The organism is Pseudomonas sp. FDAARGOS_761 (genome assembly GCF_013343155.1).
GTDB lineage: Bacteria > Pseudomonadota > Gammaproteobacteria > Pseudomonadales > Pseudomonadaceae > Pseudomonas > Pseudomonas aeruginosa.
Genome location: NZ_CP054572.1, coordinates 6313646 through 6369185, shown reverse-complemented (window position 1 = coordinate 6369185; position 55540 = coordinate 6313646). Strand labels below are relative to the sequence as shown.

Sequence of the window (55540 nt, the reverse complement as noted above, 5' to 3'; positions counted from 1 at the left end):
AAATCGACCATCTGCCGCTCGCTGGACGGGTCGATCGCGATCTTCGCGCGCTTCTTCTCCGGCCCCTTCATCCTTCGCTCCTCCGTCCGCGCCGCCACTCGCGTCCGATGATCATCGGCACCAGGGTGCGCGGCACCAACAGCACCAGCAGCAGGTGCACGACGACGAACCCGACGACCCCGGCCATGGCCAGGAAATGCACCCAGCGCGCACCCTGGAAGCCACCGAACAACACGGTCAGCCCGTGCAGTTGCACCGGTTTCCAGATCGCCAGCCCGGACAGCACCAGCAGCGCGCCGAGCCCCAGGACCAGCCAGTACAGCAGGCGCTGCACCGCGTTGTAGCGGCCCGGCTCATGGACCAGGCGCAGGCCGAGGGCGAGGCGCAGGTCGCGCCAGACGCCGGCCGCGCTCAAAGGCAGGAAGTCGCGACGAAAATGCCCGCTGGACAGTCCGTAGGCGAGGTAGCACAGGCCGTTGCCGAGCAGCAGCCACATGGCGGCGAGATGCCAGGCGATGGAACCGCCGAGCCAGCCGCCGAGGGTAGCCCAGGCGGGAAAACGGAAATCCAGCAGCGGCGAAGCGTTGTAGATGCCCCAGCCGCTGCCGATCAGGCAGGCCATGGCATAGGCATTGAGCCAGTGGCAGAGTCTCACCGGCCAGGCGTGCAACGCACGGTTCATGGCTTTTCTCCCAGGAAACCCGGCCGGGACGGACGCGCCGTCCCGGCGAAACCTCACATCGGCGGGGTCACGCCGTCCTTGCCGACCGAGATGGCCAGGGCGGTGAGGCTGCCGTCGGCGCCCTTCTGCGGGAACAGCACGACCTTGGCGCCAGGCTTGAGCAGGCTGCGCTCGCCCGGCTCCAGGCTGACGATGGGCACGTCGTCCGGCACCACCACAGTCTTCTCACCATCGCCGTATTTCACCGTCATGCGCCGGCCCTGGCTGACCACCAGGTTGCCGACCGTACCGTTGGTCATGGTCGAGGCGCTGCCATCGGCGTTCTCCCAGGGCCGGTGGCCTTCGCCGCTGCCGCGCAGGCTGGGGGCGAAGACATGCACCTCGAGGGCCTTCAGGGTGCCGTCGGGCTGCGGCACGGCGGCGGTGCCGATGAAACTGTCGGGCTGGATGTCCTCCGGCTTCGCCAGCGACACGGCGCGGATCGCGGTCTTGTCGGTGAGCCTGACCGTCAGTTGCTGGCCGTTGCGGGCCTTCAGTTGCAGGTGGTCGTCGGCGGCCTGCTGGATGGTGCCGCGCAGCGGTTGCAGCATGCCCGCAGGCGGTTGCGCGGCGAAGCTGGCGGCACTGGCCAGGAGCAGGCCGAAGAGCAGCGCGGGGGAAGCCTTGAGTCGAAGCATCGGTCGATCCTCGGTGGGGTTGAGCCTCGATGGTCGCCCCGCCGGCGGTACCCGGAGATGACTTTCGCATGACAAAAATGTCACCGAGTCCGCGCCGCGCGCTGGCTAGAATGGCGGCGAACGAGGGGGAACGAGACATGCGCATCCTGGTGATCGAAGACGATACGAAGACCGGCGAGTACCTGAAGAAGGGCCTCGGCGAGTCGGGCTATGCGGTCGACTGGTCGCAGCACGGCGCCGACGGTCTCTACCTGGCGCTGGAGAACCGCTACGACCTGGTGGTCCTCGACGTGATGCTGCCCGGCCTGGACGGTTGGCAGATCATGGAAGTGCTGCGCAAGAAGCACGATGTGCCGGTGCTCTTCCTCACCGCCCGCGACCAGTTGCAGGACCGTATCCGCGGCCTCGAACTGGGTGCCGACGACTACCTGGTGAAACCCTTCTCCTTCACCGAGTTGCTGCTGCGTATCCGTACCCTGCTGCGCCGCGGCGTGGTCCGCGAGGCAGAGCAGGTGCAACTGGCCGATCTGCACCTGGACGTGCTGCGGCGCAAGGTCAGCCGCCAGGGGCAGGTGATCGCCCTGACCAACAAGGAGTTCGCCCTCCTGCACCTGCTGATGCGCCGCGAGGGCGAGGTGCTGTCGCGCACCCTGATCGCCTCGGAGGTCTGGGACATGAACTTCGACAGCGACACCAACGTCGTCGACGTGGCGATCAAGCGCCTGCGCGCCAAGGTCGACAATCCCTTCCCGAACAAGCTGATCCATACCGTGCGCGGCATCGGCTACGTCTGCGAGGAGCGCCCGTGCCCGCCCGCCGCTCCCTGACCCTCTACGCGGCGCTGCTGTTCGCCGCGGTGGCGGCGCTGGTGGTCAGCGCGGTCGGCTTCTACCTGTACCGCTCGGTGGAAGAGGCGATGCTGCGGCGCAGCGACGTGATGGTCGCCGGCCGGGTCGAGCACTTCCGCAACCTGTTGCGCGACAACCTCACCCTGGCCGAGCTGAAGGCGCGCCCGCGTCTGTTCGAGAACATGCTTGGCAACGAGCAGGACATCCTGCTCCTCGGCCAGCCCGGCGAGGCGCCGATCGTCGCGGTCAACCCGCGCCACGAACGCCTGCCGTCGCTACGGGTGGTCGCCGCCGGCCAGGCGTTGAATCCGTCCGTCGTGCACGCCGCGCTGACCCACGACGGCGTCCCGATGCGCGTGCTCGCCGCCGAGGTCCTGGTCGGCGGCCGCGAGCCGTTGCAGATCACCGCCGCGCACCTGCTGCTGGGCGAGACGCGGATGCTCGCCCAGTACCGCGACCGGGTCATCGCCGCCGTGCTGCTGGCGTTCCTCGGCACCGCCCTGCTCGGCTGGCTGGTCCTGCGCCACGGCCTGCGCCCGCTGCGCACGCTGGCGGCGAAGGCGGCGGAGATCCATCCGACCAGCCTGGATACCCGCCTCGACGTCGCCGCCGCGCCTGCCGAGTTGCAGCAGGTGGCACAGTCGTTCAACGCCATGCTCGAACGCCTCGACGACGGCTACCAGCGCCTGCAGCAGTTCTCCGCCGACCTCGCCCATGAGATCCGCACGCCCATCGGTTCGCTGATGGGCCACGGCCAGGTGGCCCTGCGCCAGCCACGCAGCAACGAGGAGTACCAGGCGCTGATCGCCTCCAACCAGGAAGAGTTGGAGCGCATCGCACGGATGGTCGAGAGCATCCTGTTCCTCGCTCGCGCCGACGACGTGCGGGCAGCGGTGGAGCGCAGCCGCCTGGACCTGGGCGAAGAACTGCGGCGCCAGGCGGAGTATTTCGAAGGGCTGGCCGAGGAACGTGGGCTGAGCCTCGACGTCCAGATCAGCGGCCAGCTACGCGCCGATCCGCAACTGTTCCGCCGGGCGCTGAGCAACCTGCTGGCCAACGCCATCCGCTACGCCAACGCCGAGAGCCTGATCGAAGTGCGCGGCCTGCGCCGCTCGGGGGAATTCCTGCTGAGCGTGGAGAACGCCTGCGACAGGCTGCCGGCCGAACCGCTGTCGCGCCTGTTCGACCGCTTCTACCGTGGCGACGCCGCGCGCAGCGACGCCCAGTCCAGCGGTCTCGGCCTGGCCATCGTCCAGGCGATCATGCGCCTGCACGGCGGCCGCGCCGAAGCGAGCGCCCCGGCTCCGGGACGCATCCGCTTCGAGCTGGCGTTCCCGGCTCAGGACTGAGCGGGCTTCTCGCCGGCGTCCGGCTCGCCGTCGGAGCGGCCGATATTCGCCGGCGCCTCCACCACCAGCTCCTCCGGCACTTCCTCGACGCGCGGGTCGAGGGTGGCGGCCATCGGGCTGACCGTGTCCGGCATCGCCACGTGTTGCAGCGGCGCCTCGTCGACCCGGTGTTCGCCGGTGACGCGCTTGGGCTGCACCCAGAACACCAGCAGCACCGCGTAGCCGGACACCAGCATGTAGAACAGCCCCGGACCGAAGTGGCGCATCAGCGCGCCGGCCACCAGCGGGCCGATACAGGCGCCGACCCCGTAGGTGGTCAGCAGCATCGCCGACAACGCGACCCGGCGCGGCTGCTCGACGTGGTCGTTGGCCAGCGCCACCGCCAGCGGATAGAGGGTGAACAGCAGCATGCCGGTAACGAACCCGTTGGCCAGCAGCAGCCAGTACGGCAGCGTCACCAGTCCCCACATCGGGATCGAGGCCAGGCACAGCAGCACCGCATTGCCGCGGATCAGCCAACTGCGGTCGAGGCGGTCGGACAACCAGCCCAGCGGCCACTGCGCGCAGAAACCGGCGACGATGCACATGCCGACGAAGAAACTCGATTGCGAGGCATCCAGGCCGTTGCGGTTGGCGTAGACCGGCGCCAGGCCGTAGAAGGCGCCGACCATCAGGCCGGCGATGAAAATGGTGCCCAGCGCCTGCGGCACGCGCTGCCAGAAGAAACGCACTTCCAGCGGCGCGGCGACCAGCTTGGCCGGGTGCACGCGGCGGGTCATGGCCAGCGGGATCAGACACGAGGCGAAGCAGATGGCGACCAGCAGCAGCGGCTTGTAGTCGAGGGTCGGGCTCAGCGCCAGCAGACCCTGGCCGAGCACCAGGCCAAGGTCGACGGCGACCATGTAGCCGGCGAACACCTTGCCGCGCTGGTGGCTCTCGGCCTGCTCGTTGAGCCAGCTCTCGATCACCATGTACTGGTTCATCATCACCGCACCGGTGATGAAGCGCAGCAGCAGCCAGACTTCCAGCTGATCGACCAGGGCATGCAGCAGCACGGTCACGGTGGCAATCCCGGCGCAAGCCACGTAGGAGCGGATATGGCCGAAGCTGGCGATCAGCTTGTGTCCGAATTTTCCACCGCAGACCAGGCCGAAATAGTAGGACGCCATCAGCCCGCCGACCCACAGGTCGCCTGCGCCTTCCTGGGTCAGGCGCAGGCCGATGTAGGTGGTGAACAGGCCGGAGCCGGCCAGCATGAGCAGGGTGGCGGTGTAGAGCGCGGGAAAGGTGACGAGCGGGCTGAACATGACGGTTCCTGGACGGACGGGCCCCACGGCCGGCATCCGCCGAGCATTGATAGGTTCGGGAAGGATCGACGCTGCTGGCCGATCGCGGGCGCAGGCCGTCCTGCGTTCGGCGAGACTCCGACGCCGCGCGGCGGCCGGAAGCCACGTCGCGGTGCACAGGGCGGCATTATCCCCGCTCCGGAGCGGCCCCGCCACGGGCGCCGCGAGCGTTCCGTCGGCTCAGCCGCGCCGCGCCGGGAGCGGCTCGCGCGGCGGCAGCCGATATACCCAGATGCGCCGCAAGACAGTGAGGAATTGCCGTCCCAGGCGTCCGCTGTTGTAGGTCTGCCCGTAGCGCCGGGCGATTTCGCGGACCTCGCGGGACAGCGCGGCGTAGCGACGCGCCGGCAGGTCCGGGTAGAGGTGGTGCTCGATCTGGTGGCTGAGGTTGCCGGTCAGGATGTGGAACAGCGGCCCGCCCTCCAGGTTGCTGGAGCCGCGCAACTGGCGCAGGTACCAGTGGCCACGGGTCTCCCCCTCCAGCACCGAGGGCGGGAAGACCACCGCCTTCTCGGTGAAGTGGCCGCAGAAGATCACCGTGAAGGTCCACAGGTTGCGCAGCACGTTGGCCAGCAGGTTGCCGACGAACACCGCGCCGAAGCCGCCGGCGAACAGGCCGAGAAGCGGGAACAGCAGGTAGTCCTTGGCCCACTGGCGACCCAGCTTGGCACGCAGGCGGCGTAGCAGCGGCATGAGTTCGGCCTTGTCCAGGCGCCCCTTGGCGTACTTGTCCAGGCGCAGATGCTGGATCGCCACCGCGTACTGGAACAGCAGCGCCTGCAGCGTCACCCACAGCGGTTGCCAGCGGTAGAACGGCTTCCAGCGCTGCTCCGGGAACAGGCGCACGACCCCGTAGCCGACGTCGTCGTCCTTGCCCAGCACGTTGGTGTAGGTGTGGTGGATATGGTTGTGGGTGTGCCGCCAGAAGTCGGACGGCCCGGCGATGTCCCACTCGTAGGCGCGGCCGGCGAATTCCGGATCGTTCATCCAGTCGTACTGGCCGTGCATGACGTTGTGGCCCAGTTCCATGTTCTCGAGGATCTTGCCCAGGCCGAGAAGCAGGCTGCCGAGCAGCCAGGTCGGCGGCAGCCAGCCGAACATCAGCAGCGCCCTGCCGCTCCAGCAGCAGACGCGCACCGCCGCGCGGACCCGGCGGATGTAGCGCGCGTCGTCCGCGCCGAGATCGGCCAGGGTACGCTGGCGCAGGGCGTCGAGTTCGGCGCCGAAGGCCGCCAGTTGTTCCGGGGTCAGTTCGCGGTCGTCGCGCATCGCAGGGCTCGCAGGTCGGTTTACAGGTCCAGCGCCAGGTCGCCGTGGGCGGCGCTGACGCAGAGGCGGATAGGCTGGCCGGGCTCGCTGCACAGCGCGCCGCTGCGCAGGTCGCGCACGCAGCCGCTGAGCAGGACGCAGGTGCAACTGGCACAGATGCCCTGGCGGCAACCGTGGGCCGGGCGCAGGCCGTGGGCCTCGGCCTGTTCCAGCAGGCTGGCGGCGCTGTCGCCGGAGACTTCCCGTTGCGACCGGGCGAAGCGCAGGCGCACTTCGCGCGGCGCCTCCCCGCTGCGCCAGCGCGGGACGCTGAAGGATTCCGTCTGCAAGCCGGCGAAGCGTGCCCCCAGTTGCTCGCCCACCGCCTCGACGAAAGCCGCCGGCCCGCAGGCCAGGGCCTGGCTGCGCGCCAGGTCGGCTGCCCAGCCGTCCAGGTGGCGCGGCTGGAAATGCCCCTCCAGGCAGCCATCGGCCCGCGCCTCGCGGGTCAGGCTCCAGCGCAACTCCAGGTTCGGGTGGCGCGCCGCCAGCGCCTCCAGCTCGCCGAGCCAGGCGCGCTGGCCGGGATGACGGGCGTAGTGCAGCCACAGCACGGGACCGCGATAGCCGTTCTCCAGCGCCTCGCGGAGCAGGCCGAGCAAGGGCGTCAGGCCGCTGCCGGCGGCCAGCAGGCAGACCGCCTCGGCCTGCATCGGCCAGCGCAGATCGCCTTGCGCGGGCTGCAACTCGACACGCTGGCCGACCGCCAGGTGTTCGCACAACCAGGGCGAGAGCAGCCCGTCCGGGTGACGCTTGACGGCGATTTCCAGGCGCTCGCCGACCACCCGGGTCAGGCTGTAGCTGCGCCCGACCCGCACCCCGTCGCGCTCCGCCAGCAGCTGGATGTGCTGGCCCGGCCGCGCCGGCGGCCAGCCGGGGGCGGTACGCAGGGCCAGGGCGAGCATATCGTCGGCCACCCAGTAGCGTGCCTCGACCCGCGCATAGTGGCGGTTCAGCGACGCCAGCGGATGGGCGTGGCGCAGCAGGCCGTCGACATCGGCCTCGCGCAGCCAGCCACGGGCGGCGAGACGGCGCAGGGGTGCGAGCAAGGGGGTCAGGAGAGCGAGGGGAAGCAAGGCCATCGAGAATATTTCAGTGAACGATCGTTCACAAAACTTTGCCCGTTCCGCGCAATCGAGTCAACAAGCGTTCACTGATGTATCCTTCGACCGCTGCCGTCCCCGGTTCGACCGGGTCGCGGGGCTTTTGCTACAGTCGCCGGTCCGCCAAAGGAAGCCGTATGTCCTCACCCCGCGCCGAACAGAAACAGCAGACCCGCCACGCGCTGATGAGCGCCGCGCGCCACCTGATGGAAAGCGGGCGCGGCTTCGGCAGCCTCAGCCTGCGCGAAGTGACGCGCGCCGCCGGCATCGTCCCGGCCGGCTTCTATCGGCACTTCAGCGACATGGACCAGCTCGGCCTGGCGCTGGTCGCCGAGGTCGACGAGACCTTCCGCGCCACCCTGCGCGCGGTGCGCCGCAACGAGTTCGAACTGGGCGGGCTGATCGACGCCTCGGTGCGCATCTTCCTCGACGCGGTCGGCGCCAACCGCTCGCAGTTCCTCTTCCTCGCCCGCGAGCAATACGGCGGCTCGTTGCCGATCCGCCAGGCCATCGCCAGCCTGCGCCAGCGCATCACCGACGACCTGGCCGCCGACCTGGCGCTGCTGAACAAGATGCCGCATCTCGACGGCGCGGCCCTCGACGTGTTCGCCGACCTGGTGGTGAAGACCGTCTTCGCCACCCTTCCGGAGCTGATCGACCCACCCGCCGCCGACCTGCCGCCGCACCTGATGCCGGCCGCGAAGATCACCCACCAGCTGCGTTTCATCATGATCGGCGGCAAGCACTGGCACGGCCTGCCCGACTGACCCCACACCTCCCCAGCGGACCTCCGGCTCGGCGTTCGCCCGCGGACTAGACGCGCGCGCACCTTTCCGGTGCGGCAAAAAAGTCGTTGCGCACCAACCTGGCGCGCTGCAATATTTTGTTACATCCCTATGGCCCCGTTTTCCCGGTACAGGCGTCCCGCATCGACCTGGCAAGGCCCTTGCTGGTGCTTGTTGTGATTCCTTTCCTGTCGCATTGCGGAAACTGCCCATGCTGGTCATTCACCAACGCCTGCCCGCCCGCTCGCCCCGCTGGGACGAAGAACTCCACCTCACCTACGAGGCGCGCAGCAAGAGCCGCCTGCGCTGCTTCGCGGCGAGCGGCGAGGAGGTCGGCCTGTTCCTCGAGCGCGGCCAGCCGCCGCTGGCCGACGGCGACTGCCTGGAGGCCCGCGACGGTCGCCTGGTGCGGGTCGTCGCCCGCTCCGAACGTCTGCTCCACGTCACCTGCGCCAGCCCGCTGGAACTGACCCGCGCCGCCTACCACCTGGGCAACCGTCACGTCGCCCTGCAGGTCGGCGACGGCTGGCTGCGCCTGCTCGACGACTACGTGCTGAAAGCCATGCTCGAACAGCTCGGCGCCACGGTGGAGGCCATCGAGGCGCCGTTCCAGCCGGAGCACGGTGCCTACGGCGGAGGCCACCACCACTCGCACCATGGCGAGGCGGAGTTCAACTACGCGCCGCGCCTGCACCAGTTCGGCGTGCGCCGGTGAACAGCATCTGGGCGCGCCTGCGCCTGGCCAGCTCGCAGTTGCCGATCGGCGGATACAGCTATTCCCAGGGCCTGGAGGCGGCCCTCGACAATGGCTGGGTGCGCGACGCCGAGAGCGCGCGGACCTGGCTGGTCGACCAGTTGCAACTGAACCTGGCGCGCTTCGAGGCGCCGCTGCTGGCCGGCCTGCTGCGCGCCGCGTTGATCGGCGACTGGGCCGCCTGCGATGCGGCCAGCGAGCGCCATAGGGCCAGCCGCGAGACCCGCGAGCTGGCCCAGGAGAGCCGGCAGATGGGCTTTTCCCTGCACCAATTGCTGGAAGCCCTGCCCGAACTCGACGCTCCCGGCCGCGCCTGGCTGGCGCGCCAGGACCCGCCCAATCTCGCCGCCGCCTGGGCGATGGCCGCGCGCGCCTGGCGCCTGGACGCCGAGGAGGCGCTCAGTGCCTGGTTCTGGAGCTGGCTGGAGAACCAGTTGGCGGTGCTGATGAAAACCCTGCCGCTCGGCCAACTGGCCGCGCAGAAACTTGCTTCCAGCCTGCTGCCGGAACTCGACCGCGCCTGCGCCGAGGCGCTGCGACGGCCCGCCGTCGAGGGCAGCGCCGCGTTCGGCCTGGCGCTGGCCAGCATGACCCACGAAACCCAGTACAGCCGTCTGTTCCGTTCCTAGGAGAAACCCCATGACATCCCAACCCCTGCGTGTCGGCATCGGCGGTCCGGTGGGCTCCGGCAAGACCGCCCTGACCCTGGCCCTGTGCCGCGAACTGCGCGAGCGCTACAACCTCGCGGTGGTCACCAACGACATCTATACCCAGGAAGACGCAGAGTTCCTGGTGCGCAACGAGGCCCTCGCCCCCGAGCGGATCATCGGCGTGGAAACCGGCGGCTGCCCGCACACGGCGATCCGCGAGGACGCCTCGATCAACCTGGAGGCGGTGGACCAGCTCAACCGGCGCTTCCCCGGCCTCGAACTGATCCTGGTGGAATCCGGCGGCGACAACCTGTCGGCCACCTTCAGCCCCGAGCTGTCCGACCTGACCCTCTATGTGATCGACGTTTCCGCCGGCGACAAGATCCCGCGCAAGGGCGGCCCCGGCATCTGCAAGTCGGACCTGCTGGTGATCAACAAGATCGACCTGGCGCCGCTGGTCGGCGCCTCCCTCGACGTGATGGACCGGGACGCCCGGCGCATGCGCGGCGACAAGCCGTTCGTGTTCAGCAACCAGAAGACCGGCCAGGGGCTGGACGAAATCATCGCCTTCATCGAGCGCCAGGGCCTGCTGACCGCCGCCTGACGCCACTTCGCAACGACAAGGAACCGCCAATGAAACTGCCCAAGCTGCTCGCCGCCCTCGTCCTGCTCGCCGCGCCGGCGCTGGCCTTCGCCCACCCCGGCCACGGCGAACACGGCCTGGTCGCCGGCCTCGCCCATCCGCTCACCGGTCTCGACCACCTGCTGGCGATGTTCGCCGTCGGCCTCTGGGCCGCCCAGCAACAGGGAGCCGCGCGCCTCGCCCTGCCCTGCACCTTCGTCGGCACCATGCTGGTCGGCGGGCTGCTCGGCTTCGAGGGCCTGCAACTGCCGTTCATGGAGACCGGCATCGCCGCCTCGGTGCTCGCCCTCGGCCTCTGCGTGGCCCTCGCCGTGCGCCCGCCGCTGGCGCTGGCGATGGCCGCCACCGCGCTGTTCGCCCTGGCCCACGGGGTCGCCCACGGCCTGGAGCTGCCGGACCTCTCCAGCCCCTGGCTGTACGCGCTCGGTTTCGTCGCCGCCACCGCCGCGCTGCACGCCGCCGGCTACGCGCTGGTGCGCTTCCTGCCGCAGGCGGCCGCGCCCCTGGTACGTCTCGCCGGGCTGGCCTCGGCGGGCGCCGGGGTCTGGTTGCTGGCCGGCTGAGCCGCCGCGCCTCCCTCAGCGCCTGATCAGCACCCGCCGACCTTGGTGCACGAGGCGCAGGCCATGGGTCTGCGCCAGCATCGCCAGGGCCAGCGGCAGGTCGTCGATGGGAAAGGTGCCGGAGACCCGAAGCGGGTCCAGCGACGGCTCGCACTCGATGCTCTCGCCGCCGTAGCGCATCAGTTCTCCCGCCCACTGCCGCAGCGGCATGTCGTCGGCCACCAGCAGGCCCTGGCGCCAGGCCAGCGCGGCCTCGCTGGCGGACTCGACGGGGCCGATCCGCTGGCGATCGAAGCGCACCCGCTGGCCAGCCTCGATCACCCGGCCATCCGCCGCGCTCGCGGCGCCCTCCGGACGCACCTGGACCGCGCCTTCGTACACCGCCAGCACTGTCTCTGCGCCCTCGCGTCGGACGCTGAAGGCGGTACCCAGCGCGCGCATCAGGCCCTGTTCGGTGCGCACCAGGAACGGCCGCGGCGGCTCGCGCCGATCCGCCGCGGTGCGGAGGTAGATCTCTCCGCGATACAGGCGCAGCAGGCGCTGGCCGGCGTCGTAGCGCACGTCCAGCGCGCTGTCGGTGTTCATCTCGACCTGGCTGCCGTCCTCCAGCACCAGATCGCGCCGCTCGCCGACGGCAGTGAGGTAGTCGGCGCCGAAGCCGTCGCGCCAGACCTGGGCGCGCCATCCCCACCAGACCAGCGGTGCGCCGCCGAGCAGCAGGGCCAGGCCGCGCAGGACCGCGCGCCGGCCGCTGCCGGACGGACGCTCGAGCGCACGCCGGGCCAACGCCGGCGGCAGCGAACCGATATTCGCCAGCAGACGCTCGGCACGCCGCCAGGCGCGCTGGTGCTCGGGGCTGCGCGAGCGCCAGGACTCCAGCTCGGCCTGCTGCGCCGGAGCCAGCGGCCCCTCCTGCATCAGCAGCAGCCAGGAGGCGGTCTCCCTGAGCACCTGCGGGGCGATCGCCTCGGCGGCCGGCGGCCCGGAAAGCTCCGTATCGCCCGCCTGCGGCGCCCGGCTGGAAGCGCGGTCATTCATCGGGCATCAGGCTCAGGCAGGTCACGTAGGCCTGGTGGATGAACTTCTTCACCGTCGGCAGCGCGACGCCCAGCGCCTGGGCGATGTCCTTCTGCTTCATGCCGTCCAGCGTCGCCATCAGGAATGCCTGTTTCACCCGCGGTCGCAGGGTGTCGAGCAGCGCGTCGATCTCGTGCAGGGTCTCGACGATCACACTCTGTTGTTCCGGCGACGGCTGCAACGGCTCGGGCAACGTGGCCAGGGCCTCCAGCCAGGCGAGTTCCAGCGATTGGCGACGGCGCCAGCTGACCAGCACGCAGTTGGCGATGCGGGTGAGGTAGGCGCGCGGCTGACGGATCGCGTCACGCTGGCCGCCATCGCGGCTGGCGAGGATGCGCAGGAAGGTGTCGTGGGCCAGGTCGTCGGCCACGCCACGTCCCCAGGAGCGAAGGCGGTAGGCCAGCCAGTTGCGCAACCAGGCATGGTTTTCACGGTAGAGCGTGGCGACGCAGTCGCGGTCCGCTTGCAGGCAGGGGCTTGGCGCATTCATCGGAGGCGCATTCATCGGAATAGTCGGCTGGCTTCAATCGCAAATGAAAACTATTATCACTAATTTTCCGCTGACCACAATGCCGACGCCCTTCCTCGACCGGCCCCGCCGAACCCGAAATATCCCTTTTCCGATCTCGTGCGACAGAGGGAATGAGAGCCCGCAATGACGGGCGCCAACCCTGCGAGCGAAGAAGTCATGTCCCTACAACGCCCTATCCCCAGCCTGGCGCGTCCCTTGTCGCGCCTCTCCCCGCTCACCCTTGCCCTGCGCTGCGCCCTGCTCGGCCTGTCGGCGGTCGGCGCCGGCCTGCTCGGCGGCGGCCTGGCCCACGCGCAGAGCGTCGGCCAGCACAGCGCGGCTACCCGCCTGGACGACGCCACGCCGCGCAGCTACGACATCCCGGCGGGTTCGCTGGGCGCCTCCCTGGGCGCCTTCGCCAGCCAGTCGGGCCTGCTGCTGTCCTTCGACCCCGCGCTGACCCGCGGCCGCACCGCGCCGGCGCTCAAGGGCCGCTACAGCGTACTGGAAGGCTTGCAGCGAGTGCTGTCGAACACCGGCCTGCAGGTCGCGGCGGGAACCTCCGGCGCCTACCTGCTGGTCGAGCCGCGCATGTCCGGAGAAGCCCCGGCCGACCTGTCGCCGGTGGTGGTCTCGGCCGCCGAGCTGGCCGATCCGCAGAAGGAAACCTATACCGCGCCGCGCTCGTCGGTGTACCTCTCCAGCGAAGACATCGACCGCTTCGGCCGGGTTTCCGTGGGTGACCTGCTCCAGGGCATCCCGGGCGTACAGGTCGGCGACAGCCGCAACGGTGGCGCGCTGGACGTCAACATCCGCGGCATCCAGGGGCAGAGCCGGGTGGCGGTGCGGGTCGACGGCGCGGAGCAGGCGCTGGACGTCTACCGCGGCTACGCCGGCACCCAGCAGCGCAGCTACATCGATCCCGACCTGGTCAGCAGCGTGACCGTCGACAAGGGGCCCTCGACCCGCTCGGGCGCGATCGGCGGCAGCGTGGAAATGCGCACCATCGGCGTCAAGGACATCCTGGTCGACGGCAAGGACCTCGGCGTGCGCTTCACCGGCGACGTCTGGAACAACGGCGTCGCCCCGCAGCACCGCAGCGCCAGTTCGAAGACCGAGAATCTCAGCAGCGTGCCGCACGATGACCGCGGCAGCCTGTTCGGCTCCCAGGCCAAGTCCGGCAGCGCCGCCTTCGCCTACCGCAACGAGCATCTGGACCTGGTCGCCGCCTATGCGCAGCGCAATCAGGGCAACTACTTTTCCGGCAAGAAAGGCCAGGACCGCTATCGCGTCTACAACCGCTACGGTCGCGAGGAAAGCAGCGTAGCCAAGGTCTACAACGCAGGGGAGGAAGTGCTCAACTCGTCGTCGGAGACCGAGTCCTACCTGCTCAAGGCGACCTGGCGCATCGCCGACGAGCACACCCTGGACCTCGGCTATCGTCGCTACGACGGGCGCACCGGGGAGATCATGCCGTCGGACATCTTCCGTTTCGGCACCGCCGGCATCTACCAGTACCCATTGAGCGAAGTGAAGATCGACACCTACACCGCACGCTACCGTTACCTGCCCGAGAACAATCCGCTGGTGGACCTCAGCACCGGCCTGTGGATGACCGAGGCGAAGAGCGACATGCTGACCTCGGTGCTGGCACCGCGCTCCCAGGCCTATCGCTCCGACCGCAACTGGACGCGCCAGGACAACCGGCGCATCGGCGGCGACCTGAACAACGTGGCGCGCTTCGAAACCGACTTCGGCGATTTCAAGCTCGACCTCGGCGGCTCGTTCCAGGTCGAAGACATCCAGCCGCAGAAAAGCGTGGTCACCACCCTCCACGACATCAACGCCAACCGCACCCTGAGGGACGCCACCCGCCAGGAATACGGCCTCAACGGCAAGCTCGAGTTCAAGCCGGTCGAGCGCCTGACGCTATGGGGCGGCGGCCGCTACAGCCACTTCAACAGCAAGGACAACGGCATCTCCGCCTCGCCGCGGCGCGAGGATCGCGACATGCGCTTCATCACGGTGAGCAGGCCCGGCTACTACGGCTCGATGATGTGGTTCCCCGACCAGAACGGCCAGTACACCGACGCCACCGATCCGCGCCTCAACAACGGCATCGTCACCAACAACACCAACAATCCGTTCGAAGGCATTCCCTTCGACGAGTTCGGCCCGGCCAACGTGACGGTCCATCCCTCGCGGGTCACCAACGTGGTCACCGGCTACAACTACAGCAAGAAGGGCAGCAGCCGCGGCGGCGGTTTCTCGCCGGCATTCGGGATCAATTTCGAGCTGGCCCCGGATACCTTCGTCTACGCCTCCTACACCGAAGGCCTGCGCCTGCCATCGCTGTTCGAGACCAGCCAGGGCACCCTCCAGGTCGAGCCGGGCAAGGACCTCAAGCCCGAGCGTTCGCGCAGCTGGGAGATCGGTGCCAGCGCGCTGCGCGACAGCCTGTTGGCCGACGGCGACTCGGCGGCGATCAAGCTGGCCTACTTCAACAACACCATCAAGAACTACATCACCCGCTATTACGATCCGGGCCAGATGGGCCTGATGACCTTCAGCAACACCGACAGCTACCGCACCAGCGGTCTCGAACTGCAATCGCACTACGACGCAGGGCGGGTGTTCGCCGACCTGTCGGCGACCTACTACCTGAAGACCGAGACCTGCGACGCCGCCTTCGCCGCCAGGCTGCGCGCCGGCGCCAACCGCTACCAGCGCACCGAGAACACGCCGAACTGCACACCGGGCAGCTTCATGGGCTCCTATACCAACACGCAGAACCCGCCGCGGCTGGCGACCAACCTGACCGCCGGCCTGCGCTTCTTCGACCAGGCCCTGACCCTGGGCGGGCGCATGACCTATACCTCCGGCCCCACCGCCACGGCGGACAAGCCCTGGCAGGTCGGCGCCACCACACCGCAGATCGAGTACCGCTCGGTGCAGCTGTTCGACCTGTTCCTCAAGTACAAGCTGTTCGAGCACACCGAACTGAATGCCTCGCTGCAGAACCTCACCGACCGCTATTACCTCGACCCGCTGGCACAGAGTTTCATGCCCGCGCCCGGGCGTACCCTGCGGGTGGGGATGCAGGCGAAGTTCTGAGCCGCCCTCTCCCCCTCCAGGCGTTGTCGGCGGAGCGCCGCTCCGGTAGGGCGGATAACCGCCCAGCGGTTATCCGCCGAAGCACCGGGCCTCCCGCTCCCGGTCCCTCCGGAACTGTCCGGAGGAGCGGCGAGACAGCGTCCGTCACCACGACAACGGGTAACTCACCACCAGCCGCGTCTGGTCGAAGTCGCTGTTGAAGCTGCGTCGGTTGCTGGCGTGGTTGAGGCGCACGTTGAGCCGCGCCAGCGGACCGCTCTGCACGGTGTAGCCGAGCTCGACATCGCGCTCCCATTCCTTACCGCCGCTACCGGCCTTGGTGGTGGCGTTCGAGCCATGGCCGTAGCGGACCATGCCGATCAGGCCGGGCCAGCCGAGGCCGACGAAATCGTAGTCGTAGCGAACCTGCCAGGAGCGTTCGTCGGCGTTGGTGAAGTTGCCGTTGAACATGTCGTTGCCCATGCTCCGCCCACTGCTGCCGTAGACCGACTGCCAGCCGCTGTCGCCGCCGACCTTCTGCAGGCCAAGGTAGAAGGTGTGCAGGCCGATGCCGGCAGAAAATAGGCCGTAGACGGTATGGCTGTCGATCTCGCCGGCGCGCGCGGCGCCGTCGTCGCGGTCGACGAACAGGCCGAGGTTGGCGCCCAGGGTCCAGTCGCCGACACGCTGCTTGTGCAGCAGGTTGGCGTAGCTCTGCCGGTAGACGTCCTCCAGTTGCCCGTGCCACAGGCCCAGTTGGGTGCGCTCGCGGTTGAAGCGGTATTCGGCGCCGGCGTAGTTGAAACCGTCCGATTTCTGCGTCGGCGCGCTCCAGGCCGACAGGTCCTGCATGTCCGCCGAATTGCGCAGGCTCACCGCGTCGAAGCGTCCGGCCTGCAGGGCCAGGCCCGGCAGCTCGCGGGAAACCACGGCGAAGCCGCGGAACGTCTGCGGCAGCAGGCGTCCGTCGTCGTAGCGCAACAGCGGAATGTCCGGGAGCATCTCGCCGATCTTCAATTCGCTGGCCGAAACGCGCAGCTTGGCGGCCACGCCGACACGCCCATAGTCGTCCGCCGCGCGACCGTCGTCGTGCAACGGAAGAAGCTCGGAATTGCTGGTGCCACGTCCGCTGTTCAGCTTCACGCCGAACAGGCCGATGGCGTCGAGGCCGACGCCGACCGTGCCCGGGGTATAGCCGGAACTGAACTTGAGGATGAAGCCCTGCGCCCACTCGTCCACCAGGCTCTTGCCGGCATCGTGGTCGCGGAAATCGCGGTTGAAGTAATAGTTGCGCAGGACCAGGTCGGTCTTCGCATCCTCCAGGAAGCCGCCCTCGGCAGCTTGCGCGGCAAGACAGGCGAGCATCGGCAGGACCGCCCCTGCGTTGCGCGGGACTGCGGTTTTACGACGGATTTTCATTGTTATTGTGCTCCGTTTTTCAGGGACGACCGGGCCCCGGCAGCCTCTGCGGGCCACCTGGCGACGACGGTCGGGTCAGCGGCGGGGCGCGGGCCCCGCCGCCAGGGTCAGAACGGGTACTGGCGCGGCGCGTGCTGCACGCTGATCCAGTGGTCGGTGGTGAATTCCTCGATGGCCCAGTCGCCGTTGAAGCGGCCAAGTCCGGAGTTCTTCTCGCCGCCGAAGGGCGCGTTGGCCTCGTCGTTCACCGGAATGTCGTTGACGTGGGTCATCCCCGCGCGAAGCTGGCGGGCAAAGCGCACCGCGCGTTCCAGGTCGCGGCTGAACACCGCGCTGGACAGCCCGTATTCGCTGGCGTTGGCCAACTCCAGCGCATGCGCCTCGTCGCGCGCGCGGAGCAGGCCGACCAGCGGGCCGAAGATTTCATCGCGGGCGATCTCCATCGTCGCGCTGACCTCGCCGAATACGTGCGGAGCCAGCAACTGCCCATCGACGCCGCCCTCGTACAGCGGCTTGGCGCCTTCCTGGCGGGCCAGGCGGATCTTTTCCAGCAGGCCTTCGAGCTGGCGCGCGTTGACGATCGGCCCGACCGCGGTATCGGCGCGCTGCGGATCGCCGACGCGGAGACCCTTGACCCGCTCGACGAAGCGCGCGGCGAAGGCGTCGTAGAGGCTGTCCTCGACGATGATGCGGTTGATCGCCATGCAGATCTGCCCCTGGTGGAGGAACTTGCCGAACACCGCGGCATTCACCGCCTGCTCCAGGTCGGCGTCGCCGAGCACCACGAACGGACTGTTGCCGCCCAGCTCCAGCGCCACGTGCTTGAGGTGCGCGCCGCCGCTGGCGATGCGGCCGATGTTGCGGCCCACCGGGGTCGATCCGGTGAAGGTCACCAGGCCCGGCACCGGGTGCTCGACGAAGGTGTCGCCGATCTCGCTGCCGGGGCCGACCACCACGCTGAACAGCCCGGCCGGCAGCCCGGCCTCTTCGAAGATCCGCGCCAGCAGCAGTCCGCCGCAGACCGGCGTGTCGCTGGCCGGCTTGACCACCACCGCGTTGCCCAGCGCCAGGGCCGGGGCGATGGAACGCTGAGTCAGGTGCAGCGGGAAGTTCCACGGGCTGATCACCCCGACCACGCCGATGGCGCTGCGGTAGACCCGGCTTTCCTTGCCCGGCACGTCGGACTCGACGATGCGCCCGTGCACCCGTGCCGGGAACGACGCCGACTCCAGGGTGATCGCGCGCGCCGCGCCCCATTCGATCTCGGCCTTCAGGCGGGTGCTGCCGGACTCGCGGATGATCCAGTCGACGATCTCCTCGTGGCGGCGGTCGAACACCTCCACCGCCTTGTACAGCACCGCCGCGCGTGCCGAGGGGCCAAGCGCGGCCCATGCCGGCTGGACCTCGGCGGCCTTGGCGTAGGCGGCATCGAGGTCGTCGCGGTCGGCCTGCTCGATCTCCAGCAGCAGGCTGCCGTCGAACGGATTGCTCACCTTCAGCCGGCGGCCGGCCCGGCCGTGGCGCCACTCGCCGGCCAGTGGCTGGAGACCGAGGTCGGTATAACGGGAATCGCTCATCGCTCTTCTCCTCTTTCGAAAATCACAGGGGTTTCTTCGCCGTCGCGTCGACGGACACTTCCGCCGGCACGCGCGGCCGCAGGTGGATGCAGGCGATCGCCAGCGCGCCGATCACGCCAGGCGCGGCGAAGGCCAGGAAGTTCTGCTGGAACGGCAGCTCCAGGGCCAGCAGGCTGCCGCCGAGCATCGGCCCGGCGATGGCGCCGAGGCGGCCGACACCGGCGGCCCAGCCGACCCCGGTGGAGCGCACCCAGGCCGGATAGAACTGCGCGGCGTAGGCATGGATCACCGCCAGGGTGCCGATGGTGGTGGCGCCGGCCACCACCAGCAGGCCGTTGAGCAGCCAGGGGCCTGGCCCCAGGCCGAGGGCCGCCAGGGAGGCCGCGGCCAGGGCGAAGAACAGCACCAGGGTGCGGCCGGCGCCGAGGCGGTCGGCCAGCCAGCCGCCGAACAACGCGCCGAGGGTCGCCCCGACATTCAGAGTGACGAGGAACGCCAGGCTCGAACCGAGGGCGTAGCCGCCGCCGGCCATCAGCTTCGGCAACCAGGTGTTGAGCCCGTAGCTCATCAGCATGCACATGGCGAAGGCCACCCACAGCAACAGGGTGCCCACTGCCTGGCGCCCCTCGAACAACTGGGCGACCCGTCCGCTCGGCGCTTCGGCCGCGACAGCGTTCGCCCGCTCGGCGACGGGCCGGTAGTCGGGATCGACCTTGCGCAGCAGCGCGTCCAGTTCGGCGCGGCGGCCCTTGAGTTCGAGGAACGCCGCCGACTCCGGCAACCAGCGCAACATCAGCGGCACCGCCAGCACCGGCAGCACCGCCACGTAGAACACCGATTGCCAGCCCCAGGCGGGGATCATGGCGATCGCCAGTAGCGCCGAGAGCACCGCGCCCACCGAGTAGAAGGCCGACATCACCGTGACCAGGGTGCTGCGCCGCCCGGCCGGGGCGAATTCGCTGATCAGGTTGATCGCGCTGGGCACCAGCGCGCCCAGCGCCAGGCCGGTGAAGAAGCGTCCGGCGCCCAGTTCCAGCGGGTCGCGGGCGTGCCCGGTGAGGAAGGCGGCGAGGCTCGCCAGCAGGGTGGTGGCGATCACCAGGCGGCGCCGGCCGAAACGGTCCGCCAGCGGCGCCAGCAGGGTGCCGCCGAAGAGCATGCCGAACAGCGCGCAACTGCCGAGGGTGCCGGCCTGCACCGGGCTCAGCTGCCACTCCTGCATCAGGCGTGGCACCACCGAGCCGTAGATGACCATGTCGTAGCCGTCGAACAGCATGATGAAACACCCCCAGCCGAGGATCAGCCAGTGAGTACGGTTAAAGCGGGCAGCGTCGATCACCGCCGCAGCGGATTGCCTGTTCATACCAACCTCTCTCTTGTTCTTGTTATGGGCGCACGCGGGCGTCGGTCGGCACCGCCCACTCTGGCATGGGGCGGCGCCGTGGAACATCAGGGTTCGATGGTTTGCGTCGGCACCTCGATCAAAACCGGGCGATCAGCGGCCAGGGCATGCTTCAAGGCGCTTTCCAGCTCTTCGCGGGTGGCCGCGTGGAGCGCCTCGACGCCATAGCCGCGGGCGATCGCGCAGAAGTCCAGGCCGGGCACGTCGAGCCCCGGCGCATCGGGCACCTCGAGCACCCCGGCGAACCAGCGCAGGGCGCCGTAGGTACCGTTCTTGAGGATGATGAACACCGCCGGCACACGGTATTGCGCGGCGCTCCAGAGTGCGGTGATGCCATAGTTGGCCGAGCCGTCGCCGATGATCCCGATCACCTGCCGCCGCGGCTGCGCCAGTTGCGCGCCGACCGCCGCCGGCAGGCCGAAGCCGAGTCCGCCGGCGGCCGGGAAGAAGTAGCTGCCCGGCTCGCGCATCTCCACGCGCTGCCAGAAGGCGGTCACGGTGGAAGTCGACTCCTTGACGAAGATGGCGTCGCGCGGCGCCAGCGCATCGATCACGTCGAACACGGTTTCCGGCCGCAGCGGTCCGCCCTCCTCGGCCAGCGCCGGCGGTCGCGGCAGCGCCTCGGGCAACGGCCGCGCACTGGGGCGGACCTGTTCGAGCAGTGCCTCGAGGGTCAGCGCGATGTCGCCGACCAACGCGTCGCCCATCGGCGCCCGTGCTGCTTCGCCGGGATCGCAGGTGACCTGCACCAGCTCGGCGCCGGCCGGCAGGTAGTCGCCGGGGGCGAACTGGTGATAGCGGAACACCGGCGCGCCGACCACCAGGATCAGGTCGTGGCCGTCCAGCAGCCGGCTGATCCCGGCGATGGCCGCCGGCAGCACGCCGCGGAAGCAGGCATGGCGGGTGGGGAACGGACAGCGCGAGGCCGACGGCGCGACCCAGGCCGGCATCCGCAGCTTCTCCGCCAGTTGCACGGCCAGGCCGTTGGCATTCGCCCCGTCGACGTCCGGACCGAGCACCAGCACCGGGTTGCGCGAGCGCGACAGGCGCTCGCCGAGTTCGGCCAGCAATGCCGGCGCGGGCAGCGCGGCGCCGCTGACCTGGCGCGCGGCCAGGTGTTCGACACCGGCCGGCGCCGGTTGCGCCCAGTCGTCGTAGGGAATCGACAGGTACACCGGCGCCCGCGGCGGCAGGCTGGCGGTCTGGATCGCCTGGCTCAACGCGCGCGGCACATCCTGGGCGCAGGCCGGCTCGTGGCTCCATTTCACCAGCGGCTTGGGCAGTTGTCCGGCATCGACGTTGGCGAGCATCGCCTCGACCCCGATCATCGAGCGCACCTGCTGCCCGGCGGTGATGACCAGGGGGCTATGGGAGTACCAGGCGTTGGTCAGCGCGCCCATGCCGTTGCCGGTGCCCGCCGCCGCATGCAGGTTGACGAAGGCCGGGCGGCCGCTGGCCAGGGCGAAGCCATCGGCCATGCCGACCACCGCGCCCTCGTGCAGGCCGAGGATGTAGCGGAAATCCTCGGGGAAGTCCTTGAGGAACGGCAGCTCGTTGGAGCCGGGGTTGCCGAAGACGGTGGTCAGGCCGTGGCGACGGAGGATCTCGTAAGACGCGGAATGGACGGTTTTCATGCAGGCCTTCAAGCTCGTTTCCTGGATTTGCGCTACTGTTGCAGCCGCTCGATAATCAATCAAATCGATACTCTTTCTATAAAAAATAGAACTGGTCTATATGAGTCCGATCGATCTCAACCTGATCCGCACCTTCGTCACCCTCTACGAAGCGGGCAGCGTGACCCTCGCCGCGGAGCGCCTGTTCGTCACCCAGCCATCGGTGAGCTACGCCCTGGCGCGCCTGCGCGAACTGTTCGACGACGCGTTGTTCACCCGCACCCGCGACGGCATCCAGCCGACCTTCGTCGCCGAGCAGCTCTACGGCACCTTCCGCGAGTCGCTGACGCGCATCGAGGGCGCGGTACAGAGCGTTCGCCACTTCGATCCGGCGACCACCGAGCGACGTTTCCGCATCGCCCTCACCGATCTCGGCGAGGTGGGTTTCCTCTCGCTGATCCTCGAACGCCTGACCCGCGACGCGCCGTTCGCCGAAGTGGAAGTGCTGCCGCTGCAGGTGGACGAGGTCGGCGCCTGGCTGAGCAGCGCCAAGGTCGACGCGGCGATCTGCCGCCAGCCGGTGCCCGGCGCGCGCAGCCAGCGGGTCCTGCACGAGCGCTACGTGTGCCTGCTCAGCGACCGCCACCCGCGGATCGGCGACAGCCTGAGCCTGGAGCAGTACCTGGCCGAGCGGCACATCGTGGTGACCCGTACCTCCGGCCACGGCATCGCCGAGGACGTGCTCGAGGCCATGCAGGTGCAGCGCCGCATCAGCCTGCGGGTGCCGCACTTCTCGGTGCTGCCAAAGATCATTCCCGGTACCGAGCTGCTGACCATCCTGCCGGCGCAGATCGCCTATCGCTTCGTCGCCGAAGGCGGCATGCGCATGCTCGAACTGCCCTTCACCCTGCCGCCGTTCGACGTCTCCCTGCACTGGCACGAGAGCAGCGAACGCTCGGCGGCGCTGAACTGGTTCCGTACCACCATCGCCGAGGCGATCATCGCCGCCCAGCGCTGAAACGCCGGCGGCCCTCACGCAGCGTCTCCCAGCGTCGGCGAGCGCTCGCGACGCCGCGCACCGAGCAGCGGCAACACGGCGGCCGCAGCGACGAACACCGCCGCGAACGCCCCATAGAGGGACAGCGGCTGCCAGCCGTCGTCGAGCAGGAGCCCGGCCACCAGCGGCGAGAGGATCGCCCCGCCGCGACCGACGCCGATCCCCCAGCCGACCCCGGTGGCGCGCACCGAAGCGTCGTAGAGGCTCGGCGCCAGGGCATACAGGCCGGCCACGCAGGCGTTGGCGCAAAGCCCGATCAGCAGTCCCAGCGGCAAGGCCGCGCCGGGCAGCCCGGCGCTCAGCGAGAACAGCGCGAGCAGAGCGGCGGTAAGCAGCATGAACAGCGCCAGCACCCGTTCCAGGCGAAAGCGCGCGGCAAGCCCGCCGAGCAAGGCGGCACCGAAGATCCCGCCGATGCTCAGCAGGGTGCCGCCGGTGATGCCCTGGGCGGTGGACAGGCCGGCGGCGACCAGCAGCTTCGGCGTCCAGCTCATGATGAAGTAGAAGCCGAACATCACCAGGAAAAACAGCGCCCAGAGCAGCAGCGTGGTACGTCGCTGGGCAACGCAAAGCAACCGGGCGAGGCGGCTACCGTGCTCCGCTCCGCCACCGGGCGGGCTCGGCAGTTCCGCGAGCGCCGCGCGGCCCAGGCGCCGGGCCAGCGCGTTGACCCGTTGCAACGCCCGCGGCGGCCGGCGCGCCAGGAGGAAGTCCAGCGACTCCGGCAGGCACAGGCAGACCAGCGGGATCACCGCCAGGGTCAGGCCAGCGCCGAAGACGAACACCGAGCGCCAGCCCCAGGCGCCGATCAGCCATACCGCGAGCAGTCCGCCAAGGGTCGCGCCGAGCGCGTAGCCGGTGGATTGCAGGCTTACCGCCAGGCCGCGCCAGCGGCGCGAGGCGTACTCGCTGGCGATCACGTTGCTGCTGGCGAGGATGCCGCCGATACCCAGTCCGGTCAGCCCGCGCAGCAACGCCAGTTGCCAGGCCGCCTGGCTCAGCGCCGAGGCGAGCATGCCCAGGCCCGACAGCGCCAGGCAGGCGAGGATCAGCGGGCGGCGCCCCCAGCGGTCGGCCCAGGGCGCGATGAACAGCGAGCCGGCGGCCATGCCGAAAAGGCCGGCGCTGAGCAGCAAGCCGATCTCGGCGCCGCCCAGGTTCCATTCGGCGGCCACCGAGGATGCGGTGAAGGCCATCACCAGCACGTCGAAGCCATCGATCAGGTTGAGCACGATGCACACAGCCACCGCCAGCCACTGGAACGGCCGCATCGGTTCGTCGTCGACAGCGCGGCGCAAGTCCCGGTTCATGGGCGGCCCTCCCCGAGCGGACAGGAAAGAAGCGACGGCAGGCGGGAGCGAGGCGCGGGAATGCAGGAATCCATCATCGGGAAGACCCTTTTTCTTGTTGTTGTAGGCACGGCAAGCGCAGGCACCCTGGCACCGTTGCGTCGATGCCGCAATCCTATTGGATCCATTTGAGCGACAAGAAAACGGAAGGCCAGCGGATATCCCACTGTCAGCGAAATCTGAGAAAGGCTCTGGAACGAGATAATTGAGCGATTTATTCCTGAAGTTTTTTATGTGCGACTATCGAACGGATTATTTTTTGTACAGAAGCGGTTGACTTGGAAAAGTTGCCTCGCGAATTATTGGATCCAATTACAAAAACAACGAGAGGATCCGACGATGTTTCCGAAGAACGCCTGGTACGTGGCCTGCACCCCCGACGAACTGGCCGGCAAGCCGCTCGGCCGACGCATCTGCGACGAGCCGATGGTTTTCTACCGAGGCGAGGACGGCCGCGTGGCGGCCCTCGAGGATTTCTGCCCGCACCGTGGCGCGCCGCTGTCGCTGGGCTTCGTCGAGGACGGTGTGCTGGTCTGCGGCTACCACGGCCTGGCGATGGGCGAGGACGGTCGCACCCGCGCGATGCCCGGCCAGCGGGTCCGCGGCTTCCCCTGCATCCGTCGCTTCCCGGTGCAGGAACGGCACGGCTTCGTCTGGGTCTGGCCGGGTGCGGAAGAACAGGCCGACGCCGCGCTGATACCCCGCCTGGAATGGGCGGAAAGCCCCGATTGGGCCTATGGCGGCGGGCTGTACCACATCCACTGCGACTATCGCCTGATGATCGATAACCTGATGGACCTGACCCACGAGACCTACGTCCATGCGTCCAGTATCGGCCAGAAGGAAATCGACGAGGCCGCGCCGGCCACGCGGGTGGAAGGCGACGAGGTGATCACCAGCCGCCACATGCAGAATGTCATGGCCCCGCCGTTCTGGCGCATGGCCCTGCGCGGCAACGGCCTGGCCGACGACGTGGCGGTGGACCGCTGGCAGATCTGCCGCTTCACGCCGCCCAGCCACGTGCTGATCGAGGTCGGCGTGGCCCACGCCGGCCACGGCGGCTACCAGGCGCCGGCGGAGCGCAAGGCGGCGAGCATCGTGGTCGACTTCATCACCCCGGAGAGCGCCACTTCCATCTGGTACTTCTGGGGCATGGCGCGCAACTTCCAGGCCCACGACCAGGCGCTTACCGAGAGCATTCGCGAAGGCCAGGGAAAGATCTTCGGCGAAGACCTGGAAATGCTCGAAAGCCAGCAGCGCAACCTGCTGCGCCATCCACGGCGCGACCTGCTGAAACTGAACATCGACGCCGGCGGCGTGCAGGCCCGGCGCATCATCGAGCGCCTGCTGGCGGACGAGCGCCAGGCCGCCGCCCCCAACCGCGCCCAGGCCTGACGGGAGCCTTCGCCATGATCGAGGTCATCGTCGGCGCCATCCGCCTGGAGGCGCAGGATATCCACAGCTTCGAACTGTTCCGGGCCGACGGGGCGGCACTGCCGTCCTTCGAGCCGGGAGCGCACATCGACCTGCACCTGCCCAACGGCCTGGTCCGCCAGTACTCCCTCTGCGGCCCCGCCGAACGGCCGCGCCACTACCGTATCGCCGTACTCCGCTGCCGCGACTCGCGCGGCGGCTCGGCCACGCTGCACGCCGAACTGCGGGTCGGCCAGCGGCTGCGCATCGGCGAGCCGCGCAATCTCTTCCCGCTGTCGCCGAAGCCCGGTCCGCACCTGCTGTTCGCCGGCGGCATCGGCATCACGCCGCTGCTGCCGATGGCCGAACGCCTGGCCCGCGATGGCGCCGACTTCCAGTTGCACTACTGCGCGCATTCCGCCGAGCGCGCGGCCTTCGTCGACTACCTTGGCCGGTGCGCCTTCGCCGACCGCGTGCACTGCCACTTCGACCACGGCGACAGCAGCCGCCGCGCGGACCTTCGCGCCCTGCTGGCGACCAGTCCGCGCGACGCCCAGCTATACCTTTGCGGGCCGGCGGGCTTCATGCAGTGGATCGAAGAAAGCGCCCGTGAACTGGGCTGGGAAGCAAGCCGCTTGCATCGCGAGCACTTCGCCGCCGCGCCACGGGACGCCAATGCGGACGGCACCTTCGAAGTGCAGTTGGCGAGCAACGGGGCGCTGATTCGGGTCGCCGCCGGGCAGACCGTGCTGGCGGCCCTGCGCGAAGCCGGGGTGGACCTGCCGGCCTCCTGCGAGCAGGGCATCTGCGGCACCTGCCTGACCCGCGTGCTGGACGGCGAGCCGGAGCATCGCGACCTCTACCTCAGCGAAGAGGAGCAGGCCGCCAACGATTGCTTCACGCCCTGCTGTTCGCGTTCGCGCAGCCCACGGCTGGTGCTGGATCTCTAGTCGGCGGCGACGTCGCCGTGAAGCACGGTGACGCCCTTCCGCGCCGGATCGAAGTAGTCGGCGTAGCGCAGGGTCGCGTTGGCGTGCTCGCGCATGATCGCCTCGGCGCGCGCCCCCTGGCCGTTGACCAGCGCGTCGACCACCGCGTGGTGCTGCATGTGGGCGAAGTTGAAACGGCGGAATTCCTGCTCGAGATTGTCGCGATCCACCGCCAGGGCGCTCACCGAGGCGAACGGCAGGTGGTCGTTGCGCGCCAGCGCCACGGCGATCGCCGGGTTGCCGCTGGCCTCGATGATGGTGCGGTGGAAGCGCATGTTCATGCGCTGGTAGCGCTCCAGCTCCTCCAGCAGGACCTGGCCGTTGGCGAACAATCGGTCGCCCTCGGCCAGGCATTCCTCCAGGGTCGCCCGTGCCTCGGCGGACAGACCGCGCTCGGCCGCCTGGCGCGCCGCCAGGCCTTCCAGCACGCCGCGCACCTCGACCGCGCCGGCGATATCCTCGCGGGTCACCGCGCGCACCCTGTAGCCGCGCCCGGTCTTGCACAGCAGGCCTTCCTGCTCGAGGGTACGCAGGGCGATGCGCACCGGCATGCGCGAGACCTGCAGGCGTTCGGCGGTGGGAATCTCGACGATGCGCTCGCCGGCGGCGAGTTCGCCGGAAGCGATCAGCTTGCGCAGCTCGGCCAGTACGCGTTGGCCCGGTTTGCTCATGGAATTCGCTTATTCGATCGGGACGACCGGGGCATCATAGCGTGCCCCGGCCGCCTCCGCCGGTCAGCTTTCGCGGTGGATGGCGAAGCCGGCCCAGGACTGGCTCACCGGCATGATCTCCAGGCTGTTGATGTTCAGGTGGGCGGGCTGGTTCATGATCCAGAAGATGGTCTCGGCGATGTCTTCCGGCTGGATCGGATGGGCCCCGGCGTAGGTCTTGTCGTAGCGCGCCTGGTCGCCGCCGAAGCGGACCAGGGAGAACTCGCTCTCGCACAGCCCCGGCTCGAGGTTGGTCACGCGCACCCCGGTGCCCTGCAGGTCGCAACGCAGGTTCAGGGAGAATTGCTCGACGAAGGCCTTGGTGCCGCCGTAGACATGGCTACCCGGATAGGGCCACTTGCCGGCCACCGAACCCAGGTTGACGATGCTCGCCCCGGCGCCGTGGGCGATCAGCCGCGGCAGCAGCAGGCGCGTGCTGTAGAGCAGGCCCTTGATGTTGGTGTCGACCATGGTGTCCCAGTCGTCCAGGTCGCAGGACTGCGCCGGGTCGGTGCCCAGCGCCAGGCCGGCGTTGTTGATCAGGCCGCGCAGGGTGGCGAACTCTTCCGGCAGGTTGTCCACGGCCGCGCTCATCGCCGCGCGGTCGCGCACGTCCAGGGTCAGCGGCAACACCCGGGTCTTCGCCGAAAGCTCGCCGGCCAGGGCTTGCAGACGCTCCTCGCGACGGCCGGTGAGCACCAGCGACCAGCCGGCCTCGGCGAAACGACGGGCGCAGGCTTCGCCGAAGCCTGAGGTGGCGCCGGTGATGAACAGGGTGGACGACATGGGCATCTCCTCGTACGGGGCGGAAAAACGATGTCCGGGGATTCTAGAGCCTCGCCGTGCCCGGTTGGCCATACAGTTGCGCACGAGTTTGCCGAGGCGCCTGCTCAAGAAACGACCAACCTCGCGGAGCCCGCACCGTGCTTGGGCCGCAGCGAACAGCCACCAACTTGTCCACAGGGCGTCGCACAGTTTTCCTGAACAACTGTGGCAGCGGCATGACCACGCGCTGGGGATAAGTGCCCCGGCGCGAGCACTGATCATTTTCTGACCAGCAACGCCTAACCCTCGCCGATTCAGGGGCTTGGCGGTTCTTACCCACCTTATCCACAAGCCCCCGCACAGAAATCCTGAACAACCTCAGGCGGCGTTATCCACAACCCGGCGCGCGGCGACCAGGTCCTCCAGCGCATAACCCACCGACTTGAACAGGGTGATTTCCCCGGGATCGCCGCGCCGCCCTGCCCCGCCCAGCAAGTCGCGCAGTTCGGTGGATATCGCCTCGCGCCCGATGGCGCCTTCGGCGATCGCTTGCAACAGGTCGCCGGCTTCTTCCAGCGCGCCTGCGCGGGTGTCCACCACGATCCGCGCGCGCGCCACCGCCAGGGCGTCGGTCTCGCGCATGGACGGCAGGAAGGCGCCGACCAGGTCGAGATGGACGCCCGGCTTCAGCCATGCGCCGCGCACCAGCGCTTCGCGGGAGGTGGTAACGCAACTGACGCAATCGGCCGCCTCCACCGCCGCGCGCAACCCGTCGGCCGCTCGCGCCGGGTAGCCCTCCTCGCGCAGCCGGGCGGCCAGCGCGGCGGCCTTGGCCGGATCGCGGCCCCAGATGTCGATGTGGCGATAGTCGCGCACGCAGGCGTGGGCCCGCACCATGTGCGCAGCCAGGGTTCCGCAGCCGACCACCAGCAGGCGCCGCGCATCGTCCCGCGCCAGGTAGTCGGCGGCCAGCGCCGAGCTGCAGGCGGTACGCCGGGCGGTCAGCTCCGAAGCCTCCAGCAACGCCAGCGGGCGACCGTCTTCGCCGTCGAACAGAGCGAACACCGCGGCCACCGCCGGCAGGCCACGCGCCCCATTGCCAGGGAACACCGTCACCAGTTTCACGCCGATCCCCTCACCGGCCTGCCACACCGGCATCTGTAGCAGCGAGGCCTGCGCCGGCAAGGCATGGCAGCTGCGCAGCGGCGCACTGCAAGGCTTGGCCAGGCCGATGCGCAACGCCTCGATCAGTTGTGGATAAGACAGGCGCTCGGCGACCTCGGCGTTGCTGAAAAAGCGCAGGCTGTGCATAAGTCGAGTTTCCTCCGTGGCTCCAGGGCAGCGCCCGCCCCGGCGGCCAGGCAGCCGGGGCGGGGCGCGCTCAATGTCCGCCGAGATAGGCGTTGCGCACCTCCTGGTTGCCGAGCAGTTCTTCGCCGCTGCCGCTCATGCGGATTTCCCCGGTGACCATCACGTAGGCGCGGTCGGAGAGCTTCAGCGCATGGTTGGCGTTCTGCTCGACGAGGAAGATGGTCATGCCGCTCCTGGCCAGCTCGCGCAGGGTCTGGAAGATCTGCTTGACCACGATCGGCGCCAGGCCCAGGGAGGGCTCGTCGAGCAACAGCAACTTCGGCCGGCTCATCAGCGCGCGGGCGATGGCGAGCATCTGCTGCTCGCCGCCGGACATGGTCATGGCGCGCTGGTTGCGCCGCTCCTTCAGGCGCGGGAACAGCTCGAACATGCGCTGCATGTCCTCCTCGGCGTGGTCCATGCCGATGGGAATGGTACCCATCAGCAGGTTTTCCTCGACGCTCATGTCGGGGAACACCCGGCGTCCTTCCGGCGACTGCGCGATGCCGTTGGACGCCACGTAGTGCGCCGACTTCTGGCGGATGTCCTGGCCGCGATAGAGGATCTGCCCGGCCGCCGCGCGCGGCTGGCCGAAGATCGACATCAACAGCGTCGACTTGCCCGCGCCGTTGGCACCGATCAGGCTCACCGTCTCGCCCTCGTTGACCTGCAGCGAGACCTTCTTCAGCGCCTGGATCGGCCCGTAGAACACGTCCACCTCACGGAATTCCAGCAACGCCGCGCTCATGACAGCTCCTCTTCGTCGGCACCGAGATAGGCGGCGATCACCTTCTCGTCATGGCGGATCTGTTCGGGGTTGCCACGGGCGATCACGTCGCCGTGGTCGAGCACAATGATGTGGTCGGAGATGTTCATCACCATGCCCATGTCATGCTCGATCAGCAGTACGGTGATCCCGTGGTGGTCGCGCAGGTAGCGGACGATGTTGCTCAGGGCGTGGGTCTCGGCCGGGTTGAGGCCGGCGGCCGGTTCGTCCAGGCAGATGAGTTCCGGCCGCGTGCACATGGCCCGGGCGATCTCCAGGCGCCGTTGCTGGCCGTAGGACATCTCGCCGGCCAGGCGGTTGGCGCAGTCCACCAGGTCGACCACCTCCAGCCAGTAGAACGCGTGGTCCAGCGCCTCGCTCTCGGCACGGCGATAGCCGGGAGTGTTGAGGATGCCGGCGAGCAGGTTGCGGTTGACGAACATGTGCTGCGCCACCAGCAGGTTCTCCACCACCGACATGTCCTTGAACAGGCGGATGTTCTGGAAGGTCCGCGCCAGCCCGGCGCGGTTCACCAGATGGGTGCCGCCGAACATCTTGTAGTAGAGGCGACTGCCCAGTTGCGGCGGCTTGACGAAGTCGTCCAGCTGGAACGGCTCGCCGAGCACCTGGATGACGTCCGTGGTGCGCCCCTGGGTGTTGAGCAGGATGTTGCCGCCGGTGGCCTTGTAGAAGCCGGTGAGGCAGTTGAACACGGTGGTCTTGCCGGCGCCGTTGGGGCCGATCAGCGCGGTGATCGAACCGCGCTCGACGTCGAGGTTGACGTCGTTGAGCGCCTTGATGCCGCCGAAGTGCATCATCAGGTGCTCGACGCTGAGGATCTTGTCGCTCATGGCGCCACCCCCTTGCGCGGGGCGAAGCCCACCCGGCTGATGCGGATCAGCCCGCGCGGCCGCCAGATCATCATCACCACCATGAGTATCCCGAGCAGCAGCACGCGGATGTCGGCGAAGCTGCGCAGCAGCTCCGGCGCCACGGTGAGGACGAAGGCGGCGATCACCACCCCGACCGTCGAGCCCATGCCGCCGAGCACGACGATGGCGAGGATCAGCGCCGACTCGAAGAAGTTGAACGAGGACGGGTTGACGAAGCCCTGGTAGCTGGCGAAGAACACCCCGGCCAGTCCCGCGGTGGAGGCGCCGAGCATGAACGCCGAGAGTTTCACCAGCACATGGTTGAGGCCCATCGCGCGACAGGCGATCTCATCCTCGCGCAGCGCCTCCCAGGCGCGCCCGACCGGCATCCGGGTCAGCCGGTGCTTGATGTAGAGCACCAGCAGCACGACCAGGAACAGCACCACGTAGATGAACAGGAACTTCATGTTGGGGTTGTAGGCGATGCCGAGGAACTCGTGGATCGGCACCCCGCCATCCTTGGCCCGGCGGCCGAACTCCAGGCCGAGGAAGGTCGGCGCCGGCGCCGGCATGCCGTTCGGCCCGCCGGTGAAGGACAGCCAGTTGTTCAGTACCAGGCGGATGATCTCGCCGAAGCCCAGGGTGACGATCGCCAGGTAGTCGCCATGCATGCGCAACACCGGGAAGCCGAGGATCGCCCCGGCCACCGCGGCGGTCAGCGCGGCCAGCGGCAGGACGGTCCAGAAGCCCAGGCCGAGGTACTGGTAGCCCAGCGCCAGGCCATAGGCGCCAATGGCGTAGAAGGCCACGTAGCCGAGGTCGAGCAGCCCGGCGAGGCCGACCACGATGTTCAGGCCCAGGCCCAGCAGCACGTAGATCAGGCCGAGGATGACCACCGCCAGCAGGTACTTGCTGGCGAAGAACGGGAAGATCACCGCGGCCACCAGGATCAGCGGCACGATCCAGCGCAAGCGGGTCTTGTAGCCCGGCGGCAGGACGTGGACGCCGCTGCCAGCCCCCTCGAAGCGCTCCAGCACGGCCCGCCCGCCGCGGGTCTGCAGGTAGAGGCTGAGCAGGAAGCGCCCGGCCATCACGATCGCGATGATCCAGCCGACCCGCTCGTAATGCAGGTTGAAGCCGTAGCCGTCGAGGACCACGCCGACGATGGGGCCGAACACCACCAGGGCGATCAACCCGGAGAGCACGGTATCGACGACGCACTGCTTGAGATCGATGGAAGTCTCGTTGCTCATCGTCGTCCCCTTACACCTTGGCGATCTGCGGGCGGCCGAGCAGGCCCTGGGGACGGAAGATCAGGATCAGTACCAGCAACGAGAAGGCGAACACGTCCTTGTAGTCGGTGTTGACCATCCCCGAGAACTGCGCCTCGGCCACTCCCAGCACCAGGCCGCCGAGCATCGCCCCGGGCAGCGAGCCGATGCCGCCGAGCACCGCCGCGGTGAACGCCTTGATGCCGATGATGAAGCCGGCGTAAAAGTCGAAGGTGCCGTAGTTCATGGTGATCAGCACCCCGGCCAGGGCGGCCATCGCCGCGCCGATGACGAACACGTAGGAGATCACCCGGTCGGTGTTGATCCCCAGGATCGAAGCCATCTTGCGGTCCTGCTGGGTCGCCCGGCACATGCGCCCGAGCTTGGTGTAGCGGATCACGTAGGTCAGCACCGCCATGCCGATCAGCGAAGCGATCAGGATGAACAGCTTGGTGTAGGTGAGCTGGACGAAACCGTCGCCGACGTGGAATTTCAGGGCGCCGTCGAGCAGGGTCGGGATCCCCTGCTGGCGCGGTCCCTGTGCCACCTGCACGTAGTTCTGCAGGATCAGCGACATGCCGATCGCCGAGATCAGCGGCGCCAGGCGCGTGGAGTTGCGCAGCGGCTTGTAGGCGATGCGCTCGATCACCCAGCCGTAGGTGCAGGTCACCAGCACGGTGAACAGCAAGGTGCCGAGGATCAGCAGCGGGAAGTTCTGCAGGCCGAAGAAGGCCAGCAGGGCAAGGGCGATGGCCGACAGGTAGGCGGAGATCATGTACACCTCGCCGTGGGCGAAGTTGATCATGCCGATGATGCCGTAGACCATGGTGTAGCCGATGGCGATGAGGCCGTAGACCGAGCCGAGGGTCAGCCCGTTGATCATTTGCTGGAGGAAGATGCCGTCCATTTTTCAGTCTCTTCAGGGCGAATCGCGACGGCCTTTGTAAGGCGCGCCGGCGCTCGCCGGTGAAAGCGGACGGGTGCTACTGAAACGGCCCCGGATCGCGGGACTCCAGACCGACCACACGCAGACGTCTTCGGTGAATCCGCACTACGGCGGCAAGCACGGGCGAGCACTTCAGCAGCTCCCGGACTTACCCATGCGCCGAGCCTGTGCCCGGCGCATGGCGGTCGAGCGCGATCAGGGCAACTGGTGGTACTTGCCCTTGTCGTCCCACTCGTAGACCACGTAGTCGGAGACTTTCAGGTCGCCCTTCTTGTCCCATTCCTTCTTGCCCATCACGGTCTGCACCGGATGCGACTTCAGCCACTCGGCGGCCTTGGCCGGATCGTTGGCGCCGACGCCGTTGAAGGCCGCCGCCAGGGACTGGATCGAGGCGTAGGAGTAGAGGGTGTAGCCTTCCGGCTCGAAACCGCCGGCACGGAACTTCTCCACCACCGCCTTGCCGTCGGGGATCAGCCGCGGGTCGGCGCCGAAGGTCATCAGCACGCCCTTGACGTACTGCGGACCGCCGGCGGTGGTCGCCAGTTCGTCGGTGACCACGCCGTCGTCGGACATGAACCTGGCGGTCAGTCCCTGTTCACGCATCTGCCGTACCAGCGGACCGGCTTCCGGATGCAGGCCGCCGAAGTAGACGACCTCGGCACCGGAGGCGCGGATCTTGGTGACCAGCGCGTTGAAGTCCTTCTCGCCGCGGGTCAGGCCCTCGTAGAGAACCTCTTTCACGCCGAGCTTGTTCAGTTGCGCCCTGGTGGCGTCCGCCAGGCCCTGGCCATAGGTGTCCTTGTCGTGGATCACTGCGACCTTCTTGGCCTTCAGCACCTTGACGATATAGTCGCCGGCGACCACGCCCTGCTGGTCGTCGCGGCCGCACATGCGGAACATCCCGGAGAGTCCGCGCTCGGTGACCTGCGGGTTGGTGGAACCGGGGGTGATGGCGATGATCCCGGCCTCGTCGTAGACCTCGGATGCGGGGATGGTCGAAGAAGAGCAGAAATGGCCGACCACGGCGATGGCCTTGTCCTGGTCCACCAGGCGGTTGGCCACGGCCACGGCCTGCTTCGGTTCGCAGGCGTCGTCGGCCTTGACCAGCTTGATCTTCTCGCCGTTGATCCCACCCGCCGCGTTGATGTCTTCCGCCGCCTGGGACGCGCCGCGCCAGTATTGCTCGCCGAAGGAGGCGTTGGCGCCGGTATGCGGTCCGGCCACGCCGATCACGACGTCGGCCAGCGCATGCGTGGAAAGACCCATCACGGATGAAACCGCGAGAGCCAGGATGCCTTTTCTGAACAGCTTCTTGGACATGGGGTGTTGCTCCTGAGGATGATGTTGGCGCTCGTAACTACGATGTTGTTGTTGTGTTTCGCTCAACAGGCAGAGCAAGCGGCGTGCCATTCGTTTTTTTCCTGAGTGGCCGGCCACAAGAACTTTAGCCCTCCTTTCCGTTTTTATCTTTGTTATTGGAAATCAGTCATTTAGACATTTCTCCGAATCCCCTTCGGAGAGCTACAGCCCAGGCTTCACAAGGCCTGAACCGTTCCTAGGAATAACTCTACAACGATATTGAAGCGGTTAGAAACTGCACGTCACTGGTGCGCTGCACGCACTAATTGAGGTCCTCTTTTTCAATGAAAGTGCAGGACAGAGCGGTTTTTAAAATTAATATGAACATGAACTTCCCGGGATTCGGTACTTGGCGGAAAAAGTCGATTCGAATACGACATGGACATATCCGTGAGCGACGCCACGTTCGGCGCAAAGCCCTGTGACGGATTCGTCATAAGCCAGCGAATGCTCTATCGCGAGACTTGCCGGCAGTAATAAGCGTCGCCCGGCACTCCGGCAAGCGAGCTTTCCTCCCCACGTCATTCCGTTTATTCATATAACGCGTTCCGCCCGCTCCACCCGCGCCAGGAAACCCGCCATGCTGAACAAACGCCGCCTGCCGTCGATGACCGCCCTGCAATGCTTCGAAGCGGTAGCCCGGCACCTGAGCTTCACCCGCGCCGCCGAAGAGTTGAGCCTGACCCAGAGCGCCATGAGCAAGCAGGTCGCGCAACTCGAGGAGCAGTTGCAGCACGCCCTGTTCCGCCGGGTGCGCAAGCGCCTGCAACTGACCCCGGCCGGCGAGCTGTACCTGGCCGAGGTACGCCGCATCCTGCAGCAGGTAGAGCTGTCCACCCGCTTCCTGCTTTCCTACGGCGGCGAGACCGAAGTGCTGCGAGTGGCGACCCCGCCGACCTTCGGCGCGCGCTGGCTGATCCCGCAACTGAACGGCTGGCGCCACCGCCACCCGAACATCCACCTCGACCTGCGCCAGGAACTGGAACCGGACGACCTGCGCCAGGGCCATTGCGACCTGGCGTTCTTCTTCGGCCCCGGCACCCTGCCGGGCGCCGAGTGCATACGCCTGTTCGGCGAACAACTGGTGGCGGTCTGCGCGCCATCCCTGCTGCCGGCCGGCGGACTGGACGAGCCGACCCAACTGGCGGGGCTGGTGCTGCTGCAGAACGCCAGCCGCGCGGAGGCCTGGCACGACTGGTTCGCCAGCCTGGAGCGAAATTGCCAGGGTTGCTACCACGGTCCACGCTTCGACACCTTCTACATGTGCATCCGCGCCGCCCAGGCCGGTTGCGGGGTAGCCCTGCTACCGCGCTTCCTGGTCGAGGAGGAACTCGCCGAAGGCAAGCTGGCGATCGCCTGGCCGCACGCCCTGCCCAGCCAGGAGGCTTACTACCTGGCCTATCCCGAGCATGCCGCGGAGGTCCCCAAGGTGCGCCATTTCATCGAGTGGATGGTAGAGCGCCTGGAGCAGGAGCAACCCTCAGCGGGCCCCCGCCAGACGCGCCACGGCCCGGTTTGACGTTTCCGCTGCGCGGAACCATCTTTACTCTCACTCGGTTCACCTCGGAACGTCCCATGCTCACTGGCGTCACGGTTCGAATCCGCCTGCTGGTCCTGGCGTTGCTGCCCCTGACGATGCTCGTCACGGTCATCGCGATGGCGCTGGCCAACGCCAGTCGACTCGATGCCAGCTTCCAGGACCTTTTCAACAACCGGATGAAGCCCATCAGCCAGCTCAAGATCGTCGCCGACGCCGTTGCGGTCAGCGTGGTCGACGCCCTGCACAAGTACCGTGCGGGCGTCTTCGATGAAGAGCGCCTGCAGCAGGAATTGAGTGGGGCGCTGTCGCGCATCGAGAAGTCGTGGGCCGACTATTCCGCAGACCACCGGACTGCCGCCGAGAAGGAAATCATCGAGTCGCTGGTCCCCACCCTGGAACAGGTCAAGCGGATGACCCTGGCATACGGCGAGCAGGCCAGGGCCGGAAGCCTGCGAAACGTCGAGGCCGGCACGTTCAATCGCGAGATGTATGGTGCGTTCGATCCCCTGGGAACCGCGCTGTCGACGCTGATCGACCTGCAGCTCAGCGAAGGCGCCAAGCTCAACGAGCAGATGGAGAAACGCTACGACTCCATGCGCACCACCTTCCTGCTCATCGGCGCCGCAGCCCTGGTCCTCATCGTCGCCGCGGCCTGGTTCATCAGCCTGTCGATCATGCGCCCGCTTTCCGATCTGCGCGGGGTGATCCGCCGCGTGCAGGACTCCTCGAATCTCACGCTCCGCGCCGATGCGCGCGGGCGCGACGAAGTGTCCGATACGGCGCGCGCATTCAATATGATGCTGGAAAGCCAGCAGGCGCTGCTCCGCCATCTCGCCGAAACGGCCAGGAAGCTGACCGTCACCTCGGACGAGATGAGCGCCATCAGCAACCAGGTCAGCCATGTCGCCACGTCCCAGGGCGACCAGACCGACATGGTCGCCACGGCGGTACACCAGATGAGCATGGCGGTCCAGGACGTGGCGCGGAACGCCCAGGCCGCCGCGGCCAGCGCGGAATCGGCGAACAGCGAGGCGCACACCGGAACCGGACTCGTGCATGCGAACCTCGACGCCATCCAGGGCCTGTCGGTCATGGTCGGAGAGGCGGGAGCCGTCATCGACACGCTACGCAACAAGACCGATGAAATCAGCACCGTCCTGGAAGTCATCCAGAACATCGCCCAGCAGACCAACCTGCTCGCCCTCAATGCCGCGATAGAAGCCGCACGGGCGGGCGAGGCCGGACGCGGGTTCGCGGTGGTCGCCGATGAAGTGCGCAGCCTGGCCACCAATACGCACAAGGCCACCGAAACCATCCGCGAGATGATCGAAGCCCTGCAGGCAGGCGCCAGCAGCGCGGTCAGCGTGATGCAGCAGTCACGCGAGCAGGCCCAGGTCAGCGTCCAGCGCGCCCACGAGGCGGGAAAGGCGCTCGGTCTCATCGCCCAGGCGATCGAAGGCATCGCCCAGAGCAACGCGCAGATATCCACGGCGACGGAAGAACAGACAGCCACCGCGAGCGAGGTCAGCCAGAACATCGACTCGCTCAATGCCAGCATCGGCGAAGTCGCCGAGGGCGCGGTGAAGACCTCCACCTCCAGTGTCGAGCTGGCGAAGCTGGCAAACGGGCTGGAGCAGCAGATCCAGCGCTTCACCGTCTAGCAAGCGCGGCAGGGAGCGGCCTCACCGGCCCTGCCGCACCCGTTTGTCAGGACGCCAGCAGGCTGCGGTCGAAAACGAAGGCGCCGCCCGGCTTCGGGGTGAAATGCAGGACGTGTTGCGGGCGCCCCATGGGCGGACGCTGGCGTTCGCCGGTGTCCTCGACCCAGCCAGCCTCCTTCATCCGCTCCAGGCGGCCGCGCAGGCTGGAATGCTGGACTTCCTGGCCGATGGCGCACTCGAAGGCCTTCAGCGCCTCGGCCACGGTGAAGCGCGGCGCCAGCAGGAACAACGGCAGGGCGCTGTACACCGACTTGCTCGCCAGGCGCTCGCAGGCCTGCTGTACCAGTTGGGCGTGGTCGAACGGCAGGGCGAAGCGCTCGCTGCGAACGTCGCGCAGCGGCACGAAGTCGAGGTCGTCGTCCTCCACCTGGGTGTCCGGGCCGACCAGCACCAGGTAGAACACGCTCAGCGACCAGCCGCGCGGGTCACGTACCGCGTTGCCGACCGTGGCCACCTGCTCGATGTAGGCCGGCTCCAGCCGCGCCTTGTCGCGCAGGGCGCGCACCGCCGCGTCGTCGAGGCTGTGGTCGGCGCTGCGGCCGTTGACCAGCACGCCGGGCAAGGCCCACTGGCCGGCGAAAGGCGCCTGGGCGCGGCGGATCAGCAACAGCTCCAGTCCGTGCCCGGGGTTCAGGCGCAACGCCACGATATCCACGCTGGCCAATACTTCCGCTGAACTCATCGTCACTCCTCTCTTCAGACCGCCTGGCGTTCGCCGCCATAGCAGTGCAGTTCGTCCTTCACTTCCGGCAGGCACCAGGCCTCCGGTATCGCCAGTCCTTCGCGCAGGCGCTGGCGGATCATCGAGCTGTGCAGCGGCAGCCGCTCCTCCGCCACCAGCCGGCCGAAGCGCCAGCACAATTCGGCGGCGCGTTCGAAGCGCGGCAGCTCCGCCTCGTTGTCGGCGCCGATCAGCAGGGCGATCCGCGCTGACGCCAGGCCGCTACGCGCGGCCAGCGCTTCCAGCAGGTCGATGCTGTAGACCGCCGGACGATCGGGCATCAATCCTGCTTCGATCGGCTCGCAATACACCCGCCGCGGATCGATCCGCCGGGCCAGCCGCGCCAGCCAGCGGCAGCGCAGCTCGAAATCGCCCATGCGCTTGCCGAAGGCGTGGCGGTGGCTCGGCACCAGGGCGACCCGTTCGGCGCAAAGCAGCGCCCGGCGGATCACCGACTCATGGCCGGGGTGCGGCGGGTCGAACGCCCCACCATAGACCGCGAGAGCGAAGTCGGGGGCGCGTCCGCCGCTCATCCCGGCAGGCAGTCGGCGAATCCGGGAACTTATTTCATCACGCATAGAAAATACCTTCCACTGCGAAATTTTGTAGTACAAGTGCTTGACGACTTATTTCACGTGATGAATTATGTACCCACATTCAGCCCCAACCCGTCAAGCGGAGGCTTCCATGAATCGCCCCAGCAAGATCGCCAGCTTCGATGTCGACGCCCAGAAAGGCTTCACCCCGCTGTGCCCGGACGAACTGCCGGTGCCCGGCGGCGACGCCATCGGCGCCGCCCTCAACCAACTGGCCAGCCGCGCCGCGCTGCGCCTGGGCAGCAAGGACGCGCACAGCCCGAAGGCTGCCTGGGTAGTGGAAAGCGCCGAGCAGATGCTGCGGCCGCTGGCCTATCCGGATGCCGACCTGACCTGGGTGAGCCACTGCGTACCGGGTACGCCGGGCTTCGAGCTGCTCGACGAACTGCCGCGGCCGATCGACTACGACTTCTTCGTCTGGAAGGGCGTGGAGCCGGACCTGCACCCCTACGGCGCCTGCTACCACGATCTGGCGGAACGCCGCAGCACCGGGGTCATCGAATACCTGAGGCAGAATGGCGTGAGCCATGTGCTGGTGGGTGGCCTGGCGCTGGACTACTGCGTGAAGAACACCGCCCTGCAACTGCGCCGCGCCGGTTTCGAGGTGCTGCTCTACCTGCCCGCCTGCCGGGCCATCGCCGAGGACACCGCGCAGCGGGCCTGCGACGAGATGCGCGACGCCGGGGTGATCCTCTGCGCCGACCTGGAACGACTGGATAGCGCCCTCGCCGGCGCCGACAAGGAGAAGTGAACATGGCCGAAAGCGTCTTTGCCGAGCGCATCGTGCAGAACCTGCTCGATACCGATTTCTACAAGCTGACCATGATGCAGGCGGTGCTGCACAACTACCCCAACGCCGAAGTGGAGTGGGAATTCCGCTGCCGCAACGCCGAGGACCTGCGTCCGTACCTGGCGGAGATCCGCTACCAGATCGAGCGCCTCGCCGAAGTCGAGGTAACCGCCGACCAGCTCGCCTTCCTCGAACGCATCCCGTTCATGAAGCCGGACTTCATCCGCTTCCTCAGCCTGTTCCGCTTCAACCTGCGCTACGTGCACACCGGCATCGAGGATGGCCAACTGGCAATCCGCCTGCGCGGCCCATGGCTGCACGTGATCCTCTTCGAGGTGCCGCTGCTGGCCATCGTCAGCGAGGTGCGCAACCGTTATCGCTACCGCGAGGTGGTCCTGGAACAGGTCGGCGAGCAGCTCTATCGCAAGCTCGACTGGCTCTCCGCCCAGGCCAGCAGCGAGGAACTCGCGGAATTCCAGGTCGCCGACTTCGGCACCCGCCGGCGCTTCTCCTACCGCACCCAGGAGGAAGTGGTGCATATCCTCAAGCGCGACTTCCCCGGGCGCTTCGTTGGCACCAGCAACGTGCACCTGGCCCGCGAGTACGATCTCAAGCCGATCGGCACCATGGCCCACGAATGGCTGATGGCCCACCAGCAACTCGGCCCGCGGCTGGTCGACAGCCAGCAAGCGGCGCTGGACTGCTGGGTCCGCGAGTACCGCGGGCAGCTCGGCATAGCCCTGACCGACTGCATTACCATGGACGCCTTCCTCGACGACTTCGACCTGTACTTCGCCAAGCTCTTCGACGGCCTGCGCCACGATTCGGGCGACCCGCTGGCCTGGGCGGAGAAAGCCATCGCCCACTACCGCCGCCTGGGTATCGACCCGCTGAGCAAGACCCTGGTGTTCTCCGACGGGCTGGACATGCCCAAGGCGTTGCAGCTGTTCCGCGCGCTACGTGGCAAGATCAACGTCAGCTTCGGCATCGGCACCAACCTGACCTGCGACATCCCGGGGGTCGAGCCGATGAACATCGTCCTGAAGATGACGGCCTGCAACGGCCATCCGGTGGCGAAGATATCCGACGCCCCGGGCAAGACCCAATGCCGCGACGAGAACTTCGTCGCCTACCTCCGCCACGTCTTCAACGTGCCGGCCTAATCCTTTCGCACCTAACGGGAGCCCGAACATGCAACAGATCCAACGCGACATCGCCCAAGCCCTGCAGGTCCAGCCGCCGTTCCAGTCGGAGGCCGACGTGCAGGCGCAGATCGCCCGGCGCATCGCCTTCATCCAGCAGTGCCTGAAGGATTCCGGGCTGAAGACCCTGGTGCTGGGGATCAGCGGCGGCGTCGACTCGCTCACCGCCGGCCTGCTGGCCCAGCGCGCCGTCGAGCAACTGCGCGAGCAGACCGGCGACCAGGCCTACCGCTTCATCGCCGTGCGCCTGCCCTACCAGGTGCAGCAGGACGAGGCCGATGCCCAGGCCTCGCTGGCGACCATCCGCGCCGACGAAGAGCAGACCGTCAACATCGGTCCGTCGGTGAAAGCCCTGGCGGAACAGCTGGAAGCCCTGGAAGGACTCGAGCCGGCGAAGAGCGACTTCGTCATCGGCAATATCAAGGCGCGCATCCGCATGGTCGCCCAGTACGCCATCGCCGGCGCACGCGGCGGCCTGGTGATCGGCACCGACCATGCCGCCGAGGCGGTCATGGGGTTCTTCACCAAGTTCGGCGACGGCGCCTGCGACCTGGCTCCGCTCAGCGGCCTGGCCAAGCATCAGGTACGCGCCCTCGCCCGCGCCCTCGGCGCTCCGGAGAACCTGGTGGAGAAGATCCCCACCGCCGACCTCGAGGACCTGCGCCCCGGCCATCCGGACGAGGCTTCCCACGGCGTCACCTATGCCGAGATCGACGCCTTCCTGCACGGCCAGCCGCTGCGCGAGGAAGCCGCGCGGGTGATCGTCGACACCTACCACAAGACCCAGCACAAGCGCGAACTGCCGAAGGCGCCCTGAGCCTCCCGGCCCGTGCGGCGGGCCCGTCGTCGACGGGCCTTTGTCGCGGGCGGGAATGTGCCTGTCGCAACCAGGTCTTCAAGTCCGCGCGGCGGCACGCTAGAAGGAAGCTGAATCCCTGCGAAGGCCAGCCATGCGCACCCGTCTCCCCGCCCTGCTCCTCGGTGTCCTGCTGGCCGGCCAGGCCTGCGGACACACGTCCCCGCTGCTCGCGCCGGTACGGCAGATCCACGCCTTCGGCGACAGCTATTCGGACAACGGCGAAAGCCAGCGACTGACCCGCGAGATGCTCGCCAAGGGCATCGCCGGCGCCCAGGCATTGCCCGGCGAAGTCTACTGGCAGGGCCGCTGGAGCAACGGCCCGACCGCCGTCGAGGTGCTCGCCCGCCAGCTCGGCGCACAACTGGCCGACCATGCGGTGGGCGGCGCCAAGAGCGGAGCGGACAACTACTACGGCTGGATGAGCGCCTACCGCCATACCGGCCTCGCCGGCCAGGTCGACGCCTACCTCGCCACGCTGGACGGCAAGCCGGCCGACGGCCAGGCGCTGCACTTCATCTTCGTCTCCGCCAACGATTTCTTCGAGCACGAGGATTTCGCCGGCGAGCAGTCCCTGGAACAACTGGCCGGCAGCAGCGTGGCGAACATCCGCGCCGCGGTGCAGCGTCTCGGAGAGGCCGGCGCACGACGCTTCCTGGTGGTCAGTTCGACCGACCTGAGCGTGGTCCCGGCGGTGGTCGTCGGCAACCGGGTCGAGCGTGCGCAGCGCTACCTGCAAGCGGTCAACGCCAGCCTGCCGATCCAGCTCGCCGCCCTGCGCAAGACCCGCGGCCTGGAGCTGAGCTGGTTCGACCATCTCACCTTCAGCCGCCACTTGCGGCGCAACCCGGCACGCTACGGCCTGGTGGAGCTGGACGCGCCCTGCCAGCCGACCCAGCCCAGCGTCCGCCCGGCCTGCGCCAACCCGGACCAGTACTACTTCTGGGACGAGTGGCATCCGACCCGGCGCGTGCACCAACTGGCCGGCGAAGCGATGGCGGCGCGCTACGCGCGCTGAGCCCGGCGCGCGCCCATGAAAAAGCCCGGCAGCGGCCGGGCTTTTTCATGCAGCGGATCGCTCGCGCATCACTTCAGGGTCAGGGTGCCCTTCATCAGCGCGGAGTGGCCCGGGAAGGTGCAGAAGAACATGTACTGCTCGCCTTCCTTCAGCTTGGAGACGTCGAAGGTCACCGAGTCCTTCTCGCCCGAGCCGATCAGCTTGGTGTGGGCGATGACACGGCTGTCGTCGGGTTTCAGGTAATCCTTGTCCAGGCCGGAAGCCATGCCGTCGGTGACCACGCCCTGCATGTCGGCGGCGGTGCTCAGTACCCAGTTGTGGCCCATGACGTTCTTCGGCAGGTTGCCGGGGTGGGACAGGTTGACGGTGAACTGCTTGCAGCTCTTGTCGACGGTGATGGCATTGGTGTTGAACTGCATCTGGTCGTTACCCTGGATGTCCACCGAGCACTCGGCAGCCAGCAGCGGCGCACTGAGCAGGGACAGCAGGGATACCGCAGCGAGTTTACGTAGCATGGAGCAGCCTCCTAGGCAGGTTGGGCGATGAATCCTGAAAGAGCAGACTGCCCGATCGGGCACCGAGTTCCACTGATTCAGGTCAAACCCGAACCGGACGTGGCGGGGCATCGAGCGGGATCTGCCCGGCGTTTACTACGGGGAACTCCTGTTTTAGCACAGATGTGCCGCTTCGCGCCTGCGACGCAACGTCCGGCAACGCTTCGCACGGCTTGGTCGAAGCGCTCCCAGCCGCTACCCTGTGCGCCTTTTTCCACCCCCGACAGGAGTCGATCATGACCTTGCGTTCCGTCTGCGTATTCTGTGGCGCCAGCCCCGGCGCTTCCCCGGTCTACCAGGAAGCCGCCGTGGCCCTCGGCCGGCACCTGGCCGAGCGCGGCCTGCCCCTGGTCTACGGTGGCGGCGCGGTCGGTCTGATGGGCACCGTGGCGGACGCCGCATTGGCCGCCGGCGGCGAAGTGATCGGGATCATCCCGCAGAGCCTGCAGGAGGCCGAGATCGGCCACAAGGGCCTGACCCGCCTGGAAGTGGTAGACGGCATGCACGCGCGCAAGGCGCGCATGGCCGAGCTGGCCGACGCCTTCATCGCCCTGCCCGGCGGGCTCGGCACCCTGGAAGAGCTGTTCGAGGTCTGGACCTGGGGCCAACTGGGCTACCACGCCAAGCCGCTGGGCCTGCTCGAAGTGAACGGTTTCTACGATCCGCTGCTGACCTTCCTCGACCACCTGGTCGACGAACGCTTCGTCCGCGCCGAACACCGCGGCATGCTGCAGCGCGGTGCCAGTCCGGAGGCGCTGCTCGATGCCCTCGCCGCCTGGACGCCAAGCGTGGCGCCGAAGTGGGTCGACCGCACCCCGCAGTGATCCGCTCCTCTCTCAGGACGGCGGCAGCAGGCTCAGCGGGTCGAGCGGCCGGCCGTTCTGGCGGATCTCGAAGTACAGCTGCACCCGGTCGGCATCCGAGGAACCGGCCTCGGCGATCTTCTGGCCCTTGCTGACCATCTGCCCCTCCTTCACCAGCAAGCGGCTGTTGTGCGCGTAGGTGCTGGTGTACGAGGTACCGTGCTGGATGATCACCAGGTTGCCGTAGCCACGCATGTTGTTCACCGCGAACACCACCTTGCCGGCCAGCGAGGCCTGTACCGGCTGGCCCAGGGTGCCGGCGATGCGGATGCCCTTGTTGAGCTTGTCGGAACTGGAGAAGCGGCGGATCACCGGCCCCTTCATCGGCCACTGCCAGCCGCGCAGGGTCACCGACGGCGGCGGAGGCGGCGGCTTGCGCGCACGGCTGCTCGACGAGGAGCGGCTGCTGGCGACGTAGGTCGACTTGCGCCCGTCGAAGCGCACTACCTGGCCGACCTTGACCGCGTAGGGCGGGCGGATGCCGTTGGCGCGCGCCAGGTCCTTGTAGTTCCAGCCGTGCCGGGTGGCGATCGAATAGAGGGTGTCGCCGCGCTTGACGCGATACTCGCCGCGCACGACCTTCGGCACCGACGCCCCCGGGCCGGGAGCCTTGGAGCTGCACGCGGATACCGCCAGCAGGACGGCGATCAAGAGCAATCTGAAGAACACACGGAATCCTTTTCCCGATGAAACCCGGCCGGCTGCGGCGACGGTTGCAGGCCCGCACTATACCTTGTTCGCCGGGGTGCCCGTTGGACTCGCCGATGGCCCGTTTTCTCCGCGCGGCCCGCCACCCGGTCCGCGCACAAACGCCAACGCCCCGCAGGACGGGGCGTCGGTGCCGAGCGGGAAACGTCAGGCGCCGGCGGACTGCTGCACGATCACCGTCTGCGCCGGCATCGGTGCCGGGAAGTCGGCGCCGAGGGCGTCCTTGATCACCTTGTTGGTATCGAAATAGACCTGCCAGTAATGGTCGTTGTGGCAATACGGGCGCACCGCCAGCACCGGCCCGACCAGGTTGAACTCGAGGATTTCCACGTCCACCGGCGGCTCGCCGAGCACGTTGGGAATCGCCGCGACGCGCTGCTTGAGCAGGGCGATGGCCGCCTGGTAGTCGGCGGCACCGGAAAGCTGCGCCTTCAACTCGACCCGGCGGAACGGGTTGTGGGTGAAGTTCTGGATGTTGTCGCCGAATATCTTGTTGTTGCCGACCATGGTCAGCACGTTGTCCGGAGTGTTGATCGCCGTGGTGAACAGGCCGATCTCCTTGACCGTGCCGGTCACTCCGCCGGCGCAGATGAAGTCGCCGACCTTGAACGGCCGCAGGACGATGATGAAACCGCCGGCCGCCAGGTTCGCCAGCAATCCCGACCAGGCCATGCCGATGGCCAGGCCGACCGCCGCGATCAGCGCCGCCAGGCTGGTGGTCTGGATGCCGAAGAAACCGAGGATGCCCACCACCAGCAGCACGTTCAGGGTCACCGTGATGAACGAACCCACGTAGCGCAGCACGGTGGGATCGACCTTTTGCCGCTCGAGGGATTTCTGCACCATGCCGACGGCGAAGCCGATCAGCCAGCGGCCGATCACCCAGAAGGCGATGGCCGCGAGAATCTTGATGCCGAAGGCGAAGGCGTACTGGGACACCGTCGCCCAGAGCGCGTTGATCTTCTCGGTACCTACGTTGACGATCGTCGTGTCATCCATATCGCTCACCGTGCGCAAGGAAGGAGTCTGGCTCCGTACGAGAACCGCCCCTGGCACCGGAAAGGCAGGCTCCGGCCCTTGGCCCGACAACGTCCGTAGCGGATTCTGGAAAAGCTAGCACGGCGCCGCGAATTTGCCGGAGCACCGCTTCGTTGTCCCCAAACGGCGTGGGCGAGGCTGTGGACAACCTGGGTGAAAAGGTCCGGGAGTCCCGGGCGGCAGGGCCACCGCGGAGCCGATCATTTTTTGATCAGCCGGCAGTTTCCCGTAGCGGCAGCACCGTCACCCGCACCTCCGGGTCATGGCTACCACCGCCGAGGATCACTCCGCGCAGCGGCGACACATCGGAAAAATCCCGCCCCCAGGCCAGGGTGATGTGCTCCAGGTCGGGCAACAGGTCGTTGGTCGGGTCGAAATCCACCCAGCCGTTCTCCGGGCAATACAGCGAGACCCAGGCATGCGAGGCGTCGGCGCCGATCAGTCGCGCCTGCCCGGGCGGCGGGCGGGTCAGCAGGTAGCCGCTGACATAGCGCGCCGCCAGTCCGCGCGCGCGCAGGCAGGCGAGCATCAGGTGGGCGAAGTCCTGGCAGACCCCGCGACGGCGCTCCAGCACTTCGTCCAGCGGCGTCGCCACCTGGGTGGCCTGCGCATCGAAGGCGAACTCGCGGAAGATTTTCTCCATCAGTGCCGCCGCCGCCACCAGCAACGGCCGTCCGGGCGGGAAGCAGTCGGCGGCGAACTCGGCGAATCGCCGCTGGATGCGCACATAGGGCGACTCGACGCGATAGCGGCAGGCTTCCAGCTCGGCGGCGGACAGCGCCCGCCCGGAAAATGCCAGCCCGGCGGCGACGGTTTCCCATGCCGGCGACGCGGTCAGTTGCGCCGGCGCATGGGCGAACACTTCGATCTGCAGTCGCGCGCTGACCCGCAGCGCCTCGTGGGGACGCTCGAAGGCCAGCCGGCTCAGCGGATTGCCGAATGCGTCGTGGCCATCCTCGCGCCGGCTCGGCCCCGGCTCGATCAGCAGTGCCCGCTCATGACAGGCCTGCCAGGCGCATTCGCGTGGCCAGAGATGCGCCAGTTGCCGCGACAGCGAGACCGGCGTCGCATAGCGGTAATGGGTGTCGTGCAGCACCTGGTAGCGGGCGCCCTGGAGCGGAACGGAGCGAAGCGCGGGTGCGGACATCAGGTGGATACCGTTCTCTGGCTGACATCGTCGACATGGGCGAAATAGCGCAAGCCTAGCCGATCGGAGACCTGTCCGGCGCAGGCGGCGATGTCGCGCAGCAGTCGCGCCAGCCCGACGAGCACCTCGTCGAGTCCTGCCGCGCCGAACAGCGGGCTTTCCAGGGCCGCCAGATCGAAGCTGCGCAGGCGTTCGCCCAGGGTCCTGAGTTCCCGCTCACGTGGCGCGCCGAACTCCTCGTGCAGGCGCTCCAGCGAACGCTCCAGGGCCTGCAACTGGAAGCGCAGCGAGTGCGGGTTCTGCTCGTGCAACAGGAGCAGGTCGAGCACCGGGACCAGCTGCGGCGACGCCAGGTAGCGCGAGCGGTAGGTGATGCCGCTGTTACCCAGCTCCAGCAGCCACTCCAGCGCGCCGGCGTCCCAGGCGCTACCGCCGTCGAGGAAGGCGGCGATGCTCTCGGCGAAGAAGCGCACGCGCTCGATGCGCCGGCCGATCATCAGGAAACGCCAGCCGTCGTCGCGGGTCATGTCGTCGAGGGCGAAACCGGACAACGCGGCCAGGGACATCACTAGCCGGTTGAGGAAGTCCAGCGCTTCGCCGAGGTCGGTGCGTGCCGGATCAAGCGCCTGCATGTCGCGTTGCAGCTCCAGCAAGGCCAGCCAGTTCTCCCCGGACAAGCGCCCGCGCACCTGCGCCGCCGCCCAGTGCAGGCGCCGCAGGTTGGCGCACAGGCTCGCCGGCCAGTGCTCGTCGAGCAACGCCCGCAACAGGCACCTTTCCAACGGCTCGCCATCCCCGGGCAGCAGGCCGATGCCGCCGGCCAGGGCCAGGGCGCTGCGCAACGCCTCTTCGTCGCCATCGGCATCCACGTAGCGCGACAGCACCACCCGCAGCAGGCGCGCATGGTCGTCGCAACGCTCGGCATAGCGGCCGTACCAGAACAGGTTTTCCACCACCCGCGACGGCAGGTAGGGATCCTCGCGGACCAGGTCGCGCACGCCGAGCCGGCGCGGCCGCCACGGCTCGCCGCCGACCGCACGCTCGGCCAGTACCCAGGTGTCCTTGCTCGCGCCGCCGCGTTGCATCGACACCACTTCGGCGTCCGCCGCCGAGGCTACGCGGGTCAGGCCGCCGGGCATCACCCAGTAGCGGCCGTCGCTGGCGGCGACGGCGAATACGCGCATGCCGATGGCCCGCGACTGCAGGCCGACGCCGGCCTTGCCGTCGCGCCAGACCGGTGCCTGGGACAACTGCGCCAGGCGTTGCGCCACGTAGGCCTGCGGGCGCTCGCGCAAGCGCTCGCCGAGGGATGCCAGGCCGGCACTGTCGAGGGCGTGGCCGAACAGCGGTTCGCAGCGCTGGCCGGGAAAGGCCGGCTTGATCACCAGGTCGGGCAGTGCCGCGAGTATCGCCTCGAGGGCTTGCGGCTCGCCGCACCAGCGGGTGTCGAGCGAGGGCAGCGCCAGTTCCTCGCCAAGCAGGCGGCGACAGGCCTGCGGCAGGAAGCCGAGCAGGCCGGGCGACTCCAGCACTCCGCTGCCCAGTGCGTTGGCCACCAGTACGCGCCCCTGGCGTACCGCCTCGAGCAGGCCGGGAATGCCCAGCGCCGAGTCGGTACGCAATTCCAGCGGGTCGCAGAAGTCGTCATCGAGGCGCCGCAATACCGCGTGCACCCGTTTCAGGCCGCCGAGGGTCTTGAGATAGAGGGTGGCGTCGCGCACCGTCAGGTCGTGCCCCTCGACCAGCGGGAAACCGAGCTGGCGCGCCAGGTAGAGATGCTCGAAGTAGGTTTCGTTGAAACGTCCGGGAGTCAGCAGCACCACCAGCGGCGTCTCGCCGTCGCCGGCGGCCTGGCTGGCGAGGGTCTCCTGCAGGGTGCGGAAATACCCGGCGAGATGCCGCACACGCAGGTCGCGATAGAGTTCCGGCAAGGCCCGCGAGACGATCTGCCGGTTCTCCAGCGCATAGCCCGCGCCGGACGGCGCTTGGGTGCGGTCGGCAAGGACCTGCCAGCGTCCGTCGGCATCGCGCGCCAGGTCGACGGCATAGCTGTGCAGGAAGATCCCGCCGGGCGGCCGGATGCCGAGCGCCGGCCAGAGGAAGTTCGGATGGCCGAAGACCAGTTCGCTGGGCAGCAGCCCTTCGGCGAGCAGACGCTGCTCGCCGTACAGGTCGGCCAGCAGCGCGTTGAGCAGCCGAGCACGCTGTGCCACGCCGGCGGCGATCGGCTGCCACTCGGCGGCGGACAGCAGGTTCGGCAGAAGGTCCAGCGCCCAGGGGCGGTCGGTGCCCTTGGGATCGGCGTAGACGTTGTAGGTGACGCCGTTCTCCTGGATCTGCCGTTCCACCAGGGCCTGGCGCTGGCGCAGTTGCTCAGGGCTGCTGCGCTCCAGTTGGCGGAACAGCCGCTGCCAATGGGGACGCACGCCACCCTGGCGATCGAGCAGCTCATGGTAGGCCGTATCGGTGAACGGATAGTGGGCAAGCAGCTCGGGCATCGAAGGCTCGCGGGGCTGGGGTTGCGGTCACTGTAGCGGAGTCGGCGACGCGCCGCCGGAGCGAAGCGACGAGGCGTTGCCGGGTCCGCCAGCGCGGTTCTCCGCGAAGACCGGGTTGCCCCGGAAGCGCAAGACTTGTGCCAGCGCCGCCAGCCCCGGGCGGCCAGGAGGTCGCGCCACGGCGATGCACCGCGACGGTGCGCGACCGCTGGCAGCGTTGCAGCCACGCACCCTTTGCGGGCGGCAGGGCCGCCCCGGCGATCAGCGCGGGATGTTCGGCTGGCGCGACTTCTTCTTGCCCTTGGCGAAGGCCGTCGCCTTGTTCTGCTGGCCCTTGCTCCACGGCTTGCCGCCGTCGCTGGCGCGTGGCGGCAGGCCGGTATGCTGGGTCAGCAGCTTGCCGGCCTTCTTGCTGCCGGCCGGCGTCGAGTTCTTCCGCCGGGCGCTCTGGTATTCGCCGGTATCCGGCTGGTAGGTCGGGATCAGGTGGTGCTTGCCATTGCCGATCAGGTCGGCGCGCCCCATCCGCTCCAGCGCCTCGCGCAGCAGCGGCCAGCCTTTCGGGTCGTGGTAGCGCAGGAAGGCCTTGTGCAGGCGCCGCTGCTGGTCGCTCTTGACGATGGTCACGCCATCGCTCTTGTAGGTGACCTTGCGCAGCGGGTTCTTGCCCGAGTGATACATCGCGGTGGCGGTGGCCATCGGCGAGGGATAGAACGCCTGGACCTGGTCGGCGCGGAAGCCGTTGCGCTTGAGCCACAGGGCCAGGTTCATCATGTCTTCGTCGGTGGTCCCGGGGTGGGCGGCGATGAAGTACGGGATCAGGTACTGCTCCTTGCCGGCTTCCTTCGAGAACTTCTCGAACATCTGCTTGAAGCGGTCGTAGGTGCCGATCCCCGGTTTCATCATCTTGTCCAGCGGACCGCGCTCGGTGTGCTCCGGGGCGATCTTCAGGTAGCCGCCGACGTGGTGGGTCACCAGTTCCTTGACGTACTCGGGCGACTCGACGGCGAGGTCGTAGCGCAGGCCGGAGGCGATCAGGATCTTCTTCACCCCCGGCAGCGCCCGGGCCTTGCGGTACAGCTCGATCAGCGAGCTGTGGTCGGTATCGAGGTTCTCGCAGATGCCGGGGAACACGCAGGACGGCTTGCGGCAGTGCCGCTCGATGTCCGGGCTCTTGCAGGCGATGCGGTACATGTTCGCCGTCGGTCCGCCAAGGTCGGAGACCACGCCGGTGAAGCCGGGCACCTTGTCGCGCATCTCCTCGATCTCGCGGATGATCGAGTCGTGCGAGCGGTTCTGGATGATCCGTCCCTCATGTTCGGTGATCGAGCAGAAGGTGCAGCCGCCGAAGCAGCCACGCATGATGTTCACCGAGAAGCGGATCATCTCGTAGGCGGGAATCTTCGCCTTGCCGTAGGCCGGGTGCGGTACGCGGGCATAGGGCATGCCGAACACGTAGTCCATTTCCTCGGTGCTCATCGGAATGGGCGGCGGGTTGAACCAGACATCCACTTCGCCGTGCTTCTGCACCAGGGCACGGGCGTTGCCCGGGTTGGTCTCCAGGTGCAGCACGCGGTTGGCGTGGGCATAGAGCACCGGGTCGTTGCGCACCTTCTCGAAAGACGGCAGGCGGATCACGGTCTTCTCCCGGGTCAGCCTGGGGTTCGCCAGCAACTGCACGACCTTGGCTTCCTGCGGGTCCTCCTGCACGCCCTTTTCCTGCTCGATGGCGCAGGCGGCAGTGTCCTGGGTATTCACGTAGGGATTGATGATCTTGTCGATCTTGCCCGGCCGGTCGATCCGCGTGGAATCGATCTCGAACCAGCCCTCCGGGGTGTCGCGACGGACGAAGGCGGTGCCGCGCACGTCGGTGATCGCGCTCAGCGGTTCGCCCTGGGCCAGGCGCTGGGCGATTTCCACCACCGCACGCTCGGCGTTGCCGTAGAGCAGGATGTCGGCCGTGGCGTCCATCAGGATCGAGCGGCGGACCTTGTCCTGCCAGTAGTCGTAATGGGCGATACGGCGCAACGAGGCCTCGATCCCGCCGAGGATCACCGGCACATGGCTGTAGGCCTCCTTGCAGCGCTGGCTGTAGACCAGGCTGGCGCGGTCCGGGCGCTTGCCGGCCAGGCCGCCGGGGGTGTAGGCGTCGTCGGAACGGACCTTCTTGTCCGCGGTGTAGCGGTTGATCATCGAGTCCATGTTGCCGGCCGCCACGCCGAAGAACAGGTTCGGCTCGCCGAGCTTCATGAAGTCGTCCTTCGACTGCCAGTCCGGCTGGGCGATGATGCCGACGCGGAACCCCTGGGCCTCCAGCAGGCGGCCGATGATGGCCATGCCGAAGGACGGGTGGTCGACGTAGGCATCGCCGGTGACGATGATGATGTCGCAGGAGTCCCAGCCGAGCTGATCCATCTCTTCCCTACTCATAGGCAGGAAGGGCGCCGGACCGAAACACTCGGCCCAGTACTTGGGATAGTCGAACAGCGGCTTGGCGGCTTGCATCACGGGCACCAGGGGGTATCTCTAGGAATAGGGGGTCGCGAAAACGCGGGCGCGGAATATAGCACAAAAAATGAGCAATTCCGACGTTTTCACTGGGTATTGCCTGCCGTCGGCCGGCTTCGAAAAAATGCCATCATTTCGCCACCTTCTTTCTATACTCCATTCATCGTCATCTCACCCGGCCTCTAAGGCAGGCCCCCGGGAGAGTCATCGTGCGCCATCCTCTTGCCCTGCTCGCGGTCATCTTCCTGCTACTGGCCAGCGCCGTTTCGCGCGCCGCGCCGGAGTTTCCAGCGCCCCCGGCCAGCGGCGCCTGGTTGAACGGCTCGCTGGACCTGCTCGAAGACCCCGATGGCAACCTGGCGGTGGAGGACCTCGAACAAACGGAGCAGGCCGGCCGCTTCGTCGCCGCCGCCGGCCGCACCAGCGTCGGCCTCAGTCGCAGCGTCTGGTGGCTGCGCCTCGACCTGCCGAGACGCGAGGCGGTATCCGGCGGCTGGTGGCTGGAAGTCGCCAGCGCCAGCCTGCACGACCTGCGCCTGTACCTCCCCGACGAGCGCGGCGGGTTCCGCGAACATCGCAGCGGCGAAGCGGTGCCCTTCGCCGAGGGCCGCGACCACGCCTATCGTCATCCGCTGTTCCAGCTCCCTCCCGGCGATGGGCCGTTGCGCGTCTACCTGCGCAGCTACGATCCCGGCGGCAACGCCTTTCCGCTGAGGCTCTGGAGCCACGACGAACTGCTGGAATACCGCAGCCAGGGCAACCTGCTGTTCGGCATGGCCTACGGGCTGATCCTCGCCCTGCTGCTGTACAACCTGTTCCTCTTCACCAGCCTGCGCGATCGCGCCTATTTCTGGTACGTGCTGACCGCTGCCAGCGCGCTGGTGCTGACCCTGAGCATCAGCGGCCATGGTTTCGAGTATTTCTGGCCCGAGCGGGCGGTGCCCTGGTGGCTTGACCGCCTGGCGCTGCTGGCGATCTGGGGCATCTGCGTGATCCGCTTCAGCCAGAACCTGCTGCAAAGCCGGCAGCACGCACGCTGGGCCCATCACCTGCTGAACGCCTGTTGCCTGCTGTTCCTTGCCTGCCTGGCGTTCAACGCCGCCGGCTGGCGCTGGCAGGCGGCCGGCGTGCTGGCGCTGACCCTGCTGGCCAACCTGCCGATCGCCATCGGCCTGGCAGTGCAGCGCTGGCGCCAGGGTTCGGCCACGGCGCGCCTGTACCTGGTCGGCTTCGGCCTGGTGCTCGGCAGCGTCAGCCTTGGCGTGATGCGCGCCACCGCGCTGGTCCAGCCGACCTCGGCCAACGCCATGGTCTTCCCGCTGGCGCTGACCCTGGAGGCCCTGCTGTTCTCCCTGGCGCTCGCCTCGCGCATCCAGGATCTGAAGCAGGAAAGGGCCCTGGCCCTGGACCAGGCCGACCAGGAAAAGAACGCGCGCCTGGCCCTGCTGCACAGCGCCCAGCGCGACCTGGCACGCGCCGTGGAAGTCCGTACCAACGAGTTGAGCGAGGCCAATCGCCAGTTGCAGATGCGCGAAGCGCAACTGCAGTACGCCGCCCATCACGACCCGCTGACCGGGCTTGGCAACCGCAGGCACCTGATGGAGTTCGCCGAAAGCGCCCTGGACGACGCGCGCCGCCACGGCAACAGCATGGCGCTGCTGCTGATCGATCTGGATCACTTCAAGCCGATCAACGATACCCATGGCCACGATGCCGGCGACTTCGTCCTGCAGAACGTGGCCCAGCGGCTGCGCCATTGCGTGCGCACCGAGGATTGCGTGGCGCGCCTCGGCGGCGACGAATTCGCCGTGCTGGTCGGCGGGTCGAATGCCGAGCAGCATGCCCGCGACATCGCCGAACGCCTGCTGCGAGAACTGGCGAAACCGGTGGAGTTCGCCAAGCAGTGGCTGGTGATCACACCGAGCATCGGCGTCGCCCTGTTTCCCGGCGACGCCCTGCAGTTCGGCAAACTCTACAAGGCCGCCGACCAGGCGCTGTACCGGGTCAAGGGCGCCGGGCGCGCCGGCTATGCGATGGCTGCCGACGATGAACGCGAGACCGCGCCGGCGCTCCCCTGGCCGACCGCCCTGGCACCGGAGCGTATCTCCTGAATCAGTGGCTGTAGCGTCGCGGAACCCGAGCCGTGACCTTGCTCAGAAGCTCGTAGCCAAGGGTGCCGCAGGCACGGGCGACCTCGTCCACCGACAACCCGGCGCCCCACAACTCCACCGGGTCGCCAACGCGAGCCTCCGGCAGGTCGGAGAGGTCGACCGCCAGCATGTCCATCGAGACCCGCCCGGCCAGGGTCGCGCGGCGTCCCCCGACCAGTACCGGAGTCCCGGCTGGCGCGGTACGCGGATAGCCGTCGGCGTAGCCGCAACTGACCGTGCCGATCCGCGCCGGCCGCTCGGCGATCCAGGTGGCGCCGTAGCCGACGCTCTCACCCACGGCCACCTCGCGCAGTGAAATCAACTGCGCGCCCAGGCTCATGGCCGGCTTCAGGCCCAGTTCGGCAGCACTGAGGTCGGCCAGCGGGGTCGACCCGTAGAGCATGATTCCCGGCCGCAGCCAGTCCATGTGGGCGGCCGGGATGGTCAGCACCGCCGCCGAATTGGCCAGGCTGCGCTGGTCGAAGTCCAGGTCGAGCAGGCCGAGGAAACTCTCCAGCTGCTGTTCGGTGAGCGGATGGTTGCGTTCGTCGGCGCAGGCGAAATGGCTGATCAGGTTCAGCTCGCGCACACCGGGATGGCTGCGCAGGCGCGCATGCCAGGCGCGCAGCGCGGCAGGATCGAAGCCCAGGCGGTGCATGCCGGAGTCGAGCTTGAGCCAGACGTTGAGTGGAATATCCAGGCCGGCGGCGAGGAACGCCTCGCCCTGTTCCGCGCCCTGGATCACCAGGTCCAGGCGCAATTGCCCGGCGAGGGCGTATTCGCTCGCCTCGAAGCAGCCTTCCAGCAACAGGATGCGCGCGCTGGCGTGCAAGGCGCGGACTTCCGCGGCCTCCTCCAGGCAGGCCACGGCGAAGCCATCGGCATCGTCGTGCAACGCGGTAACCACTTCGCGCGCACCGTGGCCATAGGCGTTCGCCTTGACCACCGCGAACGCCTGGCGCTGCGGCGCGCAGCGCTTGGCCAGGGCATAGTTGTGGCGAATGGCGGAAAGGTCGACGGTGGCAACGAGGGGACGCATGGCATCGGGTCCTGCAACTGAAACGGGTGCCTATGGTAAGGCGCCCGCCGGGCAAGACCCAAGCCGGGTCATTCGTCCTCGAAGTTGTACATGCCGGCGGCAAGGTTCTCGAAGCGCGTGTATTTGCCGATGAAGGCCAGGCGCACCGTGCCGATCGGACCGTTACGCTGCTTGCCGATGATGATTTCGGCGACGCCCTTGAACTCGGTCTCCGGGTGGTACACCTCGTCGCGGTAGACGAACATGATCACGTCGGCGTCCTGCTCGATCGCCCCGGATTCGCGCAAGTCGGAGTTCACCGGGCGCTTGTTGGGTCGCTGCTCCAGGGAGCGGTTGAGCTGCGA

At 68.0% G+C, this 55540-nt stretch carries 50 protein-coding genes (2 of these 50 cut by a window edge); 19 read left to right on the top strand and 31 right to left on the bottom strand.

The annotated features are described in order from the left end of the window. The 3 genes in view from FOC67_RS29555 to FOC67_RS29545 are tightly spaced (at most 53 nt apart) and all read right to left on the bottom strand, a layout consistent with a single transcriptional unit that may run on beyond the window. Positions 1 to 71, bottom strand: the beginning of a protein-coding gene (locus FOC67_RS29555; protein WP_009314323.1) for a molybdopterin-binding protein. Its footprint begins 697 nt before the window's first position; the window shows 71 of its 768 coding nt (coding positions 1-71); its start codon is at positions 69 to 71; the stop codon falls past the left edge of the window. Further along, a complete protein-coding gene (locus FOC67_RS29550; RefSeq protein WP_009314324.1) occupies positions 68 to 682 on the bottom strand; it encodes a cytochrome b/b6 domain-containing protein in 615 nt (204 codons plus the stop codon). Before FOC67_RS29550 ends, FOC67_RS29555 begins: the two co-directional genes overlap by 4 nt. Positions 683 to 735: 53 nt before the next feature. Beyond that, the gene (locus tag FOC67_RS29545) at positions 736 to 1359 is read right to left on the bottom strand and encodes a hypothetical protein (protein WP_003095513.1); all 624 of its coding nucleotides are present in this window, start codon (positions 1357 to 1359) and stop codon (positions 736 to 738) included. A gap of 137 nt (positions 1360 to 1496) precedes the next feature. Here FOC67_RS29545 and FOC67_RS29540 point away from each other — a divergent pair, with 137 nt between their 5' ends. Together FOC67_RS29540 and FOC67_RS29535 are read left to right on the top strand one after the other, a co-directional pair. After that, complete coding sequence (locus tag FOC67_RS29540) at positions 1497 to 2186, top strand: heavy metal response regulator transcription factor (protein ID WP_003123548.1); 690 nt, start codon at positions 1497 to 1499, stop codon at positions 2184 to 2186. Continuing rightward, positions 2165 to 3556 (top strand): heavy metal sensor histidine kinase, encoded by a 1392-nt coding sequence (locus FOC67_RS29535; RefSeq protein WP_009314325.1) that lies wholly within the window; start codon positions 2165 to 2167, stop codon positions 3554 to 3556. The genes FOC67_RS29540 and FOC67_RS29535 overlap by 22 nt, the downstream gene beginning before the upstream one ends. On the opposite strand, the gene FOC67_RS29530 is transcribed toward FOC67_RS29535, so the two are convergent. From FOC67_RS29530 to FOC67_RS29520, 3 genes are all read right to left on the bottom strand, one after another. After that, positions 3547 to 4863, bottom strand: coding sequence for an MFS transporter (locus FOC67_RS29530; RefSeq protein ID WP_003095519.1), 1317 nt, complete (start codon positions 4861 to 4863; stop codon positions 3547 to 3549). The two genes, FOC67_RS29535 and FOC67_RS29530, sit on opposite strands and share 10 nt — an antisense overlap. Positions 4864 to 5082: 219 nt before the next feature. Then, positions 5083 to 6171 carry a fatty acid desaturase DesB gene (gene desB, locus FOC67_RS29525; protein ID WP_009314326.1) on the bottom strand — a complete coding sequence of 363 codons (1089 nt, stop codon included), beginning with the start codon at positions 6169 to 6171 and terminating at the stop codon, positions 5083 to 5085. A gap of 20 nt (positions 6172 to 6191) precedes the next feature. Beyond that, entirely contained in the window at positions 6192 to 7292 is a 1101-nt protein-coding gene (locus FOC67_RS29520) for a ferredoxin reductase (protein ID WP_009314327.1), read from the bottom strand. Positions 7293 to 7450: 158 nt separating this feature from the next. Between FOC67_RS29520 and desT the strand changes: the two genes are divergently transcribed. From desT to FOC67_RS29495, 5 genes are all read left to right on the top strand, one after another. Continuing rightward, entirely contained in the window at positions 7451 to 8080 is a 630-nt protein-coding gene (gene desT / locus FOC67_RS29515; RefSeq protein WP_003095524.1) for a TetR family transcriptional regulator DesT, read from the top strand. A gap of 229 nt (positions 8081 to 8309) precedes the next feature. Further along, complete coding sequence (ureE, locus tag FOC67_RS29510; protein WP_003095526.1) at positions 8310 to 8813, top strand: urease accessory protein UreE; 504 nt, start codon at positions 8310 to 8312, stop codon at positions 8811 to 8813. Then, positions 8810 to 9481 carry an urease accessory protein UreF gene (locus FOC67_RS29505; RefSeq protein WP_003095528.1) on the top strand — a complete coding sequence of 224 codons (672 nt, stop codon included), beginning with the start codon at positions 8810 to 8812 and terminating at the stop codon, positions 9479 to 9481. Before ureE ends, FOC67_RS29505 begins: the two co-directional genes overlap by 4 nt. 10 nt (positions 9482 to 9491) lie before the next feature. Continuing rightward, complete coding sequence (ureG, locus tag FOC67_RS29500) at positions 9492 to 10106, top strand: urease accessory protein UreG (RefSeq protein WP_003095530.1); 615 nt, start codon at positions 9492 to 9494, stop codon at positions 10104 to 10106. A 29-nt stretch (positions 10107 to 10135) separates the two neighbouring features. Then, the gene (locus FOC67_RS29495) at positions 10136 to 10708 is read left to right on the top strand and encodes a HupE/UreJ family protein (protein ID WP_009314328.1); all 573 of its coding nucleotides are present in this window, start codon (positions 10136 to 10138) and stop codon (positions 10706 to 10708) included. A gap of 15 nt (positions 10709 to 10723) precedes the next feature. On the opposite strand, the gene FOC67_RS29490 is transcribed toward FOC67_RS29495, so the two are convergent. Next, positions 10724 to 11746, bottom strand: coding sequence for a FecR family protein (locus FOC67_RS29490; RefSeq protein WP_009314329.1), 1023 nt, complete (start codon positions 11744 to 11746; stop codon positions 10724 to 10726). After that, a complete protein-coding gene (locus FOC67_RS29485) occupies positions 11739 to 12275 on the bottom strand; it encodes a sigma-70 family RNA polymerase sigma factor (RefSeq protein ID WP_003095533.1) in 537 nt (178 codons plus the stop codon). The genes FOC67_RS29490 and FOC67_RS29485 overlap by 8 nt, the downstream gene beginning before the upstream one ends. A gap of 198 nt (positions 12276 to 12473) precedes the next feature. Between FOC67_RS29485 and FOC67_RS29480 the strand changes: the two genes are divergently transcribed. Continuing rightward, positions 12474 to 15410 (top strand): TonB-dependent receptor, encoded by a 2937-nt coding sequence (locus FOC67_RS29480; protein WP_283159811.1) that lies wholly within the window; start codon positions 12474 to 12476, stop codon positions 15408 to 15410. Between the two features lie 144 nt (positions 15411 to 15554). Here FOC67_RS29480 and FOC67_RS29475 read toward each other — a convergent pair whose 3' ends face one another. The 4 genes from FOC67_RS29475 to mdlC all read right to left on the bottom strand — a co-directional run bounded on the left by FOC67_RS29475 (position 15555) and on the right by mdlC (position 21421). Further along, positions 15555 to 16808 (bottom strand): OprD family porin, encoded by a 1254-nt coding sequence (locus FOC67_RS29475; RefSeq protein WP_009314331.1) that lies wholly within the window; start codon positions 16806 to 16808, stop codon positions 15555 to 15557. Positions 16809 to 16915: 107 nt separating this feature from the next. Then, the gene (locus FOC67_RS29470; protein ID WP_009314332.1) at positions 16916 to 18385 is read right to left on the bottom strand and encodes an aldehyde dehydrogenase family protein; all 1470 of its coding nucleotides are present in this window, start codon (positions 18383 to 18385) and stop codon (positions 16916 to 16918) included. Between the two features lie 22 nt (positions 18386 to 18407). Next, positions 18408 to 19748: an aromatic acid/H+ symport family MFS transporter gene (locus tag FOC67_RS29465; RefSeq protein ID WP_009314333.1), complete on the bottom strand. Its 1341-nt coding sequence runs from the start codon at positions 19746 to 19748 to the stop codon at positions 18408 to 18410. Between the two features lie 86 nt (positions 19749 to 19834). Next, positions 19835 to 21421: a benzoylformate decarboxylase gene (mdlC, locus tag FOC67_RS29460; protein ID WP_003109446.1), complete on the bottom strand. Its 1587-nt coding sequence runs from the start codon at positions 21419 to 21421 to the stop codon at positions 19835 to 19837. A gap of 100 nt (positions 21422 to 21521) precedes the next feature. Here mdlC and FOC67_RS29455 point away from each other — a divergent pair, with 100 nt between their 5' ends. Beyond that, entirely contained in the window at positions 21522 to 22418 is an 897-nt protein-coding gene (locus tag FOC67_RS29455) for a LysR family transcriptional regulator (protein WP_003095545.1), read from the top strand. Between the two features lie 14 nt (positions 22419 to 22432). On the opposite strand, the gene FOC67_RS29450 is transcribed toward FOC67_RS29455, so the two are convergent. Then, positions 22433 to 23767 carry an MFS transporter gene (locus FOC67_RS29450; RefSeq protein ID WP_009314334.1) on the bottom strand — a complete coding sequence of 445 codons (1335 nt, stop codon included), beginning with the start codon at positions 23765 to 23767 and terminating at the stop codon, positions 22433 to 22435. Between the two features lie 378 nt (positions 23768 to 24145). On the opposite strand from FOC67_RS29450, the gene FOC67_RS29445 reads away from it, so the two are divergent. Both FOC67_RS29445 and FOC67_RS29440 read left to right on the top strand, forming a co-directional pair. Continuing rightward, positions 24146 to 25201: an aromatic ring-hydroxylating dioxygenase subunit alpha gene (locus FOC67_RS29445; RefSeq protein WP_009314335.1), complete on the top strand. Its 1056-nt coding sequence runs from the start codon at positions 24146 to 24148 to the stop codon at positions 25199 to 25201. A 14-nt stretch (positions 25202 to 25215) separates the two neighbouring features. Next, complete coding sequence (locus FOC67_RS29440) at positions 25216 to 26169, top strand: PDR/VanB family oxidoreductase (RefSeq protein WP_009314336.1); 954 nt, start codon at positions 25216 to 25218, stop codon at positions 26167 to 26169. Here the strand turns inward: FOC67_RS29440 and FOC67_RS29435 are convergent. From FOC67_RS29435 to FOC67_RS29400, 8 genes are all read right to left on the bottom strand, one after another. Beyond that, a complete protein-coding gene (locus FOC67_RS29435; RefSeq protein ID WP_003109450.1) occupies positions 26166 to 26879 on the bottom strand; it encodes a GntR family transcriptional regulator in 714 nt (237 codons plus the stop codon). The two genes, FOC67_RS29440 and FOC67_RS29435, sit on opposite strands and share 4 nt — an antisense overlap. A gap of 63 nt (positions 26880 to 26942) precedes the next feature. After that, positions 26943 to 27704, bottom strand: a complete 762-nt coding sequence (locus FOC67_RS29430) for an SDR family oxidoreductase (protein WP_003095557.1) — start codon at positions 27702 to 27704, stop codon at positions 26943 to 26945. A 357-nt stretch (positions 27705 to 28061) separates the two neighbouring features. Then, on the bottom strand, positions 28062 to 28994 hold the full coding sequence (locus FOC67_RS29425; protein WP_009314337.1) for an ornithine cyclodeaminase family protein: 933 nt from the start codon (positions 28992 to 28994) through the stop codon (positions 28062 to 28064). A gap of 70 nt (positions 28995 to 29064) precedes the next feature. Further along, positions 29065 to 29781 (bottom strand): ABC transporter ATP-binding protein, encoded by a 717-nt coding sequence (locus tag FOC67_RS29420; protein WP_003095563.1) that lies wholly within the window; start codon positions 29779 to 29781, stop codon positions 29065 to 29067. Further along, a complete protein-coding gene (locus tag FOC67_RS29415; RefSeq protein ID WP_003095566.1) occupies positions 29778 to 30650 on the bottom strand; it encodes an ATP-binding cassette domain-containing protein in 873 nt (290 codons plus the stop codon). The genes FOC67_RS29420 and FOC67_RS29415 overlap by 4 nt, the downstream gene beginning before the upstream one ends. Then, positions 30647 to 31924 carry a high-affinity branched-chain amino acid ABC transporter permease LivM gene (gene livM / locus FOC67_RS29410; RefSeq protein WP_009314338.1) on the bottom strand — a complete coding sequence of 426 codons (1278 nt, stop codon included), beginning with the start codon at positions 31922 to 31924 and terminating at the stop codon, positions 30647 to 30649. Before livM ends, FOC67_RS29415 begins: the two co-directional genes overlap by 4 nt. A 10-nt stretch (positions 31925 to 31934) precedes the next feature. After that, positions 31935 to 32849: a branched-chain amino acid ABC transporter permease gene (locus FOC67_RS29405; protein ID WP_003095571.1), complete on the bottom strand. Its 915-nt coding sequence runs from the start codon at positions 32847 to 32849 to the stop codon at positions 31935 to 31937. A 234-nt stretch (positions 32850 to 33083) separates the two neighbouring features. Then, a complete protein-coding gene (locus FOC67_RS29400) occupies positions 33084 to 34208 on the bottom strand; it encodes a branched-chain amino acid ABC transporter substrate-binding protein (protein ID WP_009314339.1) in 1125 nt (374 codons plus the stop codon). Positions 34209 to 34827: 619 nt separating this feature from the next. Between FOC67_RS29400 and FOC67_RS29395 the strand changes: the two genes are divergently transcribed. Both FOC67_RS29395 and FOC67_RS29390 read left to right on the top strand, forming a co-directional pair. Then, positions 34828 to 35766: a LysR substrate-binding domain-containing protein gene (locus tag FOC67_RS29395; RefSeq protein WP_003095575.1), complete on the top strand. Its 939-nt coding sequence runs from the start codon at positions 34828 to 34830 to the stop codon at positions 35764 to 35766. 56 nt (positions 35767 to 35822) lie between these two features. Continuing rightward, positions 35823 to 37448 carry a methyl-accepting chemotaxis protein gene (locus FOC67_RS29390; RefSeq protein ID WP_003141691.1) on the top strand — a complete coding sequence of 542 codons (1626 nt, stop codon included), beginning with the start codon at positions 35823 to 35825 and terminating at the stop codon, positions 37446 to 37448. Positions 37449 to 37494: 46 nt separating this feature from the next. On the opposite strand, the gene FOC67_RS29385 is transcribed toward FOC67_RS29390, so the two are convergent. Both FOC67_RS29385 and FOC67_RS29380 read right to left on the bottom strand, forming a co-directional pair. After that, complete coding sequence (locus tag FOC67_RS29385; protein ID WP_003112292.1) at positions 37495 to 38190, bottom strand: NUDIX hydrolase; 696 nt, start codon at positions 38188 to 38190, stop codon at positions 37495 to 37497. Between the two features lie 14 nt (positions 38191 to 38204). Further along, positions 38205 to 38807: an adenylyltransferase/cytidyltransferase family protein gene (locus FOC67_RS29380; RefSeq protein WP_003095582.1), complete on the bottom strand. Its 603-nt coding sequence runs from the start codon at positions 38805 to 38807 to the stop codon at positions 38205 to 38207. A 109-nt stretch (positions 38808 to 38916) separates the two neighbouring features. On the opposite strand from FOC67_RS29380, the gene FOC67_RS29375 reads away from it, so the two are divergent. The 4 genes from FOC67_RS29375 to choE all read left to right on the top strand — a co-directional run bounded on the left by FOC67_RS29375 (position 38917) and on the right by choE (position 42691). Then, entirely contained in the window at positions 38917 to 39576 is a 660-nt protein-coding gene (locus FOC67_RS29375) for a nicotinamidase (protein WP_003095584.1), read from the top strand. Positions 39577 to 39578: 2 nt separating this feature from the next. Beyond that, the gene (gene pncB / locus FOC67_RS29370) at positions 39579 to 40778 is read left to right on the top strand and encodes a nicotinate phosphoribosyltransferase (RefSeq protein ID WP_003099996.1); all 1200 of its coding nucleotides are present in this window, start codon (positions 39579 to 39581) and stop codon (positions 40776 to 40778) included. Positions 40779 to 40806: 28 nt separating this feature from the next. Then, a complete protein-coding gene (gene nadE / locus FOC67_RS29365; RefSeq protein WP_003099998.1) occupies positions 40807 to 41634 on the top strand; it encodes an ammonia-dependent NAD(+) synthetase in 828 nt (275 codons plus the stop codon). A 133-nt stretch (positions 41635 to 41767) separates the two neighbouring features. Further along, positions 41768 to 42691 (top strand): cholinesterase ChoE, encoded by a 924-nt coding sequence (gene choE, locus FOC67_RS29360; protein WP_003135532.1) that lies wholly within the window; start codon positions 41768 to 41770, stop codon positions 42689 to 42691. A gap of 68 nt (positions 42692 to 42759) precedes the next feature. Here the strand turns inward: choE and azu are convergent, their stop codons facing one another. After that, complete coding sequence (azu, locus tag FOC67_RS29355; protein ID WP_003095591.1) at positions 42760 to 43206, bottom strand: azurin; 447 nt, start codon at positions 43204 to 43206, stop codon at positions 42760 to 42762. 275 nt (positions 43207 to 43481) lie between these two features. On the opposite strand from azu, the gene FOC67_RS29350 reads away from it, so the two are divergent. Next, the gene (locus tag FOC67_RS29350) at positions 43482 to 44069 is read left to right on the top strand and encodes a TIGR00730 family Rossman fold protein (RefSeq protein ID WP_009314340.1); all 588 of its coding nucleotides are present in this window, start codon (positions 43482 to 43484) and stop codon (positions 44067 to 44069) included. A gap of 12 nt (positions 44070 to 44081) precedes the next feature. Here the strand turns inward: FOC67_RS29350 and FOC67_RS29345 are convergent, their stop codons facing one another. From FOC67_RS29345 to FOC67_RS29325, 5 genes are all read right to left on the bottom strand, one after another. Beyond that, positions 44082 to 44777 carry a peptidoglycan DD-metalloendopeptidase family protein gene (locus FOC67_RS29345; RefSeq protein ID WP_003095596.1) on the bottom strand — a complete coding sequence of 232 codons (696 nt, stop codon included), beginning with the start codon at positions 44775 to 44777 and terminating at the stop codon, positions 44082 to 44084. A gap of 186 nt (positions 44778 to 44963) precedes the next feature. After that, positions 44964 to 45815 (bottom strand): mechanosensitive ion channel family protein, encoded by an 852-nt coding sequence (locus FOC67_RS29340; RefSeq protein WP_003095599.1) that lies wholly within the window; start codon positions 45813 to 45815, stop codon positions 44964 to 44966. 250 nt (positions 45816 to 46065) lie between these two features. Beyond that, on the bottom strand, positions 46066 to 47001 hold the full coding sequence (locus FOC67_RS29335; RefSeq protein ID WP_009314341.1) for a transglutaminase family protein: 936 nt from the start codon (positions 46999 to 47001) through the stop codon (positions 46066 to 46068). Then, positions 47001 to 49499 carry a circularly permuted type 2 ATP-grasp protein gene (locus tag FOC67_RS29330; protein WP_009314342.1) on the bottom strand — a complete coding sequence of 833 codons (2499 nt, stop codon included), beginning with the start codon at positions 49497 to 49499 and terminating at the stop codon, positions 47001 to 47003. Before FOC67_RS29330 ends, FOC67_RS29335 begins: the two co-directional genes overlap by 1 nt. Before the next feature lie 261 nt (positions 49500 to 49760). Next, the gene (locus FOC67_RS29325) at positions 49761 to 52004 is read right to left on the bottom strand and encodes a YgiQ family radical SAM protein (protein WP_009314343.1); all 2244 of its coding nucleotides are present in this window, start codon (positions 52002 to 52004) and stop codon (positions 49761 to 49763) included. 212 nt (positions 52005 to 52216) lie between these two features. Between FOC67_RS29325 and FOC67_RS29320 the strand changes: the two genes are divergently transcribed. Further along, positions 52217 to 54118, top strand: a complete 1902-nt coding sequence (locus tag FOC67_RS29320) for a diguanylate cyclase (protein ID WP_009314344.1) — start codon at positions 52217 to 52219, stop codon at positions 54116 to 54118. Position 54119: 1 nt separating this feature from the next. Here FOC67_RS29320 and alr read toward each other — a convergent pair whose 3' ends face one another. Both alr and dnaB read right to left on the bottom strand, forming a co-directional pair. After that, the gene (alr, locus tag FOC67_RS29315) at positions 54120 to 55196 is read right to left on the bottom strand and encodes an alanine racemase (protein WP_009314345.1); all 1077 of its coding nucleotides are present in this window, start codon (positions 55194 to 55196) and stop codon (positions 54120 to 54122) included. A 68-nt stretch (positions 55197 to 55264) separates the two neighbouring features. Then, on the bottom strand, positions 55265 to 55540 hold the 3' end of the coding sequence (dnaB, locus tag FOC67_RS29310; protein ID WP_003095622.1) for a replicative DNA helicase. It continues 1119 nt past the right edge of the window; 276 of the gene's 1395 nt are visible here — the last part of the coding sequence; its start codon lies beyond the right edge, outside the window; the stop codon is at positions 55265 to 55267.

What these genes read in the sequence shown, in the direction of transcription:
- FOC67_RS29550 (WP_009314324.1), bottom strand. Translation starts at nt 682, where the DNA reads ATGAACCGTGCGTTGCACGCCTGGCCGGTGAGACTCTGCCACTGGCTC.
- FOC67_RS29545 (WP_003095513.1), bottom strand. Translation starts at nt 1,359, where the DNA reads ATGCTTCGACTCAAGGCTTCCCCCGCGCTGCTCTTCGGCCTGCTCCTG.
- FOC67_RS29540 (WP_003123548.1), top strand. Translation starts at nt 1,497, where the DNA reads ATGCGCATCCTGGTGATCGAAGACGATACGAAGACCGGCGAGTACCTG.
- FOC67_RS29530 (WP_003095519.1), bottom strand. Translation starts at nt 4,863, where the DNA reads ATGTTCAGCCCGCTCGTCACCTTTCCCGCGCTCTACACCGCCACCCTG.
- desB (WP_009314326.1), bottom strand. Translation starts at nt 6,171, where the DNA reads ATGCGCGACGACCGCGAACTGACCCCGGAACAACTGGCGGCCTTCGGC.
- FOC67_RS29520 (WP_009314327.1), bottom strand. Translation starts at nt 7,292, where the DNA reads ATGGCCTTGCTTCCCCTCGCTCTCCTGACCCCCTTGCTCGCACCCCTG.
- desT (WP_003095524.1), top strand. Translation starts at nt 7,451, where the DNA reads ATGTCCTCACCCCGCGCCGAACAGAAACAGCAGACCCGCCACGCGCTG.
- ureE (WP_003095526.1), top strand. Translation starts at nt 8,310, where the DNA reads ATGCTGGTCATTCACCAACGCCTGCCCGCCCGCTCGCCCCGCTGGGAC.
- ureG (WP_003095530.1), top strand. Translation starts at nt 9,492, where the DNA reads ATGACATCCCAACCCCTGCGTGTCGGCATCGGCGGTCCGGTGGGCTCC.
- FOC67_RS29495 (WP_009314328.1), top strand. Translation starts at nt 10,136, where the DNA reads ATGAAACTGCCCAAGCTGCTCGCCGCCCTCGTCCTGCTCGCCGCGCCG.
- FOC67_RS29490 (WP_009314329.1), bottom strand. Translation starts at nt 11,746, where the DNA reads ATGAATGACCGCGCTTCCAGCCGGGCGCCGCAGGCGGGCGATACGGAG.
- FOC67_RS29485 (WP_003095533.1), bottom strand. Translation starts at nt 12,275, where the DNA reads ATGAATGCGCCAAGCCCCTGCCTGCAAGCGGACCGCGACTGCGTCGCC.
- FOC67_RS29480 (WP_283159811.1), top strand. Translation starts at nt 12,474, where the DNA reads ATGTCCCTACAACGCCCTATCCCCAGCCTGGCGCGTCCCTTGTCGCGC.
- FOC67_RS29475 (WP_009314331.1), bottom strand. Translation starts at nt 16,808, where the DNA reads ATGAAAATCCGTCGTAAAACCGCAGTCCCGCGCAACGCAGGGGCGGTC.
- FOC67_RS29470 (WP_009314332.1), bottom strand. Translation starts at nt 18,385, where the DNA reads ATGAGCGATTCCCGTTATACCGACCTCGGTCTCCAGCCACTGGCCGGC.
- FOC67_RS29465 (WP_009314333.1), bottom strand. Translation starts at nt 19,748, where the DNA reads ATGAACAGGCAATCCGCTGCGGCGGTGATCGACGCTGCCCGCTTTAAC.
- mdlC (WP_003109446.1), bottom strand. Translation starts at nt 21,421, where the DNA reads ATGAAAACCGTCCATTCCGCGTCTTACGAGATCCTCCGTCGCCACGGC.
- FOC67_RS29455 (WP_003095545.1), top strand. Translation starts at nt 21,522, where the DNA reads ATGAGTCCGATCGATCTCAACCTGATCCGCACCTTCGTCACCCTCTAC.
- FOC67_RS29450 (WP_009314334.1), bottom strand. Translation starts at nt 23,767, where the DNA reads ATGAACCGGGACTTGCGCCGCGCTGTCGACGACGAACCGATGCGGCCG.
- FOC67_RS29445 (WP_009314335.1), top strand. Translation starts at nt 24,146, where the DNA reads ATGTTTCCGAAGAACGCCTGGTACGTGGCCTGCACCCCCGACGAACTG.
- FOC67_RS29440 (WP_009314336.1), top strand. Translation starts at nt 25,216, where the DNA reads ATGATCGAGGTCATCGTCGGCGCCATCCGCCTGGAGGCGCAGGATATC.
- FOC67_RS29435 (WP_003109450.1), bottom strand. Translation starts at nt 26,879, where the DNA reads ATGAGCAAACCGGGCCAACGCGTACTGGCCGAGCTGCGCAAGCTGATC.
- FOC67_RS29430 (WP_003095557.1), bottom strand. Translation starts at nt 27,704, where the DNA reads ATGTCGTCCACCCTGTTCATCACCGGCGCCACCTCAGGCTTCGGCGAA.
- FOC67_RS29425 (WP_009314337.1), bottom strand. Translation starts at nt 28,994, where the DNA reads ATGCACAGCCTGCGCTTTTTCAGCAACGCCGAGGTCGCCGAGCGCCTG.
- FOC67_RS29420 (WP_003095563.1), bottom strand. Translation starts at nt 29,781, where the DNA reads ATGAGCGCGGCGTTGCTGGAATTCCGTGAGGTGGACGTGTTCTACGGG.
- FOC67_RS29415 (WP_003095566.1), bottom strand. Translation starts at nt 30,650, where the DNA reads ATGAGCGACAAGATCCTCAGCGTCGAGCACCTGATGATGCACTTCGGC.
- livM (WP_009314338.1), bottom strand. Translation starts at nt 31,924, where the DNA reads ATGAGCAACGAGACTTCCATCGATCTCAAGCAGTGCGTCGTCGATACC.
- FOC67_RS29405 (WP_003095571.1), bottom strand. Translation starts at nt 32,849, where the DNA reads ATGGACGGCATCTTCCTCCAGCAAATGATCAACGGGCTGACCCTCGGC.
- FOC67_RS29400 (WP_009314339.1), bottom strand. Translation starts at nt 34,208, where the DNA reads ATGTCCAAGAAGCTGTTCAGAAAAGGCATCCTGGCTCTCGCGGTTTCA.
- FOC67_RS29395 (WP_003095575.1), top strand. Translation starts at nt 34,828, where the DNA reads ATGCTGAACAAACGCCGCCTGCCGTCGATGACCGCCCTGCAATGCTTC.
- FOC67_RS29390 (WP_003141691.1), top strand. Translation starts at nt 35,823, where the DNA reads ATGCTCACTGGCGTCACGGTTCGAATCCGCCTGCTGGTCCTGGCGTTG.
- FOC67_RS29385 (WP_003112292.1), bottom strand. Translation starts at nt 38,190, where the DNA reads ATGAGTTCAGCGGAAGTATTGGCCAGCGTGGATATCGTGGCGTTGCGC.
- FOC67_RS29380 (WP_003095582.1), bottom strand. Translation starts at nt 38,807, where the DNA reads ATGCGTGATGAAATAAGTTCCCGGATTCGCCGACTGCCTGCCGGGATG.
- FOC67_RS29375 (WP_003095584.1), top strand. Translation starts at nt 38,917, where the DNA reads ATGAATCGCCCCAGCAAGATCGCCAGCTTCGATGTCGACGCCCAGAAA.
- pncB (WP_003099996.1), top strand. Translation starts at nt 39,579, where the DNA reads ATGGCCGAAAGCGTCTTTGCCGAGCGCATCGTGCAGAACCTGCTCGAT.
- nadE (WP_003099998.1), top strand. Translation starts at nt 40,807, where the DNA reads ATGCAACAGATCCAACGCGACATCGCCCAAGCCCTGCAGGTCCAGCCG.
- choE (WP_003135532.1), top strand. Translation starts at nt 41,768, where the DNA reads ATGCGCACCCGTCTCCCCGCCCTGCTCCTCGGTGTCCTGCTGGCCGGC.
- azu (WP_003095591.1), bottom strand. Translation starts at nt 43,206, where the DNA reads ATGCTACGTAAACTCGCTGCGGTATCCCTGCTGTCCCTGCTCAGTGCG.
- FOC67_RS29350 (WP_009314340.1), top strand. Translation starts at nt 43,482, where the DNA reads ATGACCTTGCGTTCCGTCTGCGTATTCTGTGGCGCCAGCCCCGGCGCT.
- FOC67_RS29340 (WP_003095599.1), bottom strand. Translation starts at nt 45,815, where the DNA reads ATGGATGACACGACGATCGTCAACGTAGGTACCGAGAAGATCAACGCG.
- FOC67_RS29335 (WP_009314341.1), bottom strand. Translation starts at nt 47,001, where the DNA reads ATGTCCGCACCCGCGCTTCGCTCCGTTCCGCTCCAGGGCGCCCGCTAC.
- FOC67_RS29330 (WP_009314342.1), bottom strand. Translation starts at nt 49,499, where the DNA reads ATGCCCGAGCTGCTTGCCCACTATCCGTTCACCGATACGGCCTACCAT.
- FOC67_RS29325 (WP_009314343.1), bottom strand. Translation starts at nt 52,004, where the DNA reads ATGCAAGCCGCCAAGCCGCTGTTCGACTATCCCAAGTACTGGGCCGAG.
- alr (WP_009314345.1), bottom strand. Translation starts at nt 55,196, where the DNA reads ATGCGTCCCCTCGTTGCCACCGTCGACCTTTCCGCCATTCGCCACAAC.